Genomic DNA, 57671 nt, shown 5'->3' on the forward strand with positions numbered 1-57671 from the left:
TCAGGAGCGGACAGGTCTTCCGGGCGGGCGGCGCTACGTTCGGCGCTCGCCGGCGATGGCCATCGGGTTGAGCGACCACGTCTGGTCGTGGACCGAATTCCTCACCCTGTCGGTCTATCACTGAACAATGGGGCTGCTACCGCCTCTGTGCCCTCTGGGTGAGAACAAGTCTTTTCAGGATTTTCGCATCAATCGTCCGCGATCAGCGCGTGGTGCAGGCCCATGCCGGCCCGCACGCCGTCCGCGGAAGCGAGCGTGATGTTGCCCGGCCCGTACGCGGCGTCGCCGGCGGCGTACACGCCGGGGACGGTGGTCAGCTTCATCGTGTCGGTGCGGATGAGGGTGCCGGCCGGCGTCTCGTCGAACGCGCACCCCAGCGCCTCCGCCAGCGGGCTGGCCATCCGCATGAACGAGGGGACGAACAGCGCACGCACGGGCACCAGCCGGCCATCCTCCAGGCGAATGCCCTCCATCTCCACGCCCGGACCTTCCACCGCGGCGACCGGCGCGGGCTCGATGCGCACCTTGCGGCGCTCCAGCATCGCCCGCTCCTCGTCGTCCGGCTGCGGCCCGCCGTTGGCGAAAAAGGTGACGTCCCCCCAGTCCGCGACGATCCCGGCCAGGCGCGCGGACCCGGGCAGCGTCGCCAGCACGCCGATGGAGCCGCCGCCGATCTCGTAGCCGTGGCAGTACGGGCAGTGCAGCACGGTCTTGCCCCAGCGCTCCGCCAGCCCGGGGATGTCGGGAAGCGTGTCGGCCACGCCCGTCGCCAGCAGCAGCTTGCGCCCCTCCGCCACGGCGCCGTCCGCGGTGCGCACGGAGAATGCGCCGTCCCGGCCCGTGGCTTCGACCACGGTGCCCTGCAGCAGGGTGACGGTGGGGTAGGCGGCCAGCTGGGCGCGCGCGTCCGCCAGGATCTCGCCGCCGGACCGTCCGTCCTGCGCCAGCACGCCGTGCGAGTGCGAGGCGAACCGGTTGCGCGGCGCGCCCGCGTCGATGACCAGGATGGGCCGGCGGGCGCGGGCCAGCATCATGGCCGCCGTCAGCCCCGCAAAGCTCCCCCCGATGATGATTGCGTCGTACGTCATTGGCCTCTCCTCTCCGGTGTGGCTTCCTCTCACGTATCCCCAGATGTTACATTCACTGGCGGATGCCATGCTTCAGTGACCTGCACGATGCCAAAGATGGGGACGATGACGATATCACGCAACCCTTTTAGTTACGAGACTCGCTCCGGGTGCGCCGGCGGCGATGGACGGCGGGTGGATCGATGAGGAGCGACAGCCGGCTCTCGCGCATGCTCCACGCGCTGATCCACATGGAGCTGCACGAGGGGGCCGCCACGTCCGAGTCGCTGGCGCAGCTGCTGAACACCAATCCCGTGGTGGTGCGCCGGACGATGGCCGGGCTGCGGGACCAGGGCTACGTGCGCTCCGAAAAGGGGCACGGGGGCGGATGGGTGCTGGCCCGCGACCTCGGCGACATCACCCTGCTCGACATCTACCGCGCCCTGGACGATCCCACCCTGTTCGCCATTCGCCTGGCGGTGGACCACCCGGAGTGCCTGGTGGAAAAGGCGGTCAACAGCACGCTTTCCGATGCGCTGCACGAGGCGGAGGCGCTGCTCCTGAGCCGCTTTGGCGAGGTGACGCTGGCGGACGTGGCCCGCGACTTCGCGCAGCGCTCCAAGGCCGGGGAGTAGCAGAAGATCAAGGAGTACGGCCACGGAGGAGCGGATCCGCAAGACACTGCGTCCGGATGATCACCGTGTCATTCTGAGGGCGCCGCCCCAAACCGTCTTCACACTCCAAGGCCGTGGCGCCGACCGAAGAATCTCCTTCGGGAACGGGCGGCCTCTCGCGCCGAAACCCATCGTAGCCGTCGGGACCGTGCGCCCATCCGGAAGATTCTTCGGTCGGCGCACAGGGCTGCTGTGCGTTCCGGGACGGCCCGCAGCGGCGCCTTCCTCAGCCTCAGAGGGTGTTGCCAAACCTCCCAGCGTGATTGACTTCCTGAGGGAGGCGCCACCCCGTACCTCGCTTGTACACTGCACCTTCGCGCCGACCGAAGGACCCCGCCGGCAGAACGACGGCGCTGGTCCCGCGGCATGAAGCCGGCCCCGCCTCGCCGGAGAGCAGGTCCTTCGGTCGCGCGCAGACGGTTGTGTGGAAGCAGGTTACACGTGGTGCGCTCCCTCAGGAAGTCATCGCTTCTTTGTGATTCTGGGGGGGTTAGCAACACCCACTCAGAATGACACCGTCCGCCGGACCCGTAATTACGTGCTCCTCTCCGGGATTCGGATACCGTCCTTCTGCACCCCAACCTGTAGATCAGTTGTTCGGCTGTCCCGACCTCTTTGGTGCGCACTAGCTCTTTACGGGAAATTGTGTGTAGAGTGTTTCGCCGCGTCCGCGCACCTTCTCCGTCCTGAGTGCAACCTTCCGTAAAGTCCGTCATCCATCCGAGCAGTGGTGATGAGTTCCCCCAGCAGTCACGCGCTTAATCGGATAATTATGGCGGTAAAATAATGTAAACATCTACATAGGGTTCCCGTCCACCAGCGTGCTTGTTCAGAGAACCGCTGATCAGACACTTGCCCCCGCAATCCACTCAGGTTACTACTTGTAGACGAGTTGAGGCAGTTTGGCGTAGACTGATACGCATTCTGGTTCCACGTCTTTGCCTGAACCTGTACAAGTGTTACACTCTACAGGTGCAGCTTGCAAGATGGCGTAATAGGCGCGAAATGGATAACGGGATGATCCGGGTCCGTGGATCGGCATCCGGATCGGTGCCGGCACCGTAGATCATTCCGGGACGTGAGTGCGACTGCGCGATGCCGTTCCCGGCAGGGGACGGTTTGTCGCACGCACATCACTATTCAGGACTAAATTGACGTAGAACGCAGCCATGAGCCCCAGGAACCGGATGTACGCATGACCACGCCACTCGCGCTACGCGAGGTGATCACGGCGGGCGAGCAGCTGGTGGCCACGCCGCAGATCGCCGCGCTCATCGAAGGCACTCCCGGGTGCCGCCTGCACAACCACTACGGGCCAACGGAGACGCACGTGGCCACGGCGCACGCGCTCTCCGCCCGCTCGGCGGAGTGGGGGCTGCTGCCGCCGATCGGGCGCCCCGTGCCCAACATGCGCGTGTACGTGCTGGACCGTACGCTCCGGCCCGTGCCCATCGGGGTGGCGGGCGAGCTGTACATCGGCGGTGCGCAGGTGGCGCGCGGATACCTGGGGCGGCCGCGGCTTACGGCGGAGCGCTTCATCCCCAGCCCCTTCGGCCCCGAGCCGGGCGCGCGCATCTACGCCACCGGCGACCGCGCGCGCTGGAGGGGCGACGGCGAGCTGGAGTACCTGGGACGCGCCGACCAGCAGCTCAAGATCCGCGGATACCGCGTGGAGCCGGGCGAGATCGAGACGGTGCTGCGCCAGCGGGAGGACGTGCGCGACTGCGCCGTGGTCGCCCGCGAGGACGTGCCCGGCGACCGGCGGCTGGTGGCGTACGTGGCCGGCCAGGCACCCGCGGACGAGCTGCGCGACCACCTGCGCCGCGGACTGCCGGAGCACATGGTGCCCAGCGCCTTCGTCTTCCTGGACCGGCTGCCGCTGACGCCCAGCGGCAAGCTGGACCGCCGCGCCCTTCCCGCGCCGGAGCTGGCGCGGGTGGAAGACCTGTACGTGGCGCCGCGCACGCCGGTGGAAGCGCAGATGGCGGAGATCTGGGCCGAGGTGCTGCGCGTGGAGCGGGTGGGGCGCGACCACGGCTTCTTTCAGCTGGGCGGCCACTCGCTGCTGCTGCTGAAGCTGCAGGCCCGCATCCGCGAGCGGATGGGGGTGCAGGTGCCGGTGGTGGACCTGTTCCGCTTTCCCACCGTGGCCACCCTTTCCGAGCACCTGGACGCCGGGCGGGCCGCCCCGGCGCCGCGGCGCGGCAGCGAGCGCGCGGCCCGGCGTCGTGCGCTGGCCCTGCGCACGGCGGGGCGGGGAACGGATGACCGAACCAACCGAGAGGACGACGACCGATGAGCGACGGATTCGATACGGTGCCCGAGCAGGCCGCGGCCATCGCCATCATCGGGATGGCGGGGCGATTTCCCGGCGCGCGAGACGTGGAGCGGTTCTGGAGCAACCTGCGCGAAGGGGTGCACTCCATCACCTTCTTCAGCGAGGACGAGGCGCTGGCGGCCGGGGTGGATCCCCGGCTGCTGCGCGATCCCTCCTTCGTCCGTGCGGGGGGATTGATCGAGGACGCCGACCGCTTCGACTCCGCCTTCTTCGGGTTCACCCCGCGCGAGGCGGACGTGATGGATCCCCAGCACCGCGTGCTGCTGGAAACCGCCTGGGAGGCGCTGGAGAACGCGGGGCAGGAGCCCGGCACCGGCACCGTGGGCATCTACGCCGGCGCGCCGGGGAACGACTACCTCTCGCACGTGCTGGCCCGACCCGACCTGGTGGACGCCCTGGGCGTCTTTCAGCTGAGCCTGGCCAACGGCCGCGACTACCTGGCCACCCACGCCGCGCACCGGCTGAACCTGCGCGGCCCGGCGGTCAACGTGCACACCGCCTGCTCCACCGGCCTGGTCGCCGTCCACGTGGCGTGCCAGGCGCTGGCCGCCGGCGAGTGCGACGTGGCGGTGGCGGGCGGCGCCTCCATCCGCACGTGCTCGCCGGGCTACATGTACACGCCGGGCGGCATCGCATCCCCCGACGGCCACTGCCGCGCCTTCAGCGAAGACGCGGCCGGGCTCGTGGGCGGCGACGGCATCGGCCTGGTGGTGCTCAAGCGGCTGGATGACGCGCTGGCGGACGGCGACACCATCCGCGCGGTCATCCGCGGCAGCGCCATCAACAACGACGGTGCGCAGAAGGTGGGCTTTACCGCGCCCAGCGTGGACGGGCAGGCGGCGGTGATCCAGGAGGCGCTGGACGTGGGCGGCGTGGATCCCGAGACCGTGGGCTACGTGGAGGCGCACGGCAGCGGCACCGCGCTGGGCGATCCCATCGAGGTGGCCGCGCTCACCCAGGCGTTCGGCGACACGCGGCGCAGGCAGTTCTGCGCGCTGGGGTCGGTAAAGACCAACGTGGGCCACCTGGACGCGGCGGCCGGCGCCACGGGGCTCATCAAGGCCACGCTGGCGGTGGAGCGCGGCGAGATCCCCCCGTCGCTGCACTACACGGCGCCCAATCCCCAGATCGACTTCGCGTCGTCGCCCTTCTTCGTCAACACCGAGCTGCGCCCCTGGGCGGGGGACGCGCGGACGCCGCGGCGCGCCGGCGTGTCGTCGTTCGGCATCGGGGGGACGAATGCGCACGTGGTGCTGGAGCAGGCGCCCGCGCCCCGGCCGTCGACGCCCGCGCGTCCCTGGCACCTGCTGACGCTCTCCGCGCGGACGCCGGCGGCGCTGGACGCGGCCACGGACCGGCTGGCGGCGCACCTGCGCGCGCACCCGGAGCAGGCGCTGTGCGACGTCGCCTGGACGCTGCAGGCGGGGCGGCGCGCCTTCGAGCACCGCCGCGCGCTGGTGGCCCGCACGGGCGCGGAGGCGGCGGACGCGCTGGAGGCGCGCGCGGCGGACCGCGTCGTCAGCGGCATCGCGCCGGAGGGCGCGCGGCCGGTGGCCTTCCTGTTTCCCGGCCTGGGGAGCCACTACCCGGGGATGGGACGCGGGCTGTACCAGTCGGAGCCGGTCTTTCGCGAGACGGTGGACCGGTGCGCCGAGATCCTGCGCCCCATCCTGGGCGTGGACCTGCGCGAGGTCCTGTACCCCGGCGACGGCCCGGCGGAGGGCGAGAGCGCCGCGCAGTCCATCGACCTGCGCACCATGCTGGGCCGCGCCGGCGCCGCGCCGGACGATCCGGGCCAGGAACTGAACGTCACGCGGCTGGCGCAGCCGGCGCTGTTCGTGACCGAGTACGCGCTGGCGCGGCTGTGGATGTCGTGGGGGGTGCAGCCCGCGGCCATGGTGGGCCACTCGCTGGGCGAGTACGTGGCCGCCACCGTGGCCGGCGTGTGGTCGCTGGAAGACGCGCTGGCACTGACGGCGGAGCGCGCGCGCCTGGTGGCCGAGATGCCGCCCGGGGGGATGATGGGCGTCAACCTGCCGCCGGAGGAGGCGAGCGCCTACCTGCGCGGCGGGCTGTGCATCGGCGCGCTGAACGGGCCGTCGATCACCGTCTTTTCCGGTCCCGTGGCGGAGCTGGAGGAGGTGCAGGCGGAGATGGAGGCGCGCGGCATCGTCTGGCGGCGCCTGCCGCTGCAGCACGCCTTTCATTCGTCGATGATGGAGCCCGTGGCCGAGCGGCTCTCCGGGCTGCTGCGCGGGATGCGCCTGCACGAGCCCACGCTGCCGTTCTGCAGCAGCGTCACCGGGCGGTGGATCACCGCGGCGCAGGCTACGGACCCCACCTACTGGGCGCGCCACCTGACGAGCACCGTCCGCTTCAGCGACGGCGTGGAGACGCTGGCCCGCGGCGGCATCCGCGTGCTGCTGGAGACGGGCCCCGGCCACGGGCTGCGGATGCTGGCCTCGCAGCTGACCGTCTGGGGGGATGACCAGCCCGCCGTCGTCGCCTCCATGCGCCACGCGTACGAGCGCCAGCCGGACACCGCCCATCTCCTCGGCGCGGCGGGGCGGCTGTGGGCGGCGGGGGTGGCGATCGACTGGACCGCCGTGCACGCGCACGAGCGTCTGCGTCGCGTCCCCCTGCCCACCTATCCCTTCGAGCGCCGCCGCCACTGGATCGACCGCCCCACCGGCGCGGCGGCGTCCGCCGTCCGCACGGCGATCCCCGGCGACCACCTGCACGTCCCCGCGTGGAAGCGCGCGCCGCTCGTCATCAACCCCGGCGTGGAAGCGGGGAGCTGGCTGGTGCTGGCGGACGAGGCGGGCGTGGGCGCACGGCTGGCGAGCCGGCTGCGCACGCGAGGCCACACGGTCGCGCTGGCGGAGCCGGGCGAGCGCTTCGCCCGCGTGGGCGACAGCGCCTACACCGTGCGCCCCGGCCACGCCGCGGACCTGGCCGCCCTGCGCGAGGCGCTGGACGCGTCGGACGCGCGCCCGGGCCACGTGGTGCTGCTGTGGGGGATCGATCCGGTGGATGCGGACGCCCCGGACGCACCCGAGCGGGCGCAGGCGCGCGGCTACGGCAGCGTGGCGGCGATCGCGGCGGCGTTCGCGGCGGATTCCGCCGATCCCCTGCGGCTGACGGTGGTGACGGAGGGCGTGCAGGACGTGGCCGGCGGGGAATCGGTCGATCCCGCCCGGGCGACGGTGCTGGGCGCCTGCGCGGTGCTGCCGCGCGAGCATCCGCACGCCCTCTGCCGCACGGTGGACGTCCGCCTGCGGCCCGGCGGTGCGGAGCGGCTGGCCGACCAGCTGCTCGCGGAGGTCACGGCGGACGCGGCGGAGACGGAGGCGGCGCTGCGCGGGCCCGTGCGCTGGGTGCGCAGCTGGGAGGCGGCGCACCTGCCGCTGGACGCCAGCGGATTGAAGCAGGGCGGCGCCTACCTCTTTTCCGGCGCGCTGACTTCCGCCGGGTGGGTGCTGATGGAGCACCTGGCCGTCACCCTGGGCGCGCGGCTGGCGCTGGTGGTGGACCCCGCGCTGCCGGAGCGCGGCGAGTGGGATGCGCGGCTGGAGTCCGCCGCGTCGCGCCTGGACCCCCTGGTGCACACCATCGCCTGGCTGCGCGGCGCGGAGGAGCACGGGATGGCGCCGCTGCTGCTGCGCGCCCCGCTGGACGACGCGGAGGCGCTGCGGGCGGCGGTGGCGCGCGCGGCGGACGAGCTCGGCGGGCTGGACGGCGTCGTGCACGCGCCGGGGCTGGGCGAGGCGGCGGGGTACACGCCGCTGGCGCAGGCGCCGGCGGGGCACGCGGCGGCGGAGTGGGCCCGGCTGGCGCGCGAGCTGTCCGCGCTGCGGGCGGCCACGGACGGCGTGGAGCTGGACTTCATCCACCTGCAGAGCTCCCTGGTCCCCGCGTCCGGCGGCACGGGCGTGGGCGCGGCCGCGGCGGCGTTCGCGCTGGTGGACGCGTGGGCGCAGCGGGCGGCGGCGGAGGGTGGCCGCTGGACCAGCGTCGCCTGGGACCGCTGGCGGGTGGACGGCGACGGCGGCGACGCGGCGGGGGAGGGGATCCTTCCCGCGCAGGGGGTGCGCGCCTTTGGGCGCCTGGCCGCGCTGGCCGGCGAGCCGCGCGTGCTGGTGACCCCGCGCGACCCCGCCGCCCCGGCCGCGCGCCCCGCGTCGGGCGCGGTGCGGGACGACGCGGAGGCCGAGGCGCTGCACCCGCGCCCGGCGCTGCGGACGGATTACGAGGCCCCCGCGGACCCCGCCGAGGAGAGCCTGGCCGGCGTGTGGCGCGAGCTGTTCGGCATCGGCGAGATCGGCGTGCGCGACGACTTCTTTCAGCTGGGCGGCCACTCGCTGCTGGCCATGCAGCTGGTTTCGCGCGTGCGGACGCTCTTTCACGTGGAGCTGCCGCTCCCCGCCATCTTCGAGGCGCCCACCATCGCCGGGCTGGCCGAGCTCATCAACGAGGCCATCCTGCTCGAGCTGGACGGGATGACGGAGGAAGAGGCGCAGAGCCAGGTGGCCGGGTTCCACGGCGCCGGCGGCCGGCAGGCGGAGCCGGCGGTGAGCGACGCATCCAGCCCCCACCTGCTGCTGGCCACGCTGGACGAGATGTCGGACGAGGAGCTGGACCGCCTTCTTGCCGGGGAACCGGAGAACGGGACGTTGCGATGACGGTGCCTCCGGAGGCCGCCACCCTTTCGCGCGGCGAAAAGCAGGCGCTGCTGCGCCGCATGCTGGCCGAGCGCATCCACAGGACGCGCACGGCGCCGGCGTCGTTCGCGCAGGAGCGGCTGTGGCTGCTGGACCGCGTGCACGGCGCCGGCACGGCCTACAACCTTCCCGTGATGCTGCGCGTTCCCGGCGTGATGGACGCGCGGGCGCTGGAGCGCGCCGTGGGCGAGCTGCTGCGCCGGCACGAGTCGCTGCGCACCGTCTTCGCCGAGGCGGACGGATCGCCGGTGCAGGTGATCGCCCCCTTCGGCGGCTTTACCCTGCCGGTGGAGGAGCATCCCGGGGCGGACGCCGCGCAGGTGCGGCGGATCGCGGCGGAAGAGGCGGCGCGGCCGTTCGACCTGACGACCGGCCCGCTCTTTCGCGCGCGGCTGCTAAGGATTGAGCCCGAGGAGCACGTGCTGCTGCTGTGCATGCACCACATCGTCAGCGACGGGTGGAGCATCGGGGTGATGGGGCGCGAGCTGGCGGAGCTGTACCAGGCGTTTCGCCAGGGCCGGCCCTCGCCGCTGCCGGAGCCGCGCTTTCAGTACGCCGACTACGCCGAGCAGCAGCGCCAGCGGATGCAGGGGAGCACGCTGGAAAAGCAGCTGGCGTACTGGCGCGAGCGGCTGGGGGACGCGCCGCCCCTGCTGGAGCTGCCCACCGACCACCCGCGCCCCGCCGCGCAGTCGTACCGCGGAAATTCGTACGAGCTGGACATGCGCGGCGGGCTGGCCGACCGCCTGGAGGCGCTGGGGCGCGGCGAGGGGGCCACGCTGCACATGGTGCTGCTGGGTGCCTTTCAGGTCCTGCTGGCCAAGTACAGCGGCAGCGACGACGTGGTGGTGGGGAGCCCCGTCGCGGGGCGCACCCGGCCGGCGACGGAGGACCTGATCGGCTTTTTCGTCAACACGGTGGCGCTGCGGACGGACCTCTCCGGCGATCCCTCGTTCCGCGAGGTGCTGCGGCGGGTGCGCGCGACGGCGATCGGCGCGTACTCCAACCAGGACGTGCCCTTCGAGCGGGTGGTGGCGGAGCTGCGGCCCGAGCGGTCGCTGCGGTACGCCCCGCTGGTGCAGGTGATGTTCACGCTGGATCCTCCCGCCGCGTCCGGCGACGAGCTGCCGGGGATGAAGGGGCTGGCGCTGGACCCGGAGAGCGGGACCAGCAAGTTCGACCTCACCCTGTCGCTGGACGTCCGCGACGGGGGCCTGGGCGGATCGATCGAGTACAGCACGGACCTCTTCGACCGCGGCACCATCGAGCGGATGGCCGTCCACCTGCGGCGCGTGCTGGAGGGGATCGCCGCCGGCCCGGACGTGCGCCTTTCGCGGCTGGAGCTGGCGGGCGCCTTCGAGCGGCGCAGCGTGGTGGAGGACTGGAACCGCACCGCGACGGCGTATCCCGCGGACGCGGGGATTCCGGCGCTGTTCGAGGCCCACGCGGCGCGGACGCCGGACGCCCCCGCCGCCCTCTTTCACGACGCGTCGCTCACGTACGGCGAGTTGAACCAGCGTGCCAACCGGCTGGCGCACCACCTGGTCCGCGCGGGCGTGGGGCCCGAGGCGCGGGTGGGGATCTGCCTGGAGCGCGGCGCGGAGATGGTGGTCGCCATGCTCGCGGTGCTCAAGGCGGGCGCGGCGTACGTGCCGCTGGAGCCGGACTATCCCGCGGAGCGGCTGGCCTTCATGCTGGCGGATGCGGGCGTGGAGGTGCTGGTGACGCAGGATTCGCTGCGCACCTCCCTCCCCGCCGCCGAAGGAATCCGCATCGTCCGCGTGGACGGCGACGCGGCGCGGATCGCGGCGGAGCGCGCGGAGAACCCGGCAATCGAGACGGGGCCGCGGAGCCTGGCGCACGTCATCTACACCTCCGGCAGCACGGGGACGCCCAAGGGGGTGGGGATCGAACACCGCGGCGTCGTCCGCCTGGTGGTGGAGACGGACTACCTGCGCATCGGCCCGGACGACCGGGTGGGGCAGGCATCCACCCCCGTTTTCGACGCGGCGACGTTCGAGGTGTGGGGCGCGCTGCTGAACGGGGCGGCGCTGGTCGGCATCCCCAAAGAGGTGGTGCTGGCGCCGGAGCGGCTGGAGGCGGCGGTGCGGGACGGCGGCATCACGGTGTTGATGCTCACCACCGCGCTCTTCAACCAGGTGGCGCGGGAGCGGCCGGGCGCCTTCGGCTCGCTGCGCGCGGTGCTGTTCGGCGGCGAGGCGGCGGACGCGGCGGCGGCGCGGGCGGTGCTCGCGGCCGGCGGGCCGGAGCGGATGGTGAACGCGTACGGGCCCACGGAAAACACCACCTTCAGCACCACCTGGCGGGTGCGCGACGTGGCGGAGGAGGCGACGGCGCTGTCCATCGGCCGGCCGGTGGCGAACTCGTCGGCGTTCGTGCTGGGGGGCGGGCTGGAGCCGCTGCCGGTGGGGCTGCCGGGCGAGCTGTACGTGGGCGGCCACGGCGTGGCCCGCGGCTACCTGGGCCGCTCCGCGCTCACGGCGGAGCGCTTCATTCCCGATCCCTTTTCGGCGGCGCCCGGCGCGCGGATGTACCGCACGGGCGACCGGGCGCGGTGGCGGGCGGACGGCACGCTGGAGTTCCTGGGGCGCCTGGACGGGCAGGTAAAGATCCGCGGCTTTCGCATCGAGACCGGCGAGATCGAGGCGGCGCTGCGGCGGCACCCCGGCGTCACCGATTGCGCCGTCGTGGCGCGTGCGGACGCTGACGGAGGCTTGCGGCTGGTGGCGTACGTGGCGGGGGAGGGGGACGCGGAGGTGTTCCGCGCGCACCTGCGGCGCACCCTGCCCGACTTCATGGTGCCGGGCGCCTTCGTGACGCTGGACCGGCTTCCGCTGAACACCAACGGCAAGGTGGACCGCCGCGCGCTGCCGGAGCCGGACCCGGCCGCGGCGGAGCACGTGGCCCCGCGCACGCAGACGGAAGAGGTGCTGGCGGGGATCTGGGCCGAGGTGCTGGGGCTGGAGCGGGTGAGCGCGGACGGCGACTTCTTCCTGCTGGGCGGCCACTCGCTCCTCGCCACACGGGTGATCTCCCGCGTCCGCGCGGCGTTCCGCGTGCAGCCCACGGTGCGCACGCTGTTCGAGGCGCCCACGCTGGCGCAGCTGGCGGAGGCGATCGAAGGGTTGCGCCGCGCGGAGCTCCCCGCGCTGCCGCCGGTCGTTGCGGCGGATCGGACCGGCGCGCTTCCGCTCTCCTTTGCGCAGGAGCGGCTCTGGCTGGTGGACCGGCTGCAGCCGGGCGGCTCCGTCTACAACGTTCCCGCCGCGCTGCGCCTGCAAGGTGCGCTGGATGCGGATGCGCTGGAGCGCGCGCTGGCCGAGATCGTCCGCCGGCACGAGGCGCTGCGGACCACGTTCGCGGTGGTGGATGGCGCGCCGGTGCAGGTGATTGCGCCCTTCTCCGGCTTTGCGCTGCCGGTGGATGACCTCGCGTCGCTGGACGATGCGGCGCGCGAGGCGGAGGTGCGGCGGCGTGCCGCGGCGGATGCGGCGCGGCCGTTCGACCTGGCCGCCGGTCCGCTCTTCCGCGCGCGGCTGCTGCGGCTGGCGAACGACGACCACGTGCTGCTGGTTTGCCTGCATCACGTGGTGACGGACGGGTGGAGCATGGGCGTGCTCTTCCGCGAGCTGTCCGCCCTCTACGGCGCCTTCCGCGAGGGGCGTCCGTCGCCGCTGGCGGAGCTTCCGGTGCAGTACGCCGACCACGCGGTATGGGAGCGCGAGCACCTGCGCGGCGACGTGCTGGAGCGGCACATGGCGTACTGGCGCGAGCGGATGGCCGGCGCCCCCGCGCTGCTGGAGCTGCCCACGGACCATCGCCGCCCCGCCGTGCAGTCGTACCGCGGCGCACAGGTGCCGGTGGATCTATCCGCCGGCCTGCTGGCGCGGCTGGAGGCGCTGGGGCGCGGCGAGGGCGCATCGCTCTACATGGTGCTGCTGGCCGCCTTTTCGGTCCTTCTCTCGAAGTACGCCGGGACGGACGACGTGGTGGTGGGCAGCCCGGTCGCGGGGCGCACACGGCGGGAGGTGGAGGGGCTGATCGGCTTCTTCGTCAACACGCTGGTGGTGCGGACGGACCTGGGCGGCGATCCCTCCTTTCGCGAGGTGCTGCGCCGCGTGCGCGATGCCACGCTGGGCGCGTACGAGCACCAGGAGCTTCCCTTCGAAAAGCTGGTGGCGGAGCTGCAGCCGGAGCGGTCGCTGGGCCACTCGCCGCTCTTCCAGGTGCTGTTCGCGCTGCAGAACGCGGACGCCTCCGGGGGCGAGCTGCCGGGGTTGCGCACGACGGGCGTGGAGGCGGAGATCGGCACGGCGATGTTCGACCTGTCGCTGATGCTGGCCCAGCACGAGGGTGGCCTGGGCGGATCGCTGACGTACGCCACGGACCTGTGGGAGCGCGCCACCATCGAGCGGATGCTGGGGCACCTGACGCGCGTGCTGGAGCAGGTCTCGGGGGATGCGGATCCGCGGCTCTCCGATCTCGATCTGCTGGATGACGGCGAGCGGCGGCAGCTGCTGGGGGCGTGGAGCGGGACGGATGCCGCGTATCCCGCGGACCGGTGCATCCACCAGTTGTTCGAAGCGCAGGCCGCGCGCACGCCGAACGCCGTGGCGCTGGTGCACGAGGCGGAGGCGCTGGGCTATGGCGCCCTGAACGCGCGGGCCAACCGCCTCGCGCGCCACCTGCGGCGCCTGGGCGTGGGGCCCGAGACGCGCGTGGGGATCTGCCAGGCGCGGGGGACGGAGATGGTGGTTTCCATGCTCGCCGTGCTCAAGGCGGGCGGTGCGTACGTCCCGCTGGACCCCGCCTGGCCCGCGGAGCGGACGGCCTTCATGCTGGCCGATTCGGGGATGGCGGTGCTGGTGACGCAGGACGCGCTGCGCGAGTCGCTCCCCGTGCGCGACGGCGTGCGGGTGGTGAGCGTGGACGCGGCCGCGGAGGAGATCGCGCGGGAAGGGGCGGAGGATTTCGATGGCGGCGCGCAGCCGCGCGGGCTGGCGTACCTCATCTACACCTCGGGGAGCACGGGCGTCCCCAAGGGCGTGGCCATCGAGCACGGGAGCGCCGTGGCGATGCTGGCCTGGGCGTGGAGCGTCTTCTCCGCCGAGGAGCTGGGGGGGATGCTGGCGTCCACGTCCACGTCCTTCGACATGTCGGTGTTCGAGCTGTTCGCGCCGCTCACCCGCGGCGGGCGGGTGATCCTGGTGGAGAACGTGCTGGCCCTGCCCGCGTCCGCCGCGGCGGACCAGGTGCGGCTGATCGACACCGTTCCCTCCGCCATGGCCGCGCTGCTCAAGACGGACGGTCTTCCCTCCGGCGTGCGCACGGTAAGCCTGGGCGGCGAGGCGCTGTCCGCGGAGCTGGTGGATGCGCTGTACGCGCGCGGCGTGGAGCGCGTCTACGACGTCTACGGTCCGTCCGAAGACACCACCTTCAGCACCTTTGCGCTGCGCCGCGCGGGCGCGCCCGCCAGCATCGGGCGCCCGCTCCCCAACTCGCGGGCGTACGTGCTGGATCCCGCGCTGCGCCTGGTGCCGGCCGGCGTCGCGGGCGAGCTGTTCCTCGCCGGACAGGGGCTGGCGCGCGGCTACCTGGGCCGTCCCTCCCTCACCGCCGCGCGCTTCATCCCCGATCCCTTCGGCGAGCAGGCGGGCGGGCGGATGTACCGCACGGGGGACCGGGTGCGGTGGCGGGCGGACGGGACGCTGGAGTACCTGGGCCGGCTGGACCAGCAGGTAAAGGTGCGTGGATTCCGCGTGGAGCCGGGGGAGATCGAGTCCGTGCTCCGCCGCCATCCCGCCGTGGCCGACTGCGCCGTGGTGGCGCGCGCGGATGATGGCGGCGACCCGCGGCTGGCGGCGTACGTGGTGGGCGACGCGCCGGCGGAGGAGCTGCGCGCGCACCTGCGGCAGCGGCTGCCGGAGTACATGGTCCCCGGCGTGTTCGTGCGGATGGATGCACTGCCGCACACGCCCAGCGGCAAGCTGGACCGCGGCGCCCTTCCCGCGCCCGACGCCGCCCCGGCGGAGGAGCGGGGGGCCGAGGCGCGGACGCAGGTGGAGGAGGTGCTGGCCGGGATCTGGGCCGACGTGCTGCGCGTGGAGCACGTGGGGGTGGACGACAACTTCTTTCACCTGGGCGGGCACTCGCTGCTCGCCACGGTCGTCCTGGCGCGCGTCCAGGAGACGCTGGGCGTGCGGATGCCGCTGAGCGCCTTCTTTACCGCGGCGACGGTTTCCGAGCTGGCGGCGCGGGTGGAGGCGCTGCGCCGCGCGGGGCTGCCGCCGCTGCCGCCGGTGGTCCCCGTGGGGCGGGACGGCGCGCTGCCGCTTTCGTTCGCGCAGGAGCGGCTCTGGTTTCTGGACCGCCTGCAGCCGGGAAGCGCGTTCTACAACGTCCCCATCGCGCTGCGGCTGGACGGCGCGCTGGACGTGCGGGCGCTGGAGCACGCGCTGGGCGAGATCGTCCGCCGGCACGAGGTGCTGCGCACCACCTTCCGCGAGCGGGACGGCGCGCCGCTGGTGTCCATCCTCCCGTACGATGGCTTTCACCTGCCCGTGGACGACCTGTCCGGCGCGGACGAGGCGGAGGCGCGGCGGCGCACGGCGGACGAGGCGGCGCGGCCGTTCGACCTGCTGGGCGGATCGCTCTTTCGCGCGCGCCTGCTGCGGCTGGGGGCGGAGGAGCACGTGCTGCTGGTGTCCATGCACCACGTGGTGAGCGACGAGTGGAGCCTGGGCATCCTGTTCCGCGAGCTTTCCGCGTACTACGCGGCGGCGCTGGACGGCGCCGGGCCGCCGCTTCCGGAGCTGGCGGTGCAGTACGCCGACTACGCGGTGTGGCAGCGCCGGCAGCTGGCCGGCGAGACGCTGGACCGGCAGCTGGCGTACTGGCGCGGGCGGCTGGCCGGCGCGCCCGCCCTGCTGGAGCTTCCCATCGACCATCCCCGTCCCGCGCTGCAGTCGCACCGCGGCGCCACGGAGGGGTTTGAGCTTGACGGCGAGCTGCCGGCGCGGCTGGAGGCGCTGGGCCGGGCGGAGGGCGCCACGACGTTCATGGTGCTCCTGGGCGTGCTGCAGGTGCTGCTGGCGAAGTACAGCGGCAGCGACGACGTGGTGGTGGGCAGCCCCATCACCGGCCGCCAGCGGCACGAGGTGGACGGGCTGATCGGCTTCTTTACCAACACGCTGGTGCTGCGGACGGACCTGTCGGGCGACCCGGGATTCCGCGAGGTGCTGCGGCGGGTGCGCGAGACCGCGCTGGGCGCGTACGACCACCAGGACGTCCCGTTCGAGCGGCTGGTGGAAGAGCTGCAGCCGGAGCGGTCGCTGGGCCACTCGCCGCTCTTCCAGGTGATGCTGATCCAGGGGAACGGCGACCCCGCGGGGCTGGACCTGCCCGGGGTGCGGCTGCGGCGCTTCAGCGGCGGAACGGAAACCAGCAAGTTCGATCTCACGCTCGCAGTGACGGCGCACGAAGGCGGGCTCAGCGGATCGCTGGAGTACAGCACGGACCTCTTCGAGCGCGCCACGGTGCTGCGGATGATCGGCCACCTGCGGCGTGTGCTGGATCAGGTCGCGGAGAATCCGGACGTGCGGCTGTCGGAGCTCGATCTGCTGGATGACGCCGAGCGGCGGCTGGTGGTGGAGGAGTGGAATCGCACGGACGCGGCGTATCCCCCCGCCTGCGTGCACCATATGATCGAGGCGCAGGCGGCGCGGACGCCGGATGCCGTGGCGGTGGTCCACGGCGGCGAATCGCTGACCTACGCCCAGCTGAACGCGCGGGCGAACGGCCTGGCGCACCGGCTGATGGAGTCGGGCGTGGGGCCCGAGGTGCGGGTGGGGATCTGCCTGGAGCGCGGGCCGGGGATGATCGTCTCGCTGCTGGCCGTGCTGAAGGCCGGGGGCGCGTACGTGCCGCTGGATCCCGGCTACCCCGCGGCGCGCCTGGCCTTCATGGCGGCCGACTCCGCCGTCCCCGTGCTGCTGACGCAGGAGGCGCTGCGCCACGCCCTTCCCCCGCTGGACGGCGTGCGGGTGATGTACGTGGACCCACTCGCGGCGGAGGCGGACGAGGCGCGCGCGGAGAACCCGGAATCCGGCGCGGGTCCGGCGAACCTGGCGTTCGTCCTCTACACCTCCGGCTCCACGGGCACGCCCAAGGGGGTGGCGATGCCGCACGCGTCGCTGGCGAACCTGGTGGCGTGGCACCTTGCGGACGAGACGGAGCCGCGCCACGCGCTGCAGTTTTCGTCGCTCAGCTTCGACGTGTCGTTCCAGGAGATCGCCACCACGCTGACCTCGGGCGGCACGCTGGTGCTGGTGGACGATGAGCTAAGGCGCGATCCCGATGCGCTGCTGGGCTTCATGGCGCGCCACGGCGTGGAGCGGCTCTTTCTCCCCTTCGTCGCCCTGCAGTCCCTGGCCGGCGCGGCCCGGGTGGAGGAGGGCGCCGCCTCGGTCTGAGTGGGCAGGCGATTACGGAGCAATTGACTTCCTGAGGGAGCGCCCACGCGGAAGCTGAAGCGACACAAACGCTTGCGCGCGACCGAAGGACCTGCTCTCCGCCCGGGAGGGGCATGATCTTCGGCAGAGGTCCAGCCCCACGGTTCTGCCGGCGAGATCCTTCGGTCGCGCGCAGGCGGTTGGTGTGAAGTACGGTTGCACGTGGTGCGCTCCCTCAGCTCAGAGGGTGTTGCTAAACCTCAGATCCATAACGAAGCGGTGACTTCCTGAGGGAGCGCATCACATGTAACCAGAAGTCACACTACAGGTTGCGCGCGACCGAAGGACCTCGTCCCGGTGGCGCAGGGGCCAGATCAGGGCACGGGACCAGCCCCGTCGTTCTGCTGGCGAGGTCCTTCGGTCGGCGCCAAGGTGCAGTGTAAAAACGAGTTACGGAGCGGCGCCTCCCTCAGGAAGTCAATCACGCTAGGAGGTTTGGCAACACCCTCTCAGGAAATCAGGCTTGCTTGCAAGGAGGTGGCAATACTTCTCTGATAGACGAGCCACTCGCGCACGCCCCAATCTGTCATTCCGAGGGAGCGCACGCGCGGTACGTTGCCCGACCACGGAACCCGGTGCGCGACCGAGGAATCTACTCTCCGGATCCTCGTGGTCCGCCGCGACGCCCCGGACCAGCCCCGTCTGGCTGTTTCGCCGCCGCGGCGATGGCGCGGGCTGCCGCGGCCGGCCTCGCGCGGGCCGACAGTAGATTCCTCGGCCCTGCAACCTGCGTCGCGTTCGTCGGGGGGCGGCGCGGGCGGGCCTCGGAATGACAGATCTTCCTGGAACGCGACGGGCGGCATCCGCTGGATGCCGCCTGTCGCGCGTCTGCGTGCTGCGCAGCCGGAAGGGTCAGCGTACACGCGCTGCCGGTGCCGGGGGTGGTCTGCGCGGTCAGGCCGCCGCCGATGCCGCGCGCCAAGTCGCGGCTGGTTGCATGTGGTGCGCTCCCTCGGGAGATCAAGTTTGCTTTCAAAGGGTGTGGCACTACCTCCCTGATGGACGAGCCACTCGCGCACGCCCCAATCTGTCATTCCGAGGGAGCGCACGCGCGGTACGTTGCCGGAACACAGAACCCGGTGCGCGACCGAGGAATCTACTCTCCGGATCCTCGTGGTCCGCCGCGACACCCCGGACCAGCCCCGTCCGGCTTTTTCGCCACCGCGGCGATGGCGCGGGCTGCCGCGTTCGGCCTCGCGCGGGCCGACGGTAGATTCCTCGGCCCTGCAACCTGTGGAGCAAGCGTCCGGGGGCGGCGCGGGCGGGCCTCGGAATGACAGATTCCCTGGAAACAGGACAGGCGGCATCCGCTGGATGCCGCCTGTCGCGCGTTTGCATGCTACGCGGCCGGAAGCGTCAGCGTAAAGGCGCTGCCGGCGCCGGGGGTGCTCGCGGCCGTCAGGTCGCCGCCCATGCCGCGCGCCAGGTCGCGGCTGATGGCCAAGCCCAGCCCCGTTCCCTCGGCGGTGCGCGTGAGGTCCGCGCGCACCTGCACGAAGGGCTCGAAGATGCGGCCCAGCTGGTCGGCCGCGATGCCGATGCCGGTGTCGCGCACCACCACCTGCACCCGGCCGGCGGACTGCGCGCACGACAGCTCCACGCGGCCACCGGGGTCGGTGAACTTGACCGCGTTGGAAAGCAGGTTCACCAGGATCTGCCGCACCTTCTCGGCGTCCGCGCGGGCCGCCAGGGTGGGCGGGCAGGGCTCGACGGAAAGCGCCAGCTTCCGGGCCTGCGCCTGCGGCGCCACCAGCGCCTCGGCGGCGAGCAGCGCCTCGCGCAGGGGGACGTCGGCCAGGTCGTAGTGCACGGCGCCCGTCTCCAGCCGGGCGTAGTTCAGCACCTCGTTGATCAGCCCCAGCAGGTGGCGCTGGCTGGTCTGCACCCGCCGCAGGTCCTCGCGCTGCTGGGGGGTGATGGGGCCGCGGATCCCCATCTCCATCAGCTCCGCGTACCCCCCGATGGCGTTCAGCGGGGTGCGCAGCTCGTGGCTCATCACCGCCAAAAACTCGCTCTTGGCCAGGTTGGCGCGCTCCGCCTCGGACCGGGCGGCGTGCTCGGCCTGGAACAGCCGGGCGCGCTCCACCGCCAGCGCCGACTGCTGCCCCAGCGCCAGCAGAAACGCGCGCTCCTCCGGCGGAAAGGTGCGCGGCGCGCTGAAGGCGAAGGAGATCACCCCCACCGCCTCGCCCGCCGCGGTCAGGGGAACGAACACGGCCGACGCCACGCCCAGCCGGTCCCAGACCGGCGCGATGGGCGGAAAGCGCGCGTCCAGCCCCTCCGGCCCCTCGCGCGTCTCCAGCCACACCGGCGACCGGGTGCGGAAGCACTCCGTCAGCGGGCTGCGATAGTCCAGCGTCTGCCGCTGCACCCCCTCGGCCACCGGCTCGGGAAAGCCCACGGTGCGCAGCAGCACCAGCGCGTCGCCCTCGGGCGCGCGCCCGGCCAGCGCCCCCGTGCGCGCGCCCAGCGCCACCACCATGTCGGCCACCACCACGGTGGCCACGTCGTCCAGCGTGCGCGCGCCCGCCAGCGCGGCGGTCAGCGCCTGCAGGCGCTCGGCGCGGTCGCGGGCGCGCTCGGCCTCGCGCAGCGCGCCCTGCAGGCCGCGCAGCGCCCGCGCCCGCTCGATGGACTCCCAGCAGCGCTGCGTTACCGTGCGCACCAGCTCCACCTCGTCGTCCAGCCAGTGGCGGGGGGTGCGCTGGTGCACGGCCATCGCCGCGCGGAAGCGCCCCGCCTTGTGCAGCGGCATGCAGATGACGGCCACGATCTGCGTCTGCACGTACGCCGCGCGGTCGGCCTCGGTCACCCGCGGGTCGCTGAAGGCGTCGTCGACCACGTACGGCAGGTCCGCGCGCATCATCCGCAGCGTCTCGGCGCCGAAGTCCGACATGGCGTAGCGGCCCACGATGCTCACCGTGTCGCCGCGGGTGTAGTCGCCGGTCAGGACGAAGTGGTTCTCGTCGGCCTCGGCCTCGGCGTAGGCGCAGCGGTCCACGCCCAGGTGCTCGCCCAGCATGCGCGCGGCCGTGGCCACCGCCTCGTCGGGGCTGGTGATGGGCTGCAGCGCCTGGCCCAGGTCCGCCAGAAACGCCAGCCGCCGCTCCACCCGCTTTTCGCGCGAGATGTCGCGCGCCTCGATGATGGTGCCCACCGTGCGGCCGCCGTCGCGGATGGGGCTGGCGGTAAAGGCCACGGGGTAAAAGTGCCCGTCCCGGTGCACGAACACTTCTTCGCCCTGCTCGCGCATGTTCCGCGGAAAGGCGCGGTCGATGGGGCACTCGGCCAGCGGGTAGGGCGTTCCGTCGGGGCGGGTGTGGTGCACGCAGTCGTGCAGCGCCCGGCCCTGCAGCTCGTGCAGGCGAAAGCCCGTCAGCGCCTCGGCCGCGCGGTTCATGTACGTGCAGCGCTGCTCATCGTCCATGATGAACAGCGCCAGGGTTGCGTTCTCCGCCACCGTCTCAAGCTGGCGGCGGTAGTGCTCAGGATCGGTCACGAACCATGCTTCGGCGTCGTCCGGGAGATCTCCACGGGGTGATCGGGTGCCGCGACGGCGGGCACGTGCACGCGCCGGGCCGCAGGTGCAACATCTTCACCATGCATCCCGTTCATCCGCAAACGATCTGTCTCACGCAGAGGCCACGGAGGCCGCAGAGGGGAAGCTTCTCTCTGCGGCCTCTGGGGCCTCTGGGTGAGACAATTCTTTTGCGGGTCGCGGATCAGCCCGCCATGACGCGGCGGAACGCTGGAGAACGCGCCCGCTCGCCGGGAATGGAACGTTTCGATGCATCACAACGATGCACCACTGCCACGTAACGTGGCATGTTAATCCTGAAAAATATGAAATTCTTGTATCAGTAAAATGCGGATATATTTGTATACGGCAATGGTCGGGCGCTTTCCGTGATCCTGAAAAAACGTACGTTTAAGGGTACGTGCATTGCGCATTCGCAGTCCGAATCAAAGCGCCGCGTCCGGATCGTTGCCGGGCCTGCCTCCTTTGATGGCCATTCTGTTCCATGCTCCCGCTCTCCGTCATGGCGTGCCCGTGACGGCGGGTCTTCTCTCCCCACCGCGCTCCGGCCCCGGGCCCGCGCGTCCACGTTCTCCCCCAGGAGGGCACCATGCCGGTCGCGGTCAGCTATCCAGGCGTCTACATCCAGGAAATCCCCAGCGGCGTCCACACCATCGCGGGCGTGTCCACGTCGGTGACGGCGTTCGTGGGGCGGGCCTTTCGGGGGCCCGTGAACATGCCCACCACCGTGAACAGCTACGCCGACTACCAGCGCTTCTTCGGCGGGCTGAACGCGGACAGCACCATCAGCTACTCGGTGCGCGACTTCTTTCAGAACGGCGGCGGGCAGGGCGTGGTGGTGCGGGTGTTTTCGCCCGGGCCCGGGAGCGACGGCACGTACGCCGAGGCCGCGACGATCGTGGTGAGCCAGCCGCCGGAGCAGCCCCTGATCCTGTACGCTGCCCTCGAGGTAGCGGACGCGGCGTGGCTGGCGGCCCTTCAGCCCGGCTCGTCGCCGACGACCGTGCGGCAGGCGGCATTGTTCGCGTCGTCCGGATACCGCACGCGCACCGCGGTCGAGCGGAACGCCGCGAGCGTGGTGGCGAACGCCGTCACCGGCTCCGAGGCCGACGCGTACGAGGCGGCCGGAAACGCCTTGACCGCGCTCGGCACGCTGAACATCGCGGGCGTTGACCTTTCACCCGTGGCGGCCGCGCTCGCCGCGGGGTGGGCAAAGGCGGCCGACCCGGCCGCGCAGGCGGCGGACGTTTCGGAAGAGGTCGGCAACGGGCTGGAAGGCCTGCGGGAGCCCGCCGCGGATGCGGCCGCGCGCCCGGGGGCCACGCCCCTGTCGGTGATGCGGGCCGCCTCGGCGGCCGCCGTGCACGCGGTGGCCGCCGTCGGCGCCACCCCATCCCTCACCTTCGCCGCCGCCAACCCCGGCGACTGGGCCAACGGCGCGCTGACGGTCGCCATCGACCAGAAAGGCATCGTCACCGCGCAGCAGGACAAGCTGCTGAACGTGACCGTGACCTACGCGGACCCCGGGGGAGCCCCCACCGTCGAATCGTTCCTGGCCGTGTCGGTGGAGCAGGGGGCGGGGCCCAACCGGCTGGACGCCGTGCTGGCCGCGCAGTCCAACTTCATCACGTTCACCTATCCGGCCGCGCAGCCCGTCATTCCGAACAACGCCGGCAAGGGGGCCGTCGGCACCGCCAGCGGGGGCAAGCCCAGCGACGCGCTCACGGAAGAGACCCTCGAGGGAAGCCAGGCCACCAAGACGGGGATGTACGCGCTGGAGCTCTACGACCTGTTCAACATCCTGGTAATCCCGCCGGACACCCGGGCGACCACGGACCCCACCACCGACTGGTACCTGGACGTATACCAGGCCGCCGCGGCCTACTGCCTGCAGCGGCGCGCGTTCCTCATCATCGACCCGCCGTTCAAATGGACGAGCGAGTGGACGAAGGGGGAGGCCAACCAGATCCAGATCACCGACCTGCACAGCTACGGGCCCGAGGGCGAGAACGCGGCCGTGTACTTTCCCCACCTGATGGAGGGGGACCCGCTGATGAACGGGCAGCCCATGACCATGCCGCCCTCGGGCGCCATCGCGGGGATCTACGCCCGGACCGACGCGGCGCGCGGGGTGTGGAAGGCGCCCGCGGGGATCACGGACGGCGCCATCAGCGGGGTGATCGGGCTGGAGCTGAAGATGACCGACGCCGACAACGGCTTCCTTAACCCGCAGGGGATCAACGCGCTGCGCAGCTTTCCCACCTTTGGCTCGGTGGTGTGGGGCGCGCGCACGCTGTGGGGCTCCGACGCGCGGTCGGACGACTACAAGTACGTGCCCGTGCGGCGGCTGGTGCTGTACCTGGAGGAAAGCCTGTACCGGGGCACGCAGTGGGCCGTGTTCGAGCCCAACGCCGAGCCGCTGTGGGCTTCGCTGCGGCTGGCCGTGGGCGGGTTCATGGGCGACCTGTACCGGCAGGGGGCGTTCGCGGGCGCCAGCGCCAAGGACGCGTACTTCGTGGCGTGCGACGCCACCACGACCACGCAGAACGACATCGACCTGGGCATCGTGAACGTCACGGTGGGCTTTGCTCCGCTCAAGCCCGCCGAGTTCGTGGTGCTCACCATTCAGCAGATCGCCGGGCCGGCCGCGACCTGAGCCTCCGCGCGCGCCGCCGCACGGGCTGCCGCGGCGCGCCTTTCCTTCATCCTGACGGGGGCATTCCATGCCAGTCACGGTCTCCTATCCCGGCGTGTACGTACAGGAGATTGCCAGCGGGAGCCACGCCATCTCCGGCGTATCCACCTCGGTAACGGCGTTCGTGGGCCGGGCCTACCTGGGCCCCACCAACACGCCGACCGCGGTGAGCAGCTTCGCGGAGTTCCAGCGCATGTTCGGCGGGCTGAACCGCGGGTACCCGCTGAGCTACGCGGTGCACGACTTTTTTCAGAACGGCGGCGGCGAGGCGGTGGTGGTGCGCCTGTACGCCCCCGTGTACACGGCGCCCTACACCCAGGTGAGGGCCGCGGGTGACGCGGCCAAGGCCGCGCTGGCCGTCGTCACGGCCGTGGAGGCGTCGTACAAGTCGGCGGGGAAGACGCTCACGAAGGAGCAGTCCGCGACGGCCAGCGCCGTGGGCCACGCCCTGGCGCAGGCCAAATACCCGGGCGGGGCGGGGAACGGCGGCGGGGACGCGGTGGAGCAGGCCGCCGCGAGCTGGATGGCGGACTGGTACGACAGCCAATTCGCCGCGAACCCCACGCCCGACGTGGCCACGCTCAACCCGGCGGCGGCCACGGCCTCGGGCGCCACCGGGGCGGTGGCGTTCGCCGCACCCAACCCGGACCCCGCGGCGATCCTGGTCGCGGCGCCGGCGGGGCTGGCCGACGCGTGGACGGGGATCCAGGCGGTGATCACGGCGGTGTGGGCGGAAGTGGGCCGCACGGGCAGCCCCGCCGTCACGCCACAGACGGTGGTGCAGCAGGCGTCGGCGGCGGCCGCGCTCTTTCCGGCGCCTTCCACGGCGCGGACCGCGGCGCAGGCGCTGGCGACGGGGGTGCAGCTGTACTGGAGCGGGCACAGCGACGCGAAGCCGGAGGAGATCGCCGAGCAGGCTTCGGCGCCGGGCGTGCCGACCACCAGCCCGGGGAGTGCGGCCCAGGCGCTGAACGCCGCGCTCACGCTGGGCGCGGCGGCGGGCGCGGTGCTCAACCCCGCGGTCGACGCCGCGGCCGACGTGTTCGCGGCCCTGGGCAAGGCCGTGGGCGCCGGGGACGAGCTGGATGCCATCCGGGAGGCCGTAAAGAAGGAAGCGGGCAAGTTCACGGACGGCAACGCGAAGACGGCTGCCGACGCCGTCGAGGACGCCGTCGACGCGGCGTCGGCCTTGCCCGCGAACGTGCTGGCGGGGGCGGGGCAGGCGGTGGCGCCCGCGCTCGCGTCGCTGTTCTCGCCGCTGACGCTTACCGCGGCGTCGCCGGGCGACTGGGCCAACGGCGCGCTCAGCGTGTCGTTTGACCAGACCAACGTTTCCGGCCCCACCTACTTCAACCTGCGCGTGGCGTACGCGCCCCTGGTGGGCTCGCCGGCCACGGAGCAGTTCATGGGCGTGTCGCTGCAGCCCGACACGGGCGCGCAGCGGCTGGACCGGGTGCTGGCCAACCAGTCCAACCTGATCCGCTTCGGGTGGGACTACTCCCAGCCGCCCCCCGCGCTCCCCATTCCGGGCGCCGCGGGAACGGCCACGGGCGGGTCCGCCGGGTTCCCGCTGGGGCTGGCCGACTACCTGGGCGACGCCAACGCCAAGACGGGGCTGTACGCGCTGGACCTCTTCGACCTGTTCAACCTGCTGGTGGTTCCCCCCGACCAGTGGCCCGACGCGGCGCCGCAGCCGGCGTGGATGCTGGAGGTGTTTCAGACGGCGGCGGCGTACTGCCGCCAGCGCCGCGCCTTTCTTCTCATCGACCCTCCGCCGCAGTGGACCAGCGACTGGAAGCAGGGGCAGGTGTCCACCATCCAGATCACCGACCTGGGTGGCTACGGCCCGGAAGGCGAGAACGCGGCCGTGTACTTTCCCAACCTGGTGGAGGGCGACCCGCTGCAGAACGGCGCCTCCATCACCATGGCGCCCTCGGGCGCGCTGGCCGGCATCTTTGCCCGCACCGACGCGGCGCGCGGGGTGTGGAAGGCGCCGGCCGGCATCAACGACGGCGCCATCAGCGGGGTGACGGGGGTGTCGCTGCGCCTGACCAACGACGAGAACGGGATGCTGAACCCGCAGGGCATCAACTGCCTGCGCAGCTTTCCCGTGTACGGCTCGGTGGTGTGGGGCGCGCGCACGCTGTGGGGCTCGGACGCGCGCTCCGACGACTACAAGTACGTGCCCGTGCGCCGGCTGGCGCTGTACATCGAGCAGAGCCTGTACGCCGGCACCCAGTGGGCCGTGTTCGAGCCCAACGCCGAGCCCCTGTGGTCGTCGCTGCGGCTGGCGGTGGGCAGCTTCATGAACGGGCTGTTCGCGCAGGGCGCCTTTGCCGGCACCAGCGCGTCGCAGGCGTACTCGGTGCGCTGCGACGCCACCACCACCACGCAGACCGACATCGACAACGGCGTGGTGAACGTGCTGGTGGGCTTTGCGCCCCTCAAGCCGGCGGAGTTCGTGGTCCTCAGCATTCAGCAGATCGCCGGCCAGATCCAGACCTGAGCACATGGCCGCCCGGCGCTCCGCCGGACCGGCCTCACCCCCTGCGCACGGAGGGCAGCATGCCGCAGTTCACCAAGGACGCCACCCGCATCGACCCGTACAAGAACTTCAAGTTCGTGGTCACCTGGGACGGCCAGGCCGTGGCCGGCGTAAGCCAGGTCAGCGGCCTGGGACGCACGACGGACCCCATCGAGCACCGCGAGGGCGCCGACCCCATCGGCACGCGGGTGTCGCCGGGGCGCACCAAGGTCACGCCCGTAACGCTGAGCCGCGGGGTGACGCACGACCAGACCTTCGAGTGGTGGGCCAACAAGGTGTGGTTCTGGAGCAACGAGCAGCAGTCGCTGGCCGCCAACACCAACGGCCAGAACATGTCGCTGGCCGACTTTCGCAAGGACATCAACATCGCCCTGTTCAACGAGGCGGGGCAAAAGGTGATCGCCTACAACCTGTATCGCTGCTGGCCCTCGGAGTTCGAGGCGCTGCCGGACCTGGACGCCAACGGCAACGGGGTGGCCATCCAGAAGCTGGTGCTGCAGCTGGAAGGGTGGGAGCGGGACGTCAGCGTGTCGGAGCCCGCGCCGGCAAAGTACGGCAACCTGCCGGCGGCGAGCTGACCTGATGCGCGCGCTTTCTGCCCGCGACGTGGTGCAGGTGTGGGAGGCGGGCCGGGAGCGGCACCCGGTAGACCGGGCGCTTCTGGTGCTGGCCGCCGCCCTGCCGCGCAGCTCGCGCGACGAGCTGGCCGCGCTGAGCGTGGGCGAGCGCGACGCGCTGCTGCTCACCGTTCGCGAGCAGACGCTGGGCCCGCGCCTGGCGTGCTTCGTAAAGTGCCCCCGCTGCGCCGTTCCGGCGGAGTTCGCGGCGGAGGTGGACGAGGTGCGCCTGGCGCGGCCCGGCGAGCCGGTGGCGCGGGAGCATGCGCTGCTGGCGGATGGATGGGAGGTGCGCTACCGGCTGGTGGACAGCCGCGACCTGGCGGCGGTGGCGGGGCACACCGACCCGGCCTTTGCCCGCCGGCTGCTGCTGACGCGCTGCGTGCTCGAGGCGCGGCGCGAAGGCGAGCCGGTGGCGGCGCAGCGGGTGCCCGAGCCGGTGCTGGCCGCGCTGGCGGGCGAGCTGGTGCTGCGCGACCCGCAGTCCGAGATCGAGTTTTCCCTCAGCTGCCACGCCTGCGGCACGCGCTGGAGCGCGGTGCTTGACGTGGCGGCGTTCCTGTGGGCGGAATTGTCGGTGCTGGCGCGGCGGCTGCTGCGCGAGGTGCACGCGCTGGCGGCGGTGTACGGCTGGCGCGAGTCGGAGATCCTGGCCATGAGTGCGCCGCGCCGCGCGGCGTACCTTGAGATGGTGGGCACGTGAGCGACGCCTGGCTGCGGCGGCTGCAGGCGGACGCCGGCGAGGCGCCGCGGGTGGAGCCCGTGGCGGCGTCGCGCTTTGCGGAGGGGGCGGCGCTGCTGGACCCCGGTGGCGAGATGGCGGGCCCCGCCGAGCCCGACCGCGTGGAGCCGGTGCGCCACGGCGGTGCCACCTACGGCGAGGTGGGCGCCGCGTTCCCGGCGCTGCTGGAGGGGGACTGGGAGAACGCGTCCGCCCTTTCGCTGCTCTCGGTTCTGCACGCCCCCGCGCTGGTGGAGCCCTTTGGCGACGAGGCGGAGCCCGCCTGGGGCGATGATGCGGAGGACGGAGATGAGGGCGGGGATGCGCCCTCCGCGCTCCATCCCCCGCAACCCGCCCTCCCGGCGTCCGCCGCGGATGCCGCCCGCCACGGCGCGGATCACCCGGTGCTGCAGGCAGTCGTCGCGGATGCGGGCCGCGATTCCGCGCATCACCCGGCGCAGCAGGCAGTCGCCGCGGATGCGCGTCGCGATTCCGCGCATCACCCGGCGCAGCAGGCAGTCATTGCGGATGCGGGACGCGATTCTGTGCATCACCCGGCGCTGCCGTCAGTCGCTGCGGATGCGGATCGCGATTCGATCGGTCATCCGGTGCTGCCGGCCGTTGCTGCGGATGCGGATCGCAATTCCGTGCATCATCCAGCGCTGCCGTCAGTCACTGCGGATGCGGGGCGCGATTCCGTAGATCATCCGGTGCTGCAGGCAGTCGCTGCGGATGCGGGCCGCGATTCCGCGCATCACCCGGCGCAGCAGGCAGTCGTCGCGGATGCGGGACGCGATTCTGTGCATCACTCGGCGCTGCCGTCAGTCACTGCGGATGTGGATTGCGATTCGGTGGATCGCCCGGTGGCCCCCGCAGTTGTCGCGGATTCGGGTCGCGATTCCGTGCATCACCCGGCGCTGCCGTCAGTCGCTGCGGATGCGGGACGCGATTCCGTGCATCACCCGGCGCTACCGGCAGTCATCGCGGATGCGGGCCGCGCCACGGCGGACCGGCCGGCATCGGCGGCTTCGATGCGTGCTGGTGCGGATGGCGGAGCGGAGACGCGGACGGGCCCTGCCGTACCCGCCGCGAGCGCCGCGCCGACCGCTGCGCATGGAGGCGTGGCATCGGCCGATCCGGCTGTCGCATCCGCAGCCACACCGGCTGGCGTAGGCGCGTCCACGATGGGAGCGGCGGTGCAGCGGATGGCGGGGGATGCGGACGATTCGCCGCCATCCGCCCCGCCCGCCGCTTCCGACGTGGTGCGACGCGCGGCAGCCCTGGAGCCGGCGAGCGGCGCGCGGACGCCGGTGGAGGCGAAGTACGCAGCTGGAGATGCGCCGCAATCCGTCCTGCCAGGGCAGTCGCGGTCGGCCGCGGCGGGCGGGGCAGTCCCGGCGGATGCGAGTCTCTCCGTCTCGGACCGTAGCGAAGCTGGCGAAGTGCACCGCGCTCGCACCGCCTCCGAGGCGGGGGCGGCGATGGATGCCACCGAAGTGGACGCGCAGCCCGGTGCACCTGGCGCCCTTCACGCCGTCCTTCCGGCCACGCCCGCGCTCGCGGTGCCGCACCCGGACGCGGTCCTTGCCTCCACGCCCGCGGATGCCATCGCGGGAGTGCGGCCGGACGCGCCCGCCCGTGGGGCGCAGGCCGTGAGCCCCGCGGATGGCGCGAACCCTTCCCGTCCGTCCGGCACCGCGCTCACTGCGGATCAAGCGGGCGCTGTGGGTGGCACCGGCGCACGGATCGAGGGCCGCGCACCGGTGCCGGAGCCGCGCGGGGAAGCCTCCGCGCCGGCCTCGGCGGACGGCGGACCGGGCGAGACGGCAGCGGACCGCAGATCGGGCGAGACGGCGGCGGGCACTGAGCCCATCCTGGCCCGCACGGCAGAGGCGGCCGGCGGAAGGCGCGAGACCGCCGCGTTCCGCATGGACAGCGGAAGCGTGGCACCGGCGGGGAACGCCGCGGACCTGGCGGATGCGCCTGCTTCGGCCCCCGCCGAGCCTCGTGGCACCGGGGTGGCCGCGTCTCCCTCTTTGGGCGCAGCGGCTGCGGCGGAGCGCGACCCTGTCACGACGGCCGCCGCACGCTCCGCCGCCACCGACAGCTCCGCGGACGGCAATCCCTCCGTCCGCCCGTCCGTTGCCCCCGCTGGCGATGGCGGGGTACCGGAGCTTCCCTCGGCTGAGGGTTCGGCGGCCGTGCGCGCGGACGCGGCGCCTGCCCTCCGGCCCGCGGCCGGCGCTGGCGCCGTGCAGGAAGCGTCGTCGTCGCCCGCGGTCTCGGGCGTGATCGCGCCGGCTGGTGGGGATGGACGTGGGGGCGTGCCGGCCGGGGTGATGCCGGCCGCTGCCGTGCCGGCGCTTGCACCGGATGCTCCCCACACGGGCGCAGCTGCGCGGAACGCGGGCAGCGGAGAGGCGGGCGCTCCGCTCCTTTCCAACTCGACGGCCAGGCCCGAGCCGGGAGCGCTCGCACAATCCGCTGGACGTCATGCGCAGGCCGCGCCCGCCGCGGGAATCGTCTCTCCCGCCGAGGCGGCTTCCGCCGCGCCCGGGGCGAGCGAGCAGACGCGTTTTGTGCCTGCGCCGGAGTCTCTGGCTGCACCCGGCGCATTGCCCATCCGGCCTGAAGCCCTGCCGCTGGCGCCGCGCGCGATTCCCTCCACGGCGGGGGAGCCGCATGCGCCCGCGCCGCGTCCCGGCGAGCCGTCGCTGGTGGGCTCGCGCATCGCCGGGCCGGAGCACGCCCCGCCCGGCGCGACGCCCGTGATCGGCATCGGCATGGCCGCGGATGCCGGGCCATCCGCCACTGTGCTCCCGACCACGCCGTCCCTGGCCGCCGCGCCGATCGCATCCACCGCGCCCGCCGCGCCCGTCGCATCCGCCGCGCCCGTCGCGTCCGCCGCATCCGCCGCATCCGCCGCATCCGCCGCCGGGCCCATCCAGCGGTTTTCGGTGGATTCATCCGGCGCCGCACCGGCCGCGGCGGCGAGCATGGCGCCCATGGGTTCTCCGTCCGCCCCGCTCGGCGCAGTTGCTCCGCTCGCCCCGGTTGCCACGCTGGCTCCCGTGGCGGGCTCTCTGGCCGCGACACCTCTGCTGCCGCTCGCTGCCGGCTCCGCTCCGCCGGGACGCGGCGGCGAATCGATCGTACCCGCCCACCCGGGTGAATCCCTCGCGGCTGAGACCCGGCCCGCCGCATCCCTCACCCCGGCGGCGCACCCGGCCGTACCTCTCGGCCCCGCGGAGCAATCAGCCGCGGCAGCCAGCGCAGCCGCGCCCACGCCCTCCGCGGCGATGCCGGCCGCGGAGGTGCTTCCGGCCGCGTCCGCCGAACCGCTGAACGCGAGCACCGGTCCGGCCACGCCGCCGCAGACGCTTGTCGGCACGCCGGGCGCCGTCGCCCCATCGGTCTCGTTGGAGGCTCCGGTTGCGGCGGCGCATGGAGCGTCCGGTGAACTGGCCGTCGTGCACCCGGCGCAGATTGCGGCGGAGCATGCGGCGATCGAGCCTGCGCGGCGCGATGAGCCCGGCGCGCGGCCCGGCCCATCAGCTTCCGGCTTGGCGCACCAGGGGGCGGTTGATGTGGCTCCTGCGCCCGTACGGCGCGACGAGGCTGGCGCAGGGTCAGGCGCATTGGCTCCGGGCGTGGCGCACCAGGCGGGCGATGCGGCTCCTGCGCCCGTGTGGCGTGATGGCTCCGCCGCGCAGACGAGCGCACCGGCTTTGCGGCAGGCGCACCGGACAGCGGGGGACGATGCGGAGCAGGCGGCCGCGCAGACGGGGCGGGTCGCGGGCGGAGCGGTGGATGCGCGTCCGGTGCAGGAGCGCCAGGCTGAAAGCTCAACTCGCCTCGCGCACGAAATCGCACCCGTGCTGCCTGCGCTGGAGGGGCAGGGGCGGGGGCAGTCGGAAAGCCTGGGGATGACCGGCGCAGCGCCGGCCGCGGATGACGTGCACGATGCGTCCGCCGCGCGGGCGGGCGCACTGCACGGGCGGCAGGATCACCGCAACGCGGGGACGCCTGCCGCACGGCCGGATACGAAGCCGAGCGGCGCGACGCACGCGTCCGCTGGTTCCGCGGGCGCTGCCGCCAGCCACGCGGCGGCGGAACCGACGGACGGCGCCGCGCGAGAACGTGGCGCAACGCCGGCGGATGCGGCACCTACACCCGCAGGCCCGGGCGCTCGGCCGCGGCAGGTGGATGCGCGGGCAGAATCCGCCGCCGGATCGGTCCGGCCGCGGACCTACGCGCCGGCCGCCGCTCCGGAGATCGCACCGAGCGGAGCGTCGCAGTCTCCGGATGCCTTTACCGGCCAAGAGGTCACGCCCGCCGCTCTGCCGGAGATGCGATCCGCGTCGCCCGACCCGGTGCGGCCCGTGATCGTCGCGCGGTCCGCGGATGCGAGCCAAGCCCCCTCGGCGCCGGCCGTGGCTCCGGGCGCCTCAGCCTCAGCCGCATCCAGCGCTCGCGTATCGCCGGCACCGTCCGCCGCGGATTCCGCTGCACCGGCCGTGGCCGCATCCGCCGCGTTCGCGCAGCCGGGCCATCCGGCCGCGCGTGCGAACTCGGCGGCATCGGCCGCGCGCGGCGCATCCGAATCCGCTGGCGTGGCTGGCCCGGCCTCACACGCAGCGCCCGGGAGCCCGGCCTCCGTGATCCCGGCTGCATCGGCCACAGCCGCCGATCCGGTCGCGGCGCCGAGCCCGTCGGCGCTGACGGCATCCACCGCTCCCGTGATCCTGTCCGCATCGGTCACAGCCGCCGAATCAGTCGCGGCGCCGCGTTCTGCGAGGCTGGCAGCATCCGCGGCTTCGGAGACCCCGATTGCATCCGCCGCATTCGTTGATCCGGTCGCGGCGCCGGGTTCCGTGAGACTGGCGGCATCCACCGCTTCCGTCATCCCGGCCGCATCCACTGCATCCACTGCATCCACCGCATCCTCGGGTGCCGTGGTCCCGGCCGCGATGGCTGGCTCCCAACCCGCCGCGCCGGTCCAGCCGCGTTCGCAGGTACCGAGCGCCGCCGAGGCGGGCATCGTGTCCAGCGGAGCGCTGCAGGCAACCGGTGGGTCGCCGGGCCAGCGGACCGCGCGCGCCGACGGACCGGCAGCGCGGCCCACGGCGCGCCCTGCATCCGCCGAATCGGTGGTGCCTGTTGCATCCCCGACTTCCGGGACGCTTGGCACATCGTCAGATCACGCGAGCCCGTCCGCATCCGCCCCGGCGAGATCGTCGAACCCCGCGGCGCGCGCTGCATCCGCCGAATCCGTGGTTCCGGCTGCATCCACGGCTTCCGCGACGCCGGCCACATTGCCGCGTCACGCGGGCCCGGCTGCATCCGCCGCCCCGGCGAGAGCGTCGAATCCCGCGGCGCGCGCTGCATCCGCCGAATCCGTGGTCCCGGCTGCATCCACGGCTTCCGCGACGCCGGGCGCTTCATCGCGCCATGTGAGTCCGGCTGCATCCGCCGCTCCGGCGAGATCGTCGAATCCCGCGGCGCGCGCTGCATCCGCCGAATCCGTGGTGCCGACGGTATCCACCACCTCCGCGACGCCGGCCGCATCGTCGCGCCACGAGAGCCGGGCCGCATCGGCCGCTTCCGTGCTTCCGGCTGCAGCCACGACCCTCGCGACGCCGGCCGTAGCCGCCGATCCCGCGAAGCCAGTCTCACCCGCCACGCCGAAGGCATCGCCGAACGTCGCCGCGCGCACGGCATCCGCGGCATCTATCGTTTCGACTGTGCCCGCGGTGGCGGCTCCGGCCGTCCCGTCGAGCTCGTCGAGGCCGGCCACGTCCGCCGCATCTTTGCGTTCCACGAGCCCGGCCGCATCCGCCGCCTCCGCCGGCGCGGCGACAGCGGCGGAGTCCAGGGGGCGGGCCGCATCCGCCGCGCCCCTGGTTCCGGCCGCGCCCCCGGCTCGCGTGGCGCAGGCGGCACCCGCCGTGGTGCCGGCCGCCAGCGCGCCGCCGGCTTCGCCCGCGGACGAGCCGGGGCGGCGCGCGGGGGCGGTGGTGCCCGCGCCGGAGGCGGAGAGCCCGTTGCGGCCGGTGCGGCCGGCGGAGGCGCCGGCCATCGAGATCGAGATCGCGGGGGTGCGGGTGGTGGGGCGCGCCCCGCAGCCCGCCCGCGCCCCCCGCGGCCGCGCGCAGCCCCGCACCCCGCTGGCCGACTACGTACGGCGCTGGGGAGGGGCGGGCCGATGAGCAACTACCTGGCGGTCGCCGCGGTGACCGAGACGCTGGCGCACATCATCCGCGAGGCGGTGACGCCCGTGATCCCCGGCGTGCTGGTGAGCACCACCCGCCCCGACCGCGCCGGCAAGGACGCCGCGCCGCGCGTGAACGTGTACCTGTACCAGGCTACGCCCAGCCCGGCCCTGCGCAACAGCGACCTGCCCATGCGCGACTCCGCCGGCCGGCTGGCCCACGCCCCGCGCACCCCGCTGAACCTGTTCTACCTGGTCACCTTCTACGGCCCCGACGAGCAGCTGGTGCCGCAGCAGCTGCTGGCGCTCACCATGAGCACCGTGCACACCCACGCGGTGCTGGGGCCCGACACGGTGGTGGCGGCCCTGCGCTCGGCGCCCAACGGCTTTCTGAACGGCTCGGACCTGGGATACCAGCGCGAGCTGGTGACCGTTTCGCCGCTCACCATGAACCTGGAAGAGCTGTCGAAGCTGTGGCAGATCATGTTCCAGGTGCCGTACAGCCTGACCGTGGCCTACCAGGCCTCGGTGGTGATGCTGGACGGCGCGCCCGTCCCCGCGGCGCTCCCGGTGCACAGCATCGGCGCCGTGCCCGCGCCGGGACTGCCGCCCTCCATCACCGGCGTCGCGGGGCTGGACGGGGCGCCGCTGGCGGCGGGGGGCACGGCGGTGGTCTCGGGGCGCGGGCTGGGCGGCCCAACCGCCGTCGCCACCCTGGGCGGCGTGCCGCTGGCAACCCTGCCCGGGTCCACCGACACCCGCGTGCTGGTGCTGCTGAAGGGCGCCGGGCTGCGCGCGGGCAGCGCCGCACTGCAGGTGGGCCCACGGACCGGCCCACCGGGCGGCCCGCCAGACAACCCGCCGCGCGCGGTGGGGACCCACGACGTCACGCTTCTCCCCGTCATCGTCCGCAACCGCGTGCGGGCGGAGCAGGTGGAGCGCATGCGCGACGGCACGCGGCGCGGCACCCTGCGCCTTTCCATCCGCCCCGCCCCCGGCCCCGGCCAGCGCGTCACGGTGCTGCTGAACGCGCTTCCCGCCGCGGGCACGACGGCCCCGGCGGGGCCGGCACCCGCCTTTGCCCTGGAGGTGCCGCTTCCCCTTCCCGCGCCCCCGGCCCGGCGCGGCGGCCGCATCGACGTGGGCTTCGCGGGCGTGCCGCCGGGGGTGTACGCGGTGCGCGTGCAGGTGGACGGCGCCCGCAGCCCCCTGGCGTCCACGACGGGCGGCGCGCTGAACCTTCCCTCGGTGACCATCCAATGAGCGCGCGCTCCTGGACCGAGGCCAACCAGCGCCACCTCACGGCCTCCATCGCCGTGGTGCGCGCGCAGCTGGAGGCGCGCGCGGGCGACGAGGGCGCCCCCAGGGCCGAGGCCAGGGCGCGGGACCAGCTGGCGCGGGCGCAAAAGGCCATGCACGCCCCGGCGGCGCTGGACGCGCTGGTACAGGCGTTCGGCCTGTCCGAGTTCGAGCGCGGCATTTTGCTGCTGTGCGCGGGGGCCGAGCTGGACGGCGGCTTCGCGGCGCTGCTGGGCCGGGTGCACGGCGACCCGGCGCGGCCGTACGCCACCCTGGGGCTGGCGCTGGCGGTGCTGCCGGACGCGCACTGGAGCGCGCTGAGCCCCGCGTCGCCGCTGCGGCGCTGGCGGATGGTGGAGGTGGGGGCCGGCACGGCGCTCACGGCCGGGCCGCTGCGCATCGACGAGCGGGTGCTGCACCACCTGGCCGGCGTGCGCTACACGGACGGGCGGCTGGCGGGGTTGATGGAGACGGTGGCCGCGCCGGAGGAGCTGGTGGAGTCGCACGCGGCGCTGGCGCGGCAGGTGGCGGCCACCTGGGGGGGCGCGGACGACGGGGCGCCGCTCCCCGCGGTGCAGCTGCACGGGCCCGACCCGGCCAGCCGCCGCGCCGTGGCGGCCGACGCCTGCCGCCTGCTGGGGCTGGAGCTGGGCGCCGTGGCCGCGCACGCCCTCCCCACCGCCCCGGCCGAGCTGGAGGAGCTGCTGCGGGTGTGGGAGCGCGAGGCGGCCTTCAGCCCGGCGGCGCTGCTGGTGGAGCGCGACGACGCCGACACGCCGGACCCCGCCCGCGAGGCGGCGCTCACCCGGGTAGTGGACGGGCTGAACGCCCCCCTGCTGCTGAGCGGCCGCGAGCCCCGCTCGGCGCGCCAGCGCCCCCTGGTGAACGTGGAGGTGCCGCGCCCCACCCGCGGCGAGCAGCGCGCCCTGTGGACGGCGGTGCTGGGCCCGGCGGCGAAGGGGATGGACGAGGCGGTGGAGCGGATGGCGGAGCAGTTTACCCTGGGCCCCCCCGCCGTGCGCGCCGCGGCGGCGGCCGCGCAGGGGCGGGTGCGCGAGGCGGGCGGCCGGGGCGGGCGGGACGCGCTGGCGGCGGCGCTGTGGGAGGCGTGCCGGCAGCAGGCGCGCCCCGCGCTGGAAGAATTGGCGCAGCGCATCCCGGCCACGGCCGGGTGGGACGATCTGGTGCTTCCCCCCGCGCAGGCCGAGGTGCTGCGGGGGCTGGCGGCCCAGGTGCGCGACCGGCCCCTGGTGCACGGGCGCTGGGGGTGGGCGGGGCGGGGCTCGCGCGGGCTGGGGATCACCGCCCTGTTCGCGGGCGAAAGCGGCACCGGCAAGACCACGGCGGCCGAGGTGGTGGCGCACGAGCTGGGGCTGGACCTGTTCCGCATCGACCTGAGCGGCGTGGTCAGCAAGTACATCGGCGAAACGGAAAAGAACCTGCGCCGGGTGTTCGACGTGGCCGAAGAGGGCGGGGCGGTGCTGCTGTTCGACGAGGCGGACGCGCTGTTCGGGCGGCGCGGCGAGGTCAAGGACAGCAACGACCGCCACGCCAACGTGGAAGTCGCCTACCTGCTGCAGCGCATGGAGGCGTACCCCGGGCTGGCGGTGCTCACCTCCAACCTTCCCGAGTCGCTGGACCCGGCGTTCCTGCGCCGCATCCGCTTCATCGTCCACTTTCCCTTTCCCGACGCGGCGCAGCGGGCGGAGATCTGGCGGCGCGCCTTTCCCAAAGGCACGCCCACGCAGGGGCTGCGGCCGGACGACCTGGCGCGGCTGAACGTGGCGGGCGGCAACATCCGCAACATCGCGCTGAACGGGACGTTCCTGGCCGCGGCGGCGGGCACGCCGGTGACGATGGAGCTGCTGCTGCGCGCCGCGCGGATGGAATACGACAAGCTGCGCCGCCCGCTTCCCGACGGCGAGGTGCGGGGATGGGCATGATTTCGCGCGTTCCGCGGGCCTCTGCTACGTGTCTTACGCAGAGGGAGCAGAGAAAGCAGAGGGGCATCGCGCACACGCCGGCTCTGCCCGGGGGATGGATGGAAGACGGGCGCGCACGCGGGGCGCCGGGACGGTCACGACAAGCCGGGAGCAGGGGATGAACGGACCCGTGAAGCTGCGGATGGGGGCGATGGAGATGGACGGCGCCGCGCCCGGCGACCGCGCCCGGCTGGAGGCCGCCGTGCAGCGCGAGCTGCGGCGGCTGATCGCCCGCGGCGGGGCGGGGGATGGATCCGCGTCCGGCCCCGCGGGCCCGGTCCGCGTGGCGCCGGGAACGCCGGTGCACGCCGTGGCGGCGAAGATCGCGCGGTCCGTCTACGCCCGGATGGGAGGCGGGCGGTGAAGGCGGCGCGTGTCCAGCGGCCGTCCGTTCCCTCCGGGGCTCGGCGCGCGGAGCCCCGCGGGCCGGAGTGGGGCGGCTCGCCTTCCGTGGCCAGCGGCACTCGGGGGCATGACTTCGGGCAGGTGCGCGTAGGCTCGCAGGCGCAGAGCTCCTCGGGACCCATCCAGCCGATGCTCGGGGGCGTGCGCAACTTCTTCCGCAGGTGCATGGGCGGGATCTGTGGGAGCCGCGCCGCCGCGGACGAAGATTCGCACGAGTTGGAGGAGCGCGGCGCGCCGCGGCAGGAAGAGGCACCGCAGCACCCCGCCGAGCGCGCCATGGTCGATGCGTGGTACGACCAGATCCTCCCCGCGATTCGGCCCGCGAGAAAACGGGGACCGCTGGATTTCGGCGACCTTCAGCACATCCGCGACAACCAGCGCAACTGGGGGTTGCGCACCGTCGATAGCGGCGAGGCCGCACGCAGGGAGCATGAGAACAAGGGAGGTCACGGAGACGCATACGCCCTCGACCCTGGTGACCTTGGTGCTCACCACACCAACAGGCAGAAGCAGAACGCGGTGACGGCGTACGAGTCGCGGCTCCGGAAATCCATCAACCTGGGAATGAGCAACGCCCTCTCGGGCAAGCTCCGGCCTAACCACGTTCAGGAGGACCTTCTCAAAGCGTTCAGTACCGACGGGCCGCGCTTCTCGCTCGTGGACATGAACACGCCCATACGGGAGCAGGGCTACACGGGCACGCTGGACAAGTTCGGCAGCCGCCCGTTCACGCAGGCTAAGGAGGGCTACTTGAGCCTGTACCCGGAAGACATCCGCGCCAAGCTCCCAGGGAGTACGAGTTCCCGGGCTCCGCAGCCGGTGCGGAACGAGCCACTGCTCGACGAGCGCAAGGAGCAGCATCGGGGGCTGCTGGACCACGATGACCTAGAGGAACCCGATCTCCGGTAGCTGGCGAGGTTCTGTTCGACCACCAAGCGCGCTCCAAGGGGCCTGATCCCTGACGCTGAAAATTCCGTGTCGGAACACGCACGCACCGCCTCCAGGCCGAAGACGCAGCCACGCAGGCGGCGTGGCACAGGCTGAAACGAAGCCGCGGCCCAACCCGGATCACCGGAGGAAAACGATGCACAGCCCCAGGATGTCTCGCCCGCGAGCCGCCGAACGCGCACCCGCGCCGCACCCCGCGGTGCTGCGCCCCAGCGCGGGCGGGCACCCGCTCCCCGCGCCCGTGCAGGCAAAGATGGAAGGGGCGCTGGGCCACGACTTCGCCAACGTGCGGGTGCACAGCGGCGAAGAGGCCGGGTCCATCGGCGCGGTCGCGTTCACGCGCGGGTCGCACATCCACTTTGCGCCGGGCCGCTACAACCCGCACAGCGCCGCCGGCCAGCGGCTGCTGGGGCACGAGCTGGCGCACGTTGTCCAGCAGCGCGCCGGGCGGGTGGCCCTGCCGGGCGGCCCCGTCCCCATCAACGCCGACGCGCGGCTGGAGGCCGAGGCGGACACCGCCGGATCGCGGGCCGCCTCGGGGTTGGCCGCAGGAGAAGCCGGGGCTGGCGCGGCCATCCAGCGTTCGCGGGCGCCGGAAGGCGGGGTAATCCAGTGCGGAGGACGCCAGAGCCGGCCCGCGGAGCCCAAAGACGATTTCGTGGAAAAGTTCCGACGCGAGCAGGCGCGCCGCCAGGCAATCGAAGCGAGGGTCCGCACGATTCACCAGCGGCACCTGGAAGAGCGGCAGGCCGCTCAGACCGCGAACGACGTGTCTGCCGGGGCGGGCGCCGCGCGAGCCACCGCCGCCGGTGTCGACCTGGTCGCCCGTCACCAGCACGAGGCACATGCCCGGACCATCAGGCAAAACCGGGTCGTGGGCCTGGGCCGCAGGGGCATCGCCGTTTCCCGGGTTACCTCGCCGGTAATCGCTGCCAGCGGACTCGCCGAAGCGGCCAGCGACGTCGCGCAGGGAAACCATGGCCAAGCCGCGCTCGCGGTGGCTTCCACTCTAGGCAGCTTCGCGCTGAGTCGTGCGCGGTTACCCCTGCACAGGCTAGTTGGAGGGCTGGCCGGGGTGGGTGCCGAAGTCGCGAAGAAGGGTCTGCAGGCCCAGGACGCACGCGTGGCGTTGAACGCCGCGAAGAACCGGGCAATCGAGGAGAGGAAGGACGACCACGCGTAGGATCGGCCGCACGGAGGGTCGAAGGCTCCGCGCGCGGCTTCCCACACGCAGCCCTCGGCGCCCGTGACGGGACGTTAACGCCCTGTCCCGATGCCCGGCAGCACTGAACCCGTTCCGGATGCACCCATGCCCAACAATCCGCCCCTGCAGAAGGGCGCGCTGGTCACCACCGACCCGCTGAACCCGCCGCCGCGGACCATCGCCTTTCAGTACAACCCCGAGTCGCTGCGGCGCACGCTGCAGCCGCAGCTGGTGGGGGGCGACCAGCACGACCGCAGCCAGATGGTGCGCTTCGCCGGCGCGCCGATCGAGACCTTTACCGTCGAGGTGGAGCTGGACAGCGTGGACTCCAGCGGCGTGGCCGACGCCACCAGGGCGGGCAACGGGGTGCTGCCCACGCTGTACGCGCTGGAGCTGCTGGCGTATCCCACCACCAGCAGCGTGGTCACGGCCGCGGGGCACCTGTCCTTTGGCGTGATGGAGATCGCGCCCGCCGCGGCGCCCCTGACGCTGTTCGTGTTCGGCGGGCGGCGCGTGGTGCCGGTGCAGGTGACGCAGTACGACATCGTGGAGCAGGCGTTCGACATCTACCTGACCCCCATCCGGGCCACGGTGTCGCTTACCCTGCGGGCGCTCAGCTACAGCGACCTGGCCACCTCGGCACCCGGGTACGCGCAGTTCCTGGCCTACCAGCGCACCAAGGAGTCGCTGGCGCCCGGCGGATGGACGGCGGGGGGTGCGTAATGCCGGATCGGGAATTCACCCGTCATTCTCGTGGGAGTGTGCACCTCGGGGGGTGCGGAAGATCCGCGGAGCCGGCAGGGCGGCGGAAGGATCGTTCGCTCCGCGCGGAACGGCTTCCGGGCGACGCCCGGGAACACCGCGTGACGGAAAGATCCTGCCGCTTCGGATAAAGATTCTTCGGTCGGCGCCACGCTCCGGGGCATTTGGAGAGCCCTGCGAGGCGCCTCCCTCAGAATGACAGGTTTGGCCGGGTCCGGTACAGGACGGCAGCGCCCGGAAACACCGCGTGACGGAAAGATCCTGCCGCTTCGGATAAAGATTCTTCGGTCGGCGCCACGCTCCGGGGCATTCGGAGAGTCCTGCGAGGCGCCTCCCTCAGAATGACAGGTTGGGCCAGGTCCGGTACAGGACGCGGTTCCTCCGCGGGCTGAACCGGCAGGGCAGCATCAGCGACACGAATCGACCGGCATTATCGACCGAGCAGCATCGACCGAGCAGCATCGACCGAGATCCATCGACCGGCAGCATCGACCGAGATCCATCGACCGGGATCCATCGTCCGACACCATCGACCGAAAGCGCCTGAACCATGCCTTCGCCCACCAGCCGCTACGCGCAGACGGCCATGGCCACCTGGACGGCCCCCGACGGCAGCGTGGTGCGCTACCTGATGCGGCGCTTCATCCCCGACGCCGCCACCATGCCCCTGCGGCAGCAGGTGACCGTGGCGCCGCTGGACCGGCCCGACCTGGTGGCCGCCCGCACCGTGGGCGACGCCCTGCAGTGGTGGCGCATCGCCGACGCCAACACCGCCGTGGACCCGCTGGACCTGACCGCCGTGCCCGGGAGCACGCTGCGCGTGCCCGTGGCCCAGTTCCCCCTTGCCCCATGATCCCCGCGCGCGCCGAGCTGTCGCTGATGCTGGGCACCGTGCTGGCCGTTCCCGCGCCGGCCGCGGTCACCCAGTGCCTGCAGGCCGTGGAGGTGACGGTGAGCGACGACGCCATGACCGGCTTTCAGCTCACCTTCAACACCGAGCCGGGCGCCTCGACCGCCATGGAGGCGGTGCGGGCGCTGCTGCTGAAGCCCTTCAGCCGCGTGGTGGTGACGGCGGTGGTGAACGGCTTTCCCCACGTGCTGGTGGACGGGCTGATCACCAAGCTCGACAACCAGCCGGCGCAGGGCGGCCGCGGCGCGTCGCTCATCGCCAGCGGGCTGGACGTGTCGGTCGCCATGACGCTGCACGAGTCGTCCAGCGAGTACCCGGTGGAGTCGGCGGCAATGATCGTGGAGCGGCTGATCCTGGGGTACGCCGTGTACGGGATGGTGCCCGCGGTGATCCCCGCCCCGCTGTTGGTGCCCCCCATTCCCGTGGACCGCACCCCCATCGAGGACGGCACCGACCTGGGGGCCATCCAGGAGCTGGCCCGGCAGGTGGGCTACGTGTTCTACGTGACGGCCGGCCCCGTGCCGCTGGCCAACGTGGCGTACTGGGGGCCGCCGGTGCGCATCGGCATTCCGCAGTCGGCGCTGAGCGTTGACCTGGGGCCCGCCACCAACGTGGAGTCGCTCACCTTCGAGTACGACGCCATGAAGCCCATGATGGTGTACGGCGACGTGCTGGACCTGACCACCAACCTCAAGGTGCCGGTAGAGGCGGGGATCTCGCTGCGGCTGCCGCCCCTGGCCAGCATTCCCGCCCTGATCGCCAACCTTCCCTACACCCGCCGCACGCTGCTGAGCCACCCGGGGCTGAACGTGGCCCAGGCCGAGGTGCTGGCGCAGGCCATGGTGGACCGCAGCACCGACGAGGTGGTGACGGCCCAGGGCGAGCTGGACACCTTTCGCTACGGCGGCGTGCTGCGGGCCCGGGGCTTGGTGGGCGTGCGCGGCGCCGGCACCCTGTACGACGGGATGTACTACGTGAAGAGCCTGCGCCACTCCATCGCCCGCGGCAGCTGGAAGCAGGGGTTCACCCTGGTCCGCGAAGGGCTGGGCCCCACCGTGCCCCTGGTGCTGCCATGAGCGCCGTGAACCGCTACTGGGGCAAGCACCGCGGCAAGGTGCGCAACAACCTGGACCCGCTGGCCCTGGGCCGCCTGCAGGTGAACGTCCCCGCCGTGCCGGGGCTGTCGGAGGGGTGGGCCATGCCCTGCGTGCCCTACGCGGGGCGCGGGGTGGGCTTCTACGTGATCCCCCCCGTGGGCGCCAACGTGTGGGTGGAGTTCGAGGGCGGCGACCCCAACTACCCCATCTGGGCGGGGTGCTTCTGGGAAGAGGGCGAGGTGCCCGGCGAGCCGGCCGTCCCCGAGAAGAAGGTGTGGAAGACGCAGTCCATCACCATGGTGCTCAACGACATCGAGGGCGAGGGGGGCTTTTCGCTCACCGTGAGCCCGCCGGTGGTCGAGGAGGTCATGTCCATCACCATCAACGCCACGGGGATCACCCTGAGCTGCCCCGAGAGCACGGTCAAGATGACGCCCGAGATGGTGGAGATCGCCGTTCCCGAGGCCACGGTCACGGTGAGCGCCGAGACCATCACCCTCTCGCTTCCCGAGAGCACCCTGTCGCTTTCGCCCGAGACCCTCGAGATCACCGTTCCCCCCTCCACCATCACGCTGACCGCCGAGCTGCTGGAGCTGGCCATCCCCGCCTCCACCATCAGCATGACCGAGGAGGCGATGGAGATCGAGTCCACGGCGGTGAGCGTCACCGGCGCCATCGAGATGAGCCCGGAGGTCAGCGTGAGCGGCACCTTCGAGGTGGAGGGAAACAGCTCGCTGCTGGGGACGGTGGAGATCGAAGGGCCCAACCTGAACGTCACCGCCATCACCGAGATCACGGGCGCCGTGGCCATCACCGGCGCGGTCGAGGTGACGGGCGGAATGCTGATCGACGGCCTGGTGCCCATGATGCTGCCATGAACCCGTCCTTTGCCCTGATGCCGCCCAGCGGGGTGGCCGGCGCCGTCCCCGTCCCCGCGCCCGCCCCGCCCAGCGCCACGCGGTTCGACCTGGCGTTTCCCCTGGCGGTGGGAACGCTGGGGCGGGTGGCCGACGCGGCGTACGACGCGCACGTGCGGCAGATGATCGAGCAGCTGCTGTTTACCAGCCCCGGCGAGCGGGTGAACCGGCCGGACTTTGGCTGCGGGGTGCGCGAGATGGTGTTTGGCCCCGCGGGGGGCGCGCAGGCGGCGGCCACGCAGTTCCTGGTGGTGGGCGCCCTGCACCAGTGGCTGGGCGACGTCATCCAGGTGGAGGGGGTCACCGTAACGGGCGACGATTCCACCCTGGCGATCACCGTGCAGTACCAGCTGCGCGGCACGGGCGCCCAGCGCGCCGACACCTTTGCCATGGCGGGCGGGTCGTGAGCGCGCACGCGACCCCCGCCCCCCTGCACGCCGACGCCGAGCCCGACGGGAACGGCGGCTGGACGGTGCGCGTGGCGGTGCCCGCGGAGACGGACGCGGTGCCCGACGCCGGCACGCTGCGCGTGGAGCCGCTGGACTCCTCGCCGCCCCTGCGCGTGGACGCGGTGCAGCGCGTGGGCGGCCAGCTGGGCGTGCGCGTGTCGCTGGCGTACCCGCTGGCGGCGGGCGACCCGGAGCGCGGCGCCTACCTGCTGCGCCTGGCCGGCGGCGGGGGCGAGTGGGCGCCGTTCGCCCTGGAGCTGGCGCCCGCGCCGGCGCCCCCCGCGCCGGGGGCGCCCACGCTTCCCGCGGGGGCCAGCATCGACTACACGGCCCGCGACTACGACGGGTTCCGCACCCTGATGCTGGGGTACCTGTCGGCGGTGGAGCCGCGCTGGCAGGAGCGCTCGCCGGCGGACCTGGGGGTGGCGCTGGTGGAGGTGCTGGCGTACGCGGCCGACAACCTGAGCTACATGCAGGACTCGGCGGCCACCGAGACGTACCTGCGCACCTCGCGCCTGCGCACCTCGCTGCGCCGCCACGCGCGGCTGCTGGACTACGTGCCCTCGGACGGGTGCAGCGCGCTGGCGTGGGTGCAGGTGTCCGTCACCGCCCCCACCGAGCTCCCCGCGGGAACGCAGCTTTCGGCGCCCGTCCCCGGCGCGCCCCCCGTGCTGCTGAACGGCGGCGACGCGCACCGGGCGGCGCTGGCGGGGGCGCGGGTGTTCGAGACGCGCGCGGCGCTGCGGGCGCTGCCGGGGCTGAACGCGGCCTCGCTGTACGCGTGGGGGGCGGCGGACTTCACCCTTCCCGCGGGGGCCACCGGGGCCACCCTGCGCGACAGGGCGCTCCCCGGCGGCGGCCGCGCGCTGGATGCCCTGTCGCCCGGCGACGTGCTGGTGCTGGAGGAGGCGCGCTCGCCCGCCACCGGACGCACCGAAGACGCGGACCCGGTGATGCGCCAGGCGGTGCTGCTGCGGACGGTGACCCGCACCACCGACCCCCGCGCGGCCGGGGGCGAGGTGCCCGTGGTGGACGTGGCGTGGGCGGGCGAGGACGCGCTGCGCTTCGTGCTGCGGGTGGCGGGGACGGTGGGGACCACGGCGTACGCGGACGGGGCGCGCGCCCGGGGCAACGTGGTGCTGGCGGACCACGGCGCCTCGTCGCCCTGGACGGAGCTGTGGCCCGGCGCGGACGGCGCCTGGCGGCTGCCCGGCGATGCGGTGGCGGCCAGCCGGGTGCTGCCGCACGGGTGGGTGCCGGCGTACGCGGTGCTGGGCACGGCGCCGGACCCCGCCGCCACGCACCCCGCCGTGCAGGTGCGCGACGCGGCGGGGCGCAGCTGGCTGCCCCGGCTGGACCTGCTGCAGGCGGGCCCCTTTTCCCGCGCCTTCGTGGCCGAGGCCGAGGGGAACGCGCCGGCCACGCTGCGCTTTGGCGACGGGCGGCTGGGAATGCGGCCGCCGGCCGGCGCGCCGCTGTACGTTCGCTGGCGCACGGGCTTCGGGCCCGAGGGCAACGTGGGGCCCGACACCCTGGTGCACCTGGTGGCGCCCGACGCGGCCCGCTGGGACCGGTGGACGGCGGACGTGCTGTCGGTGGGCAACCCGGTGCCCGCGGGGGGCGGCGCGGCCGCCGAGACGGCGGCGTCCATCCGCGCCCGCGCCCCCTGGGCCTTTCACGCGCAGGCCCGCTGCGTGACCGACGACGACTGGGCGGCGGCCGCGGCGGCCCTTCCCGGCGTGGCCTCCGCCCGGGCCGAGTCGCGCTGGACGGGAAGCTGGACCACGGTGGTGGTGTCGGTGCAGCCGGCCGGGGGCGGGCAGGCCGGCGCGGAGCTGCTGGACCGGGTGCGCGCCTCGCTGGAGCCGCTGCGCCCCGCCGGGCACGACGTGGCCGTGCGCGGGCCGCGCTGGGCGGCGCTGCGCATCGTGCTGGAGGTGACGGTGCAGCCGGAGCGCACCGCCCGCGCCGTGCAGGCCGCCCTGGCGGCCGCGCTGGGCGACGGGGTGGCGGCGGACGGCACCCCGGCCTTCTTTCACCCCGACCGCCTGGGCTTTGGCGACCCGGTGTACCTGAGCCCGCTGCTGGCCGCGGCCATGGCGGTGCCGGGGGTGCTGGACGTGCGCGCCCTGTGGTTCTGCCGGGCGGGGGTGGACGACGGCGGCACGCTGGCGTCGATCTGCCGCGAGGCGGTGCCGGGGTGCGTGCGGGACCCGATCCACGTGGGGCCGGGCGAGATCGCGCGCGCGGCGGTGGGGGCGGGCGCCGCCTGGCGGGGCTCGCTGTCCTTCTGCATGGTGGGGGGCCGGTGATCCGGGGCCCGCTGTGGAACCCGCCGGGGCTCCCCGCGCTGTCGTGGCGGCTGGGCACCTACGCCGACTTCCGCGCGCGGATGCGGGCGGCGGCGCCCCGCTTCGTCCTTCCCTCGCCGCCGGGGGCGGGAACGGTGCCGCTGGCGGGGTGGAACGCCGACGCGCCGCACGACCTGGGGGCGGCGCTGCTGGGGGCGTGGGCGGTGGCGGCGGACGTGCTCTGCTTCTACCAGGAGCGGCTGCTGAACGAGGGCTTCCTGGACACGGCGGTGGAGCCGCTCTCCATCCGCGAGATCCTGGAAAGCCTGGGGTCGCGGCGGGCGCCGGGGATCGGGGCTTTTACCCAGCTGGCCTTCACGGTGGCGGCCGTTCCCGGGGAGGACGAGGTGCGCATTCCCGCGGGGACGGCGGCGCAGAGCGCGCCCGTGGGCGGCGGCGCGGCGCAGACCTTCGAGACGTCCGTCGAGGTGCCGGGGCGGGTGGAGTGGAACGCCATGGCGCCCTTCGTCGCCACCCGCCGGGTGCGCCAGTCGCTGGCGGCGGGGGCGGACGAGGTGCGGCTGTCGGGGGTTCGCACGGGCGTCAAGCCGGGCGCCCCGCTGCTGCTGGACGACGCGCAGGGCCGGGCGTGGTCGTTCGCCCTGGCCGGCGCGGTGCAGGCCGACGCGGCCAGCGGCACCACGCGCGTCACGCTGGGCGCGGCGGCGGCGGGCGGCAGGGCGGGCCGGCTGACGGTTCCGCGGGTGACGGGGTTCGGGCGCGTTGCGGCGCCGTACGGGCACGACGCGCCGGCGTGGGCGGCGGCCCGCCCGGAGCAGCGGCGCGCGGCCATGGACCCGGCGGGCGGGCTGTTCCTGCTGGCGCACGACGGGGGCGAGTGGACGGGCGCCGCGGCGGGGATCCCGCTGGAGGCCGCGGGGGCCGCGCGGGCCACGGCCGGCGGGCCGCCGGAGTACGCGGTGCCGCGCGCGGTGTTCTGCTCGTCGGCGGGGGTGTGGCTGGCGGCGGTGTCGGGGCAGGGGGTGTTCCGCTCGGCGGACGGCGCGGCGTGGACGCCGGTGCGGACGGGGCTGGCGGGCGCGGAGGTGTTCTGCTTTGCCGAGGGCGAGCTGGGCGAGCTGTACGCCGGGGGCGCGGCGGGGCGGGTGTACGGCTCGGCGGACGGCGGCGCCACCTGGGACGCGCGCCTTCCCGCGCCCGCCGCACCAGCAGCGTCCGCCGCGCCCACCGCGCCAGCAGCGCCCACCCCGCCCGCCGCGCCGACGGGGCCCGCGCGGCTGCCGGGCGTGGCGGTCCGGGCGCTGCTGGCGTGGCGGGAGAGCACGGGCCCGCGTCTGGCGGCGGGAACGGACGCGGGCGTCTACCTGTCCACGGACGGCGGCGGAAGCTGGACGCGGGCGGACTTCGCCCCGCCCCCCGCCGCTCCTCTCGTCCCCTGGTTCCCCTGGGGCGTGTTGCAGGAGCCCGGGCTGCAGCTCGATCCGCCGTCCGGCAGTCCCCCTGCCTCCGGCACGCCGGCGGGTGCGCGGCCGCCGCGGCTGCCGTGGCTCGCGTTTCCCTCGTGGATGGGCCGGTTCCACGTCCCCGGCCTGCCGCGCATTCCCTTTCTCTCCGGGCCGGAGAAGGCCCCGGCGTCCGCCGGGTCCGGGACGGAGGAGGCGCCGCATCCGCACCATCACACCCGGCCGCCGCACCATCACGTCCCGCCGCCGCTGCCGCCGACCCCGCCCGCGCCGCCGCTTCCGCCGACGTCGGGGCTGGCGGCGTACGCGGTGTTCGCGCTGGCGCGGGGTGCCGGCGGCGCGCTGCTGGCGGCGACGGCGGGGGGAATTTTCCGGGGCAGCGCGGGAGACGGGTGGACGCTGGTGAGCGGGACGGTGAACCCCGCCGTGCCCATGCCCCCGGTGCGCGCCCTGGCCGTGGGCAAGGACCCGTCCGGCGGCGCCGACAGCGTGTGGGCGGGGACGGACGCGGGCGTGTTCCGCGCCGTGGACGCCGGGGCCGGTGCGTGGACGTGGGAAGCGGCCTCCACGAGGCTGGGCGCCGCCGCGCCGGCCTCCACGGTGCTGGCCGCCCCCGTGCCCGCTGTGCCCGCCGCGCCCGCCGTGCGCGCGCTGCTGGTGAAGAAGTCCAAAAAGGACGGCGCGCACCTGTACGCGGGGACGGCGTCGGGCGTCTTCGTCTCGTCGAGCGGAGGCCAGAGCTGGGCCCCCGCCGGGGCCACCCCGCCCGCGCCTGGCCCGTACCCATGCACCACGGCGCCCGTGCCCGCGCCGGCGGGGCTGAACAACCCCGACGTGGTGGCGCTGGCGGTGGCACCGGACGGCGCGCTGCTGGCGGCCACGCCGTTCCTGGGCTACCAGGACTACCTCGGCCGGCCGCAGGTGGAGTGGCCCTGCTTCCACATTTCCGCTTCCACGCATGATCCGGACGGTGTCCTCCGCACCGCGCTGGACCTGGACGGCGCCACCCGCACCATCCTCCCCGGCACGCGCATCGTCGTCTGGCAGCCGGACGCGCCCTCGAAGCCCGCCGCCACGGACGGCGGATCGAGTGGATCGAGTGGATCGAGTGGATCGAGTGGATCGAGTGGATCGAGTGGATCGAGTGGATCGAGTGGATCGAGTGGATCGAGTGGATCGAGTGGATCGGGTGGATCGGGTGGATCAGGTGGATCAGGTGGATCAGGTGGATCAGGTGGATCAGGTGGATCAGGTGGATCAGGTGGATCAGGCGGATCGATCGGATTTACTGTATCGACCGGATTTACTGAATCGATCGGATCTGCTGGATTGATCGGATTTGCTGAATCGATCGGATCTGCTGCATCTGCTGGATCGACAGCATCAACTGAATCGGGATCGACAGGATCAGGATCGGGCGGAACTGCTGGATCGACGGGATCGGCAGGCGATGCGCCCGCGCCGGCGTCCGGGGGACGGGCGGTGCTGTGCGTGGTGGACGTGGTGCAGACGGCGCGGCGCACGGACTTCGGGGTGGCGGGCACCGTCACGCGGCTGCGGGTGCGGTCGGACCAGGACCTGACGGCATTCGACCTGCGCGCGACAAGCGTGTTCGCCGTGCCGGGCGAGCTGGCCTTGGACGAGCGCCTGGTGCCGGACCCCGTCCCCTTTGCGGGATCGGTGCTGGAACTGGCCGGCGCCGTCCCCCCGCTGGCGCCGAAACAGTGGCTGGCGGTCTCGGGAAAGCCGGCGCGGGTGGCGCTGGCCCCCGCCGCGGGCGTGTTCCGGCTGGACGCGGGTGGATGGACGCCCGCCGGGCTGCCGCTGCGCGGGGTGCGCGCCCTGGTCCCCGCCGGGCGCGGCGCGGCGTGGGCGGCGTGCGACGGCGGCGTGTACGCCACGGCCGACGGCGGCCAAACCTGGATCGCGGTGGGGACCGGCCTGGGCGCGCACGTGCCCACCGCCCTGGTGCGCGGCGCGGACGGCGCCCTGTACGCCGGGACGGACGGCGCGGGGGTGCTCGTGTGCCGCGGCGGTACGGGCGTGTGGGCGCCGCATGACAAGGGGATGAGCACCGAGGTGGTGCACGCGCTGGCGCTGGACGCGTTCGGCGGCGTGCTGGCGGGGACGGAGGCCGGCGTGTGGCGGCTGGACCCCGGCGCCGAGACGTGGCGGGCGGCCGGCACCGGCCTTTCCGCCGTGCCCGTGGCCGCGTTGCGGGTGGCGGCGGGCGTGGTGTACGCGGCCTCCGGGGCGGGCGGCGTCTTCCGGCTGGCGCCGGGCGGGGACTGGGAGCGGTTGCCGGAGGTGCCCGGCGCGGGAGTGGTGACCGCGCTCGAGGCGGGGCCGGATGGCACCCTGTACGCGGGCACCGCCGCGGCCGGCGTCTTTCGCCTTCCCCCGGACGGCGGCACGGCGTGGGTGGCCGTCCCCGGGCTGGCGGGGGCGCCGGTGCACGCCCTGCTGGCGTCGGGCGGCGCGGTGTACGCGGGCACGGCCGGCGGCGTGCTCCGCTCCCCGGCCGGCCGGTCCGGCTGGGCCCCCGTCCCGCTGGGCGCCGCGAACGACGTGTGGACGCTGGCGGCGGAGCCGGGCGGCGCCTTGTGGGCCGGCTGCGGCCCCGCGACGGTGCTTACCTCGGCGGACGGGCTGCGGCAGTCGGCGCTGGCGATGACGCGCGCCGCGAAGCTCCCCGCATCGGTCGCGGCCGCCCTGGACGCCGGCACCGTCCCCGCCGCGGCGCGTGATGCGCTGGCCCGCGGGGGCATCAAGGTCGATCCCCTGGCCCAGGTAGAGGTGCGCGCGCCCGGGCGTGCCTGGTCCACGGGCACCGCGGCCGCCCCCGTCTTTCTCTACACGCTTCCCGAGGGGATCGAGGCGTGGATCCCCGGCGGCCTTCCCATCCTTACCGCCGCCCCCGCGTACGCCCCCGCGCCCCCGCCCTTCGCCGGCGCGGCGGGTGGATCTTCGCGGACCGGACCTGGCGCTGGTTTGCGGGATGCGCCCGGTGCCGGTTTCGAGGACGTGTTTGACGTCGATTTCGGGGATGTGTCTGGCGGCGATTTCGGGGATGCGCCCGGTGCCGGTTCCGGGGACGTGTCCAGCATCGATTTCGAGGCTTCGCTCGGCGTCGATTTCGAGGACACGCCGGACGACATCCACGGATCCCCCGCGCACGCCACCGATCGCGAACCGCGGGACGCCGACGGAATCGCCGCGGCGGGCGGACTTCCATCATCCACCGCCGTGACCGGCTCCGCCGCGGCGGTCCGGGTGCGGGAGGTGGCGGTGCGGACGGACGCCGGGTTCGCGGGCGGCGCGTGGGCCCGGGACGACGAGTGGTCCTGGCAGCCGGCCGCAAAGGACGACGTGCCGGCGGCGGAGGTGGCGCGGGCCGCGTCGTGCACGGTGGACGGGGGAACGCGCACCCGGCTGGTGCTGCAGGCCCCGCTGGAGGGGATCTACGACCCGGCCAGCGCCGCCGTCTGCGCCAACGTGGCGCCGGCCACGCAGGGCCAGTCGGTGTCGCCGCTTCCCAACACCAACACCACCATCGCCTCGGGCGAGGTGCTGGGCAGCGGCGACGCCACGGCCGTGGGCCAGCAGTTCCGCCTGGCGCGCCAGCCGCTCACCTACGTCCCCGACGACAGCGCCGCCGGGGCGCGCAGCACCCTGGTGGTGCGGGTGGACGGCGCCGCGTGGAAGGAGGTGCCCACGCTCGCGGACCAGCTTCCCGGCGCCACCGTGTACGCCGTGCGCACCGACGCCACCGGCTGCACCACGGTGCTGTTTGGCGATGGGGTGCAGGGGGCGCGGCTCCCCACGGGGGTTGAGAACGTGCGCGCCTGGTACCGCACCGGCGCGGGTGCGGCGGGCAACCTGCCGGCGGGAAGCATCACCGTGCCGCGGGTGCGCCCCGCCGCCGTGCGCGGCATCACCAACCCCGTCCCCGCCACCGGCGGCGTGGACCCCGAGACCCCCGGCGCCGTTCGCCAGACGGCGCCGCTGGCCGTGCGCACCCTGGGACGGGTGGTCTCGCTGTCCGACTACGCCGACTTCTCGCGCGTGTACCCCGGCGTGTCGCTTTCCCGCGCCGACCTGCTGCGCGCGGCGGGGCACCCGCTGGTGGCCGTCACGGTCGCCGGGGTGGACGGCGCCGTCCCCGACGCCGGGCTGGTGGCGGACCTTTCCGCCTCCATCGCCGCCAACCGGCTGAACGCCGGCCGCTTTGCCGTGCTGGCGTACGAGCCGCTCTGGTTTCGCTTCGACGCCCGGGTGGTGGTGGACGCGGCGTTCGACCCGGACGACGTGATGGCGCGGGCCCGCGCGGCGCTGGCGGCCTCGCTGGCCTTCGCCCTGCGCACCTTTGGCGGCGACGTGCGCCTGGCGCGGCTGCTGGAGACCCTGCAGGGCGTGCGCGGCGTGGAGGCGGTGCGCCCCTCCGCGCTGTACGTGGACGGGCTGCGGCCCGCGCTGGACCCCCGGCTGGCCGCGGCGGCGGGGCGGCTGGACCCCCACACCGGCGCCCCCCTCCCCGCGCAGATCCTGCTGCCGCACCCCCGGGACGGCCTGTCCCTGAACCCCGCCTCCGCATGAGCGACGAACTGCTGTACCGGCTGATGCCGGCCGTCTACCGCGACCGCGACCTGGGGCAGGGGCAGCCGCTGCGCGCGCTGCTGGGCACCATGAGCGCCGAGTACGACCGGCTGCACGCCAACGTCATGGACCTGTACGACGCCTGGTTCGTGGAGACCTGCGCCGAGTGGATGCTTCCCTACCTGGCCGCGCAGGTGGGGGTGCCGGGGCTGGACGACCCGCTGCGCATCTTTTCGACCACCCGGGCGCGGGTGGGCAACGCCGTGCGCTACGCGCGCCGCAAGGGCACGCCGTGGGCTCTCTCCAGCGCCGTGCGCGACGCCACCGGCTGGCCGGCGCGCGTGGTGGAGGGATGGGAGCACGTGGGATGGGCGCAAAGCCTGGCCGACGTGCGGCCGGGCAGCGGCGGCACCCTGTCGCTGCACCCCGCCGTCGGCGCGGCGGAGGTGGAGACCGCCTTCGACCCCTCCGCGCGCACGGTGGACCTGCGCGTCCCCGGCCCCCCGCGCGAAGCCGCGCAGGCCGGCGACGACGGGCGCTGGGCGCCGGGGGGCGTGGCGCTGTTCGTCTGGCGGCTGCGCAGCTATCCCGTCGCCCTGGCCGACGCCGCCCCGCACGACGCGGCCCGCGGCCGCTGGCGCTTTCACCCCGCCGGCGTGGACGCGCCCCTCTTTCATCCCCCCGCCGACCCGCCGCCGATGGGCGTCGAGCCGTCCGTGGCGCAGGTGCCCGCCCCGCTCACCGCCGTGGAGCTGGCCGGGCTGCTCCAGGCGGAGCGGGACACCGGGCGGGGCGATCCGCTGCCGGTGCCGCCGGACGGCTGGCCGCTGCTGCGGGTGCAGGTGGATGACGAAGAGCTGCCGGCGGAGCAGGTCGCGGTGATGGACCTGGACGGCTGGCCCGAGCCGCTCCGGGGCGTGCGCGTGGCGGTGGACCCCGTCCGGGGCCGGCTGGCCTTTGGGGGCACGCCGCCGGCGCGGGTGCGCGTGGGGTGGGCGTACGGGCTTTCGGGCACCACGGGCGGCGGGCCGTACAGCCGCGCCGCCACCATGGCGGCGCCGGTGGCGGGGGAGTGGCGCGGGTGGGTGGGCCCTGCGGCGCCGCGGGAGTGGGCGGCGTTCGCGTCGCTGGACGCGGCGCTGGCGGCGTGGGCGGCGCTTCCCGCAGGGCGCGTGGGCCGGCTGCGGCTGGCCGGGAGCGCGCGGCTGGTGCCGGCGGGCGCCGCGTTCCTCGTGCAGCTGCTGCCGGGGCAGGCGCTGGCGCTGGAGTCCGCGGACGGCGAGCAGGCGGTGCTCGCCGGCCCGCTGCGGGTGGACGCGTGCGGCGGCGGGGCGCTGGTGCTGGACGGCCTGGTGCTGGCCCACGGGGTGGGGATGCGCGGCATCCCGTCGCTCACGGTGCGGCACTGCACCGTCCGCGGCGCCATCGCCCAGGGCCACGGCAGCGCGCCCGCCGTGACGGTGCGGCGCAGCTTTACCGGCCCCTTCCGCCTCTCCGCCGACGCCACGCTGGACGCCGGCGACAGCGTGGTGGACGGGTGCGGGGGATGGGCGGTGGCGGCGGATTCCGAGGGCAGGGCGGGGCCCCGCCTCACCATCCAGGCGTGTACGGTACTGGGGCGCGTGCACGTGCGGCACCTGCAGGCGGTCGACAGCATCTTCCGCGACCCCGTGCGGGTGGAGGCGCACACCCTGGCGCGCGCCGAAAGCTGCGCGCTGGCCGCCGATCCTGCCCACCCGCTGCACCAGCAGGCGCAGTGCACGGACGAGGCGCCCCTGTTTACCTCGGTGCGGCTGGGCGATCCCGGCTATGCGCAGCTTTCCACGCAGGCGCCGCACACCATCCGCGAGGGTGCGCGCAACGGCAGCGAGATGGGCGCCTGGTGCCGCCTGCGCAACCCGCAGCGCGAGGCCAACCTGCGCGAGGTGCTCGACGAGCAGCTGCCCATGGGCCTGCGCGCCGCCGTCATCTACGCCACGTGAATCCGTTGCCGATGCTGGATCACGCATCGCGTGGCGTTGGCGGCACCGCGACACCATCCCGGTCTTCACGTGTGGGCTGGCGGCGGAAAAAGACGCGCATCAGGTGGGGGCGTCGGCGGGGAGGAGCGGCATGCACGGACGACGCAGCAGAGCGCGTGACGGAAGCCGATTTTGGAATGGACGATACGTCCCCTGACGGAGGAAACGACGGGTGAAGTCGCAACGGAGCATCCAGAGACGCACCAGGCCGGCGGTCCAGGTCCCGGCGCTCGCCGCGCCGCGCGGCTTTGGACCGGCGCCCCGGGGCGTGCATCCGGCGGTGCTGCGCCCCAGCGCCGGCGGGAGCCCGCTTCCGGCGCCCGTGCAGGCAAAGATGGAGCACGCGCTTGGGCACAGCTTCGCCAACGTGCGCGTGCACCAGGGGCAGGAGGCGCCCTCCATCGGCGCGCTGGCGTTCGCGCGGGGCTCGCACCTGCACTTCGCGCCCGGGCAGTACCGGCCGCACTCGGCCGCGGGGCAGCGCATCCTGGCGCACGAGCTGGCGCACGTGGTACAGCAGCGCGAGGGGCGGGTGGCCCACCCCGGCGGCGCCGTTCCCATCAACGACGACGCACGCCTGGAAGCGCAGGCCGACGCCGCGGCGGCACGCGCCGGACAGGGGGGCGGCGGGGCCCTGTCCGCGGCGCTGGGGCAGGCCGCCGCCCTGCCGGTCGGTGTGGGCGCGGTGCAGATGAGCGATGACGAGGACGACTCCCCGGCGCGTCCGGGTCGAGATCAGAACCAGTCACGATCCAGAACGCCCCTGACAGGCGACGCATCCCCGCGAAGGCGAGCGGGCGGTCGCTACGCCGGGGACGGCGCGGACGGGCAGGCTTCGCAGGCGCGGGGCAGGGGGTTCGGAAATCCCGCGGGGCTTGCCGCATCTTCGCCGGCGGCAGCCTCCTTCTCTGCTGGCACCTCCGAATCCAGCCCACCGGTGGCAGCCGCGGCGGCGGGGAAGCCGCCTCGCAGGGCGAAACGCTCCCGGTCGAGCAGCTCGTCTGATTCCGGCGGCGCGGAACGCTCCAGCGGCTCGGCAGAATTGGAGCACGAGCTGGAAGACACGGCCGTGGCGATGGAGACCGGGGCACCGGTGGCACTCAGCGCCAGGCCTGGTGCTGGAAGGCCGCGGGGGGCGCCCGTTCCCGCTGCCGCGATGGTTGCCGAGCACGACGAGCACGACGAGTACGACGAGGATGACGAGGATGACGGGATGGACTCGGCGGGCGAGCTCGGAGGGCAGGGGCGGGGACACGCAGGTGCCGGTTTGCGGCACACGGCCACGGGCCGGAGGGCGAGCGCGCACCCCGCGAGTGCCGCCCGCCTGGACGGAGCGGGCGTGCCCGCGCTGAAGGAAACCAAGTACGGGGGAGCTCGTAACGAGAAATTCCTCTACCTTCCGGAGGGTCGGGTGGACGCGGCGCCCCCCGGCACAAAGGGCCGAACAAGCAAGCTGTACAAGGATTCCGGGTTCGCGCCGGAGAAGCGGAGGTACAGTGGCCATCGCACCGCGCAGGCACTTCGCTGGATGTCCACGGTCATGCACTCGCACCTGTCCGAGAAGACGAAGGAGCTGGTGCCGGAGGTGCAGACGAGCTACTCCAACGGGAAGTTCATCGTTTCATCCAACTCGAACGCCCACAACGAGCTGCTTCGCAAGGAGCTGGCGGGGATGTCGGTGAGGAAGGCATTCCACGGCATCCTGGAATCTGGAAAAATGCAGGGCAAGGCCGGCAAGCCCATGTTTCAGCCCCGATTCCGCCGGCACGCCGCCAAGCTGAACCAGCGCCTGGTGAAGTCTCGTCCGTCTGGAGAATACGAGGCCCTGGGGCCCGGCTTCGACGAGGAGTTCACGGTACCGGCAGCCGTCGCCGATGAGATGGATGGCCTGCACGCGGAGCGGCGGATCAAGGCCCACCTGGGGGCCGCCTTCAAGCACGCGACGACCCGGGGCACCATGCGGCCGTGTGCCGTCTGCAACCAGGAATGCTACGGCGGCGAGTGCGGAACGGGCGATCATCCCGAGCATGGGGGCCCCCTGTGGACCAGCGGGGCATCCACACGGGGCGCGACCGTGGAGGACGCGAAGAAGAAGGCGCGTGCCGGAGGCACCTATGCAAGCCTCACGCGTCACGGCGAAGCCAGCCACATCCATTTCGAGTACGACACGGATTCCGACTCCGAGGCCGAACTGGAGCCCGCAGGCCCATCGGCCGCAGCGGCAGCCCCGTCGGCCGCGGGCGGGGGATGGGGGGCGCGTGGCGACGCTGACGATGAGCCCGCGATGCCCCGCGTACCGCGGCCGGCGCGGAAGAAAGGGCGGACCGAGAGGGTCCAGGATCCCAAGGGCAAAGGTCCCGCGACCGACGAGGAGTCGGACGACAAAGACTGAGCCACGCAATCCCCCGCAGGCGCGCCCGCCGAACCCCGCCGGCGCGTCCACACCGCACCGGCGAAAGGTGCACGGTGGAATCGCCGCGCGGGAGCAGGCGGAGATCGGGGGCCGGGCGCAGGCGGGGAGCAGGACCGAAGCGGGCGCATGCGGCCGGTGCGCGGCGTTGAATCATTCGAATGAACTGGATGCGGCATGAAAGGCGACTTCTCCCGCTTTCCCGGCGGCGACGCGGGATACGGCGGCGTGTGGATGCAGCAGGGGCGCGTGCAGCTGGACGCCGACTGGAACGAGCAGGTGGCGCTCACCGCCTGGCGCGACCGCATGGTGGCCCGCGACGCCATGGGCGGCAGCGGCGCCCCGGCCGGCGATCCCGGCTTTCGCGTGTCGCTGCGCAGCGGCGTGCTGCTGGAAGCGCCCGGCCACGGCGTGTGGATCGACCCGGACCCCGCCGGCCCGCTGGGCGACGTCACGGCGTCGTTCACCATCGAGATCCAGGTCACGCTGCGCCCCGGCGGCCGGGGCGGACCCCTGCTGCACGCCCCCGGCATCTGCACGGTGGGCGTGGGCGCGGACGGGACCCTGTGGATGTCCATGGGCGGCGGACGCCTCACCGTCCCCCGCGCCCTGCGCTTTCGCGCCGCCACCTGGGTGGCCGCCACCTGGGACGGCGCCGCGGCCGCCCTGCACGTGGACGGCGCCCTGCGGGCCGCGGGCACCCTGCGCCCCGGCGGCGGCGCGCGGGGGCCCCTGTCGGTGGGCGCGGGGCCGGACGGCGAGGGAGGCACGGCGTCGCTGGACGGGCTGCTGGGCGAGGCCCGGCTGTGGGACGCCGCGCTTTCCGCCGGCCGCCTGCGCGACCTGGCGGCGGAGGGCCCGGAGGAAGGCGATCCGCGGCTGGCCGGGTGGTGGCGGCTGGACGAGGGCGCCGGAGAGACGGCGCGCGACGAGGTGCGCGGGCGCCACGGCCGCGTGGGCGGCGGGCGGTGGCTCCCCCCCGCGCTGCACGCCGGCCCCGGCCGCTACTGGGTGGACGGCACCCTGTGCGTGAACCCGGGCGACCTGTCGGTGGCCGCGCAGCCGGACCTCCCCGGCGTGCGCCCCCACGCCGCGGGCGACTACCTGGTGTACCTGGACGTGTGGGAGCGCTGGCTTTCGCCCGTGGAAGACCCCGCCGTGGTCGAGGTGGCGCTGGACGGGGCCGACACCACCGGCCGCACCCGCACCGTCTGGCAGGTGCGCACCCTTCCCCTGCG

At 73.8% G+C, this 57671-nt stretch carries 30 protein-coding genes (1 of these 30 running past the window's edge); 24 read left to right on the plus strand and 6 right to left on the minus strand.

The window, feature by feature from the left end; genetic code table 11:
• Window positions 1–188 precede the first annotated feature (188 nt).
• The gene (locus tag VGC13_RS11115) at window positions 189–1088 is read right to left on the minus strand and encodes an NAD(P)/FAD-dependent oxidoreductase (RefSeq protein ID WP_331125325.1); all 900 of its coding nucleotides are present in this window, start codon (window positions 1086–1088) and stop codon (window positions 189–191) included.
• Window positions 1089–1270: 182 nt separating this feature from the next.
• On the opposite strand from VGC13_RS11115, the gene VGC13_RS11120 reads away from it, so the two are divergent.
• The 4 genes from VGC13_RS11120 (at window position 1271) to VGC13_RS11135 (ending at window position 17292) form a co-directional block, all read left to right on the plus strand.
• A complete protein-coding gene (locus tag VGC13_RS11120) occupies window positions 1271–1702 on the plus strand; it encodes an Rrf2 family transcriptional regulator (protein ID WP_331125326.1) in 432 nt (143 codons plus the stop codon).
• A 1234-nt stretch (window positions 1703–2936) separates the two neighbouring features.
• The gene (locus VGC13_RS11125) at window positions 2937–4040 is read left to right on the plus strand and encodes a non-ribosomal peptide synthetase (RefSeq protein WP_331125327.1); all 1104 of its coding nucleotides are present in this window, start codon (window positions 2937–2939) and stop codon (window positions 4038–4040) included.
• On the plus strand, window positions 4037–8761 hold the full coding sequence (locus tag VGC13_RS11130) for a type I polyketide synthase (RefSeq protein ID WP_331125328.1): 4725 nt from the start codon (window positions 4037–4039) through the stop codon (window positions 8759–8761). The genes VGC13_RS11125 and VGC13_RS11130 overlap by 4 nt, the downstream gene beginning before the upstream one ends.
• Complete coding sequence (locus VGC13_RS11135; protein ID WP_331125329.1) at window positions 8758–17292, plus strand: amino acid adenylation domain-containing protein; 8535 nt, start codon at window positions 8758–8760, stop codon at window positions 17290–17292. Before VGC13_RS11130 ends, VGC13_RS11135 begins: the two co-directional genes overlap by 4 nt.
• Before the next feature lie 1378 nt (window positions 17293–18670).
• Here the strand turns inward: VGC13_RS11135 and VGC13_RS11140 are convergent.
• Window positions 18671–20830 carry an ATP-binding protein gene (locus tag VGC13_RS11140; RefSeq protein WP_331125330.1) on the minus strand — a complete coding sequence of 720 codons (2160 nt, stop codon included), beginning with the start codon at window positions 20828–20830 and terminating at the stop codon, window positions 18671–18673.
• A gap of 628 nt (window positions 20831–21458) precedes the next feature.
• Between VGC13_RS11140 and VGC13_RS11145 the strand changes: the two genes are divergently transcribed.
• The 4 genes from VGC13_RS11145 to VGC13_RS11160 all read left to right on the plus strand — a co-directional run bounded on the left by VGC13_RS11145 (window position 21459) and on the right by VGC13_RS11160 (window position 27429).
• A complete protein-coding gene (locus VGC13_RS11145) occupies window positions 21459–23525 on the plus strand; it encodes a phage tail sheath family protein (RefSeq protein WP_331125331.1) in 2067 nt (688 codons plus the stop codon).
• 67 nt (window positions 23526–23592) lie between these two features.
• Complete coding sequence (locus tag VGC13_RS11150) at window positions 23593–26070, plus strand: phage tail sheath family protein (RefSeq protein WP_331125332.1); 2478 nt, start codon at window positions 23593–23595, stop codon at window positions 26068–26070.
• A gap of 59 nt (window positions 26071–26129) precedes the next feature.
• Window positions 26130–26687 carry a phage tail protein gene (locus VGC13_RS11155; RefSeq protein WP_331125333.1) on the plus strand — a complete coding sequence of 186 codons (558 nt, stop codon included), beginning with the start codon at window positions 26130–26132 and terminating at the stop codon, window positions 26685–26687.
• A 4-nt stretch (window positions 26688–26691) separates the two neighbouring features.
• Window positions 26692–27429 carry a hypothetical protein gene (locus VGC13_RS11160; protein WP_331125334.1) on the plus strand — a complete coding sequence of 246 codons (738 nt, stop codon included), beginning with the start codon at window positions 26692–26694 and terminating at the stop codon, window positions 27427–27429.
• A gap of 686 nt (window positions 27430–28115) precedes the next feature.
• Here VGC13_RS11160 and VGC13_RS11165 read toward each other — a convergent pair.
• The 4 genes from VGC13_RS11165 to VGC13_RS11180 form a co-directional block, all read right to left on the minus strand.
• Entirely contained in the window at window positions 28116–28253 is a 138-nt protein-coding gene (locus VGC13_RS11165) for a hypothetical protein (protein WP_331125335.1), read from the minus strand.
• Window positions 28254–29938: 1685 nt separating this feature from the next.
• Window positions 29939–30454, minus strand: coding sequence for a hypothetical protein (locus VGC13_RS11170; RefSeq protein WP_331125336.1), 516 nt, complete (start codon window positions 30452–30454; stop codon window positions 29939–29941).
• A gap of 1242 nt (window positions 30455–31696) precedes the next feature.
• The gene (locus tag VGC13_RS11175; protein WP_331125337.1) at window positions 31697–32488 is read right to left on the minus strand and encodes a hypothetical protein; all 792 of its coding nucleotides are present in this window, start codon (window positions 32486–32488) and stop codon (window positions 31697–31699) included.
• A 282-nt stretch (window positions 32489–32770) separates the two neighbouring features.
• A complete protein-coding gene (locus VGC13_RS11180; protein WP_331125338.1) occupies window positions 32771–33268 on the minus strand; it encodes a hypothetical protein in 498 nt (165 codons plus the stop codon).
• On the opposite strand from VGC13_RS11180, the gene VGC13_RS11185 reads away from it, so the two are divergent.
• The 16 genes from VGC13_RS11185 to VGC13_RS11260 all read left to right on the plus strand — a co-directional run.
• Complete coding sequence (locus VGC13_RS11185; RefSeq protein WP_331125339.1) at window positions 33258–33656, plus strand: hypothetical protein; 399 nt, start codon at window positions 33258–33260, stop codon at window positions 33654–33656. The two genes, VGC13_RS11180 and VGC13_RS11185, sit on opposite strands and share 11 nt — an antisense overlap.
• Complete coding sequence (locus tag VGC13_RS11190; protein WP_331125340.1) at window positions 33653–34921, plus strand: DUF4255 domain-containing protein; 1269 nt, start codon at window positions 33653–33655, stop codon at window positions 34919–34921. Before VGC13_RS11185 ends, VGC13_RS11190 begins: the two co-directional genes overlap by 4 nt.
• Window positions 34918–36900: an ATP-binding protein gene (locus tag VGC13_RS11195; protein WP_331125341.1), complete on the plus strand. Its 1983-nt coding sequence runs from the start codon at window positions 34918–34920 to the stop codon at window positions 36898–36900. Before VGC13_RS11190 ends, VGC13_RS11195 begins: the two co-directional genes overlap by 4 nt.
• Before the next feature lie 157 nt (window positions 36901–37057).
• A complete protein-coding gene (locus VGC13_RS11200) occupies window positions 37058–37303 on the plus strand; it encodes a hypothetical protein (RefSeq protein WP_331125342.1) in 246 nt (81 codons plus the stop codon).
• Between the two features lie 182 nt (window positions 37304–37485).
• Window positions 37486–38253 (plus strand): hypothetical protein, encoded by a 768-nt coding sequence (locus VGC13_RS11205; RefSeq protein ID WP_331125343.1) that lies wholly within the window; start codon window positions 37486–37488, stop codon window positions 38251–38253.
• 190 nt (window positions 38254–38443) lie between these two features.
• Window positions 38444–39475: a DUF4157 domain-containing protein gene (locus VGC13_RS11210; protein ID WP_331125356.1), complete on the plus strand. Its 1032-nt coding sequence runs from the start codon at window positions 38444–38446 to the stop codon at window positions 39473–39475.
• 126 nt (window positions 39476–39601) lie between these two features.
• Complete coding sequence (locus VGC13_RS11215) at window positions 39602–40219, plus strand: hypothetical protein (RefSeq protein ID WP_331125344.1); 618 nt, start codon at window positions 39602–39604, stop codon at window positions 40217–40219.
• Between the two features lie 589 nt (window positions 40220–40808).
• Complete coding sequence (locus VGC13_RS11220; protein ID WP_331125345.1) at window positions 40809–41111, plus strand: hypothetical protein; 303 nt, start codon at window positions 40809–40811, stop codon at window positions 41109–41111.
• Entirely contained in the window at window positions 41108–42244 is a 1137-nt protein-coding gene (locus VGC13_RS11225) for a hypothetical protein (protein ID WP_331125346.1), read from the plus strand. Before VGC13_RS11220 ends, VGC13_RS11225 begins: the two co-directional genes overlap by 4 nt.
• Window positions 42241–43143 carry a phage baseplate assembly protein V gene (locus tag VGC13_RS11230; protein ID WP_331125347.1) on the plus strand — a complete coding sequence of 301 codons (903 nt, stop codon included), beginning with the start codon at window positions 42241–42243 and terminating at the stop codon, window positions 43141–43143. The genes VGC13_RS11225 and VGC13_RS11230 overlap by 4 nt, the downstream gene beginning before the upstream one ends.
• Entirely contained in the window at window positions 43140–43589 is a 450-nt protein-coding gene (locus VGC13_RS11235; RefSeq protein ID WP_331125348.1) for a GPW/gp25 family protein, read from the plus strand. Before VGC13_RS11230 ends, VGC13_RS11235 begins: the two co-directional genes overlap by 4 nt.
• Window positions 43586–45943 carry a baseplate J/gp47 family protein gene (locus tag VGC13_RS11240; RefSeq protein WP_331125349.1) on the plus strand — a complete coding sequence of 786 codons (2358 nt, stop codon included), beginning with the start codon at window positions 43586–43588 and terminating at the stop codon, window positions 45941–45943. Before VGC13_RS11235 ends, VGC13_RS11240 begins: the two co-directional genes overlap by 4 nt.
• The gene (locus VGC13_RS11245) at window positions 45940–52002 is read left to right on the plus strand and encodes a hypothetical protein (RefSeq protein WP_331125350.1); all 6063 of its coding nucleotides are present in this window, start codon (window positions 45940–45942) and stop codon (window positions 52000–52002) included. Before VGC13_RS11240 ends, VGC13_RS11245 begins: the two co-directional genes overlap by 4 nt.
• Window positions 51999–53984: a phage tail protein gene (locus VGC13_RS11250; protein WP_331125351.1), complete on the plus strand. Its 1986-nt coding sequence runs from the start codon at window positions 51999–52001 to the stop codon at window positions 53982–53984. Before VGC13_RS11245 ends, VGC13_RS11250 begins: the two co-directional genes overlap by 4 nt.
• 319 nt (window positions 53985–54303) lie before the next feature.
• Window positions 54304–56415 carry a DUF4157 domain-containing protein gene (locus VGC13_RS11255; RefSeq protein ID WP_331125357.1) on the plus strand — a complete coding sequence of 704 codons (2112 nt, stop codon included), beginning with the start codon at window positions 54304–54306 and terminating at the stop codon, window positions 56413–56415.
• Window positions 56416–56610: 195 nt separating this feature from the next.
• Window positions 56611–57671: the 5' end (the start) of a DUF6519 domain-containing protein gene (locus VGC13_RS11260; RefSeq protein ID WP_331125352.1), read on the plus strand. It continues 2209 nt past the right edge of the window; only the first 1061 of its 3270 coding nucleotides appear in the window; its start codon is at window positions 56611–56613; its stop codon lies beyond the right edge, outside the window.

Source organism: Longimicrobium sp. (assembly GCF_036399255.1).
In the GTDB taxonomy this organism is placed as follows: domain Bacteria; phylum Gemmatimonadota; class Gemmatimonadetes; order Longimicrobiales; family Longimicrobiaceae; genus Longimicrobium.

Excerpts from the sequence above, each read along its gene's own strand:
- VGC13_RS11115 (WP_331125325.1), bottom strand. The coding sequence starts at position 1,088 with ATGACGTACGACGCAATCATCATCGGGGGGAGCTTTGCGGGGCTGACG.
- VGC13_RS11120 (WP_331125326.1), top strand. The coding sequence starts at position 1,271 with ATGAGGAGCGACAGCCGGCTCTCGCGCATGCTCCACGCGCTGATCCAC.
- VGC13_RS11125 (WP_331125327.1), top strand. The coding sequence starts at position 2,937 with ATGACCACGCCACTCGCGCTACGCGAGGTGATCACGGCGGGCGAGCAG.
- VGC13_RS11130 (WP_331125328.1), top strand. The coding sequence starts at position 4,037 with ATGAGCGACGGATTCGATACGGTGCCCGAGCAGGCCGCGGCCATCGCC.
- VGC13_RS11135 (WP_331125329.1), top strand. The coding sequence starts at position 8,758 with ATGACGGTGCCTCCGGAGGCCGCCACCCTTTCGCGCGGCGAAAAGCAG.
- VGC13_RS11145 (WP_331125331.1), top strand. The coding sequence starts at position 21,459 with ATGCCGGTCGCGGTCAGCTATCCAGGCGTCTACATCCAGGAAATCCCC.
- VGC13_RS11150 (WP_331125332.1), top strand. The coding sequence starts at position 23,593 with ATGCCAGTCACGGTCTCCTATCCCGGCGTGTACGTACAGGAGATTGCC.
- VGC13_RS11155 (WP_331125333.1), top strand. The coding sequence starts at position 26,130 with ATGCCGCAGTTCACCAAGGACGCCACCCGCATCGACCCGTACAAGAAC.
- VGC13_RS11160 (WP_331125334.1), top strand. The coding sequence starts at position 26,692 with ATGCGCGCGCTTTCTGCCCGCGACGTGGTGCAGGTGTGGGAGGCGGGC.
- VGC13_RS11165 (WP_331125335.1), bottom strand. The coding sequence starts at position 28,253 with ATGCACAGAATCGCGTCCCGCATCCGCGACGACTGCCTGCTGCGCCGG.
- VGC13_RS11170 (WP_331125336.1), bottom strand. The coding sequence starts at position 30,454 with ATGGGCGCCATGCTCGCCGCCGCGGCCGGTGCGGCGCCGGATGAATCC.
- VGC13_RS11175 (WP_331125337.1), bottom strand. The coding sequence starts at position 32,488 with ATGCCCGCCTCGGCGGCGCTCGGTACCTGCGAACGCGGCTGGACCGGC.
- VGC13_RS11190 (WP_331125340.1), top strand. The coding sequence starts at position 33,653 with ATGAGCAACTACCTGGCGGTCGCCGCGGTGACCGAGACGCTGGCGCAC.
- VGC13_RS11195 (WP_331125341.1), top strand. The coding sequence starts at position 34,918 with ATGAGCGCGCGCTCCTGGACCGAGGCCAACCAGCGCCACCTCACGGCC.
- VGC13_RS11200 (WP_331125342.1), top strand. The coding sequence starts at position 37,058 with ATGAACGGACCCGTGAAGCTGCGGATGGGGGCGATGGAGATGGACGGC.
- VGC13_RS11210 (WP_331125356.1), top strand. The coding sequence starts at position 38,444 with ATGTCTCGCCCGCGAGCCGCCGAACGCGCACCCGCGCCGCACCCCGCG.
- VGC13_RS11215 (WP_331125344.1), top strand. The coding sequence starts at position 39,602 with ATGCCCAACAATCCGCCCCTGCAGAAGGGCGCGCTGGTCACCACCGAC.
- VGC13_RS11220 (WP_331125345.1), top strand. The coding sequence starts at position 40,809 with ATGCCTTCGCCCACCAGCCGCTACGCGCAGACGGCCATGGCCACCTGG.
- VGC13_RS11225 (WP_331125346.1), top strand. The coding sequence starts at position 41,108 with ATGATCCCCGCGCGCGCCGAGCTGTCGCTGATGCTGGGCACCGTGCTG.
- VGC13_RS11230 (WP_331125347.1), top strand. The coding sequence starts at position 42,241 with ATGAGCGCCGTGAACCGCTACTGGGGCAAGCACCGCGGCAAGGTGCGC.
- VGC13_RS11235 (WP_331125348.1), top strand. The coding sequence starts at position 43,140 with ATGAACCCGTCCTTTGCCCTGATGCCGCCCAGCGGGGTGGCCGGCGCC.
- VGC13_RS11250 (WP_331125351.1), top strand. The coding sequence starts at position 51,999 with ATGAGCGACGAACTGCTGTACCGGCTGATGCCGGCCGTCTACCGCGAC.